The organism is Streptomyces sp. NPDC059166 (assembly GCF_042755185.1).
Lineage (GTDB): Bacteria > Actinomycetota > Actinomycetes > Streptomycetales > Streptomycetaceae > Streptomyces.
Map to the genome: position 1 here is coordinate 48397 of NZ_JBHZCI010000014.1, position 56815 is coordinate 105211.

Here is a 56815-nt window from a genome sequence, read left to right on the forward strand (position 1 = left end):
AAGCCCTCCGCCGCCGTGGGCGGCTGTGGGCCCCCGTCACCCGGGCGCCGGGGGGGTGCCCTGGGGCATTTGGGGGTGGGTGGGGGGGGTTGGGCCCCCCCCCCCACCACCCGTCAGTCGTATCCGGGGCCGCCCGCAGTCGCCCTCGCCGGTACAGCCCCCCGAGCCCGTGGCCGTGCGCGCGTGGGCGCGGTGGGGGTGTCCCGGAGAGGGCGACTGGTCTCGTACAGGTTCGTCGTCCATACTGCCCGCCGTGGAGCAGCGCATAGATTCGACGACGAAGCCCGAGTTCGCCGCGGGGACGGACCCGGCGTACATCCCCGGCCTGACGGCCCCTGCCCCCGCGCGGACGGAGGCGGAAGCGGACCGGGCGGCGCCCGACGGTTCCGAGGAGCCGGGCACCCCGGAGCCCGCGGCCGCTCTCGCCGGGAAGGGGGCTGCGGACGCCGTGGAGGACGCTCCGGAGGACGCCCCGGTGGCAGCCGAAGGTGCGGAAGCGGACGGCGAGGCGGCGGCCACGGCCGAGCGGGAGGCCGCTCCGCAGGCCGAGGCCGACGGCGGGGAACCCGATGGTGAGCACGGGCCCGTGTTCGAGGTCAGCGACCGGCGCGGGTCCATCAGGGTCGATGCGGACGGCGTCCGCTTCCGGCTCGACGACCAGGAGGCGGAGTTCGACTGGTCGGAGATCGGCGCGGTCGAGGTCAAGACCGGCCGCTTCGGGCGCCGTTTCACCGTGACGGTCCACCTGTCGAGCCGCCGGTGGTTCAACGCGGAGGTCGAGGCGGGAGCCCGGAGCGAGCTCAAGGGGTGGACCGCCGAACTCGACGCGGTCCTGGACGCCCACTTCGAGGAAGCCTGACCTGTCCCGTTCCGTGCCGTGTGCCGGGCCCGGCGAGGGCCCGGCACACGGCACGCGTCGCTCCGCCGTGTGACCTCCGTCCCGGGAGTGGGGCGGTCGTGGGCGGACCATGGCCGCGCGCCTGACCGCCGTCCCTCCGGATGCCCGTGGGCAGCTGTGAAGTGGGTCGCGGCCTGAGAGGCCGCCCGGCGGCCGCAGGGATGTCCCGCCAGATGACTGCGGGCGGTTTCGAGTAGGCGGATTCAGGCCACGCGGCGGCGCCGGCTGGTCATGGCTCCTGCTGCCGGTGCTCGGCCCGCGGCCGGCGGTGTTCCCTGCGGCCTCGGGGGTGAGGGCAGTGCCGCCCTGGCGCGGGGCCCGAACGCGCCGGTCGGAAGCGCCCGGGCGTTCGTTCCGCGGGCGGGCGGGCGGCCTCTCGTCCGTGCGCTCGCCCTCTCGTCCCCGAGCACGACGGCCTCCGTCCGCGAGCACGTCGGCCGCAGGGGGCGCGGTGCTCGGGAGGTCCGCTTCGGCTTGATCCACTCGACGACTGTTTTCGGCCATGCTCGGTGGGTAGTCGGGGGTGATCCGGTTCGGCTGATCCAGCGGGGGTACTCGGCGCTGGACAGGGTCACATGGGGTGAAATCCCGCCACTCGCGCGGTAAGTCCCCTGCGAGGCCGCTCCACGGTGACCCCGGACGGTCACCGACGCCCAGCCGTCGCCCTCACGGGAGGGCGATTTTCAGCCAGAGGCAGCGGCCGGTGGCTGACTTCGAACGCGCGACCGGTTCGGGGTCGGCATAATCGCCCCATGTCGATCACGGGCGGGGACATCGTTGACCTCGGCACGGGCCTGTACGCCTGGATGCCGCCGAAGCGTGGCTGGGGCCTCGCCAACTGCGGCCTGCTCGTCTCGCCGCGCGGCGCGCTGTGGATCGACACCCCCTACGACCCGGTGCTGGCCGGGGAGTTCCTCGTCGAGAGCCAGAAACGCCTGCCCGACGGGGTGAGCGTGGACCGTGTGATCGTCACCCATGCCAACGGCGACCACTTCTGGGGCGCCGGAGTCCTTCCGGACGCCGAGATCATCGTGACCCGGGAGGCCCGGGAGCACATCCACTACGACCCGACCCCCCAGCAGCAGCACGCCCTGGTGGCCGGAAGTGATCCCTCCACCCCTCTCGGAGCCTACCTCGGCCGCCACTTCGGGGGCTTCGACTGGTCGGCCACCGAGGCCGTGACGCCGACGACCTACTTCACCGGGGAACTGGAACTCACACTCGGGGACTACGCGGTCCAGGTGTCGTCGCTCCCGCCCGCGCACACGGCGGGCGACCTGATGGTGTACCTGCCCTCCCAGCGCACCGCGTTCAGCGGTGACGTCATCTTCTCCTCCACCCCGGAGCAGCCCGGCGACCACCCGGTGCACTGGGCCGGCCCGCTGGCCCATGTCATCGACGCGTGCGAGCGGGTTCTGGCCACCGGTGCGGAAGTGATCGTGCCCGGCCACGGTCCCGTGCTCGACCGCGCAGGGGTGCGCGAGCACATGGCCTACCTCGACCACGTACGCGAACGTGCCCACGCGCTCCACGCGGCAGGCGTTCCCGCGACCGAGGCGGCCCGCCGGGTGATCGCCGAGGGCCGGTACCCGGCACTCGGCCTCCCGGAGCGGCTCGTGGTCACCATCGGCAGTGAGTACCGGCACCTCGACGGCTCGGAGCTTCCCGGTGTCCTCGACGTGATGGCGGAGGTCGCCGCCGTGGCGCGGGAGATCGAGCCACCCCGTGAGGGTGGCGCCGCGTGACCCCGTGCCGGGCGGGCCGCCGCCCGTCCCCGACGACAGAATCGCGGTGACGCCGTGCTCGCATGGATCGTGGCCCTCGCCGCAGTGATCGTGGCGATCTGGTCGACGGCACGTACACATCAGGCCAGGAAGGACGCTTACGGGGCGCTGGCGCGCGTCGAACTGACGGAACGTCAGGCCCGGGCCGCCGAGGCCCGGACACTCGCCCTCACCGAGGAGATCCGCCAGCTCGCCCGGAAGCGGATACCCGCGGCCGCGACGGCGCTCTCGCACCGAGCCGCACCGGTGCCCGGGCTGCGCGAGGCCGCGGACATCGAGGGCGACGCCGCGCGGCTTCTGACGCTGGCGGTCGAGGCCGCTCGCACGGCGGTCCTCGAGGAGCGCGTACGGGTCGACGCGGCGGCGCGGTCGGCCATGCGTGGCACCTCCGCCAAGATCCAGTCGCTTCTCAACCAGTCGCAGCACCTGCTTCAGGAACTCCAGCACGAGTACGACGACCCGAGGATCCTGCAGCTCGACTTCCGCAACGAACTGGCGCTGCGCCGCACCCAGGCCACCGCCGTCCTGTGCGACGCCTGGCCGGGACTCGCCCGGCAGAACTCCTCCCTCATGGAGGTGGTCCTGGGGGCCCAGTCGCGCGTCGCCGGGTACGAACGCGTCAAGGTCGCCAACCACCTGCGCCAGGAACGGCTGGCGCTCGTCGCGCGAGTGTCCGAGCCCCTGGCGATCGCCCTTGCCGAGCTGCTGGCCAACGCGACCGCGTACTCGCACCCGGACACCGAGGTGCCGGTGACGGTCCAGCAGACCCCGGGGCGCGGCGCCATGATCATCGTCGACGACGCCGGGATCGGCATGGACGACGACGCGCTCAAACGCGCCCGCGCGCTGTTGTCGGGCCCGTCCGAGGTGCTCCTCACCGAGCTGGGTGACCCGCCGCGGACCGGCTTCGCCGTCGTCGGGCGGCTCATCGAGCGCTACGGCTTCAGCTGCCACATCGAATCGTCCCCGTACGGCGGAATGCGCGCCATGCTGCGCGTCCCGGCCCACCTGCTGACCGTGATCGACGACGACCGCACCCTCTCCGTGCTCGTACCCGAGCCGGTGCGGGCCAGGCCGGCCGGTTCCGAGGACCCCGGATCCCCGGCGCCCGCCACGGACCCCGCGGAGACGGCGGTGCCCGCCGCGGACGCACCGGTGGACGAGGGTGCGGCGCGTCCGGGCGAACTGCCCACCCGGCGCCGCAGAACACGCAGGACCGGCCTCGCACAGGCCGCCCCCGCCGAGCCGCAGACGGCGGAGGCACCCCCGCTCAGGACGCCCGAACAGGCCGGCGCCGCCTGGTCCGCCCTCCAGAAGGGCACGGTCAGCGGCAGAGAGGCCGCACCCGCGCCGCCTGAGCAGGTTCCCTCAGCATCCCCGTCGGACGACCAAGGAGAAGACGAGACGTGAGCGCCACCCCCACCGCCGGTGATCTCGCCTGGGTGCTGACACCCCTGCTCGAACTGCCCGGTGTGCAGCACGCCGTGGTCGCCACCGGAGACGGTCTCGTCGAGGGCGCCTCACCCGGCCTGGACCGCGCGTCCGCCGAACGGGTCGCCGCGATGACCGCCACCCTGCACGCGGCGGCCCGCGCCTTCACCACGGCCTTCACGGACGCCGAGGCCCCACGGCTGGCGCAGACGGTCGTGGAATCCGACCTCGGCTTCGCCGTCGTCGTGCCCGCGGGAAAGAACACCACGCTCGCCCTGTTCGCGGCCCCCGACGCGCATCTGGGGAACATCGCCTACCAGATGCAGGTGCAGGTCACCGCGCTGACCCGGGCGATGCACGCCCCCACCCGCCAACCGGACGCTGCCACCCGGCCATGACCGCCGGCCCAGGGCGCCGCCTGATTCCCGCCTATCTGGTCACCGGTGGCCGCTCGGCGTCCACCGGCCCCGCGCTCGACCGGCTCGCCGTGCTCGTGCGCACGGAGTCGTCCGTGCCGGCGAACGCCGGCTGGGAGCAGCGCAGACTCTGCGAGCTCCTGGAACCGGGAGCCCTCACGGTCGTCGAGTGCGCGGCTCATCTGGAACTGCCGGTCAGCGCGACGGTCTTCCTTGCCACGGACCTCGTGGCGGCAGGACTTCTGCACGCTCGACCACCGATACCCAGCGCCGGTGAGATCGACCGGTCGCTCGTCGAGAGGCTGCTCGTTGGACTCCGTTCCCTCCACTGACCGAGGCGGTGTCGGCTACTTGCCGAGCGCCGCCGAGACCCTGATGAAACTCGTGGTCACGGGCCCCTTCGGCGTGGGCAAGACCACCCTGATCCGTACCCTGTCGGAGATCCCGACCCTGCACACGGAAGAGGCGATGACGCAGTCCAGCACGGGCCTCGACGACACCGCCGGACTTCCCGACAAGAGCACGACCACCGTCGCCGTCGACTTCGGCCGTCTCACCGTCCAGGACGACCTCGTGCTCTACATGTTCGGCACCCCGGGCCAGGAACGGTTCTTCCCCCTGTGGGAGGACATCGCCCGCGGTGCTCTCGGCGCCCTCGTCATGGTGGACACCCGCCGGCTCGAGGACTCCTTCGCCGTCATGGACATGGTGGAGGAGCAGGGGCTCCCCTACGCCGTCGCCGTCAACCGGTTCCCCGACGCCCCGGCTCACGCGGACGAGGTCCTGCGCAAGCACCTCGACCTCGACGCCGGTACCCCGCTCGTGCAGTGCGACGCCCGTGAACGCGAGGGCGGCATCAACGCCCTGATCGCCCTGGCCGAGCACGCCCTGAACAGCATGTCCGCGCCCCAGGAACAGCCATGACCACGCCCCCGTCCATCAGTTCACCCTCACTTCTCGAGCCGCTCGCGCTGTACGGACCGGACTTCGCCGCCGATCCGCACGGCCACTACCGGCGGCTGCGCGACCAGGGGCCGCTGGCCCGGGTCCGTGTCGCCCCGGGCATCGACGCGATGCTGGTCACCGACTACCACGCCGCCGTCGACCTGCTGCGCGACACCGAGACCTTCTCGAAGGACCCACGCGCCTGGCAGGCGGACATCCCCCCGGACTCGCCGGTGCTGCCCGTGCTCGGGCACCGGCCCACCGCGCTCTTCAGTGACGGCGAGGTCCACACCCGCTACCGCGAGGCCATCAACGACACCCTCGCCCTGATCGAACCCCACCTGCTGCGCGCCGAGGTCGCCGGCGTCGCCCAGCGGCTGATCGACGGCTTCGCCGCCTCCGGCACCGGTGATCTCATCGCCCAGTACGCCCGGCGGCTGCCGCTCCACGTCTTCACCGCCTCCTTCGGGGTGGCGCCCGAGGACGCCGACCGGGTGGTCCGCGGCACCAGCGGGATGATGGACACCGCTGCCGACGCGAAGGCGGCCTACGAGGATCTCGTCGACGTAGTCTCCTCCCTCGTCGCGGCCAGACGCCGCAGGCCCGGCAGGGACCTCACGACCTATCTGCTCGACCACCCGGCGGGCCTGGACGACGACGAGGCCGTCCGTCAGATCACGCTGATCATGAGCGCGGGACACGAGCCCACGACCAATCTGATCGGGAACGCCCTGCTCGGCATGCTCGCCGCCCCGGCGGGCGGCGGTTCCCTGCACGGCGGCGCGCTGACGGCCCGCGAGGCGGTGGACGAGGTGCTCTGGCGCGATCCTCCCATCGCCAACCTGGGGGCGCACTTCCCGCGCCACGACACGGAGTTCCACGGCGTCGCCCTCCGGGCCGGACAGCTGGTCCTGGTCTCCTACGCCGCGGCCAACACCCAGTCGCTCTCCTCCGTACGGGACCCGGCGGTGCGATCCGGGGACGGTGCGCATCTGTCGTGGTCCGCCGGTCCGCACCGCTGCCCCGCCAAGCAGCCCGCGCTGCTGATGGCGATGACCGCGATCGAACAGCTCACCAGCCAGCTCTGCGACCTGGAGCTGGCGGTCGAGCCGGGCGAACTGGTCTGGCGTCCCGGCCCGTTCCACCGGGCCCTGGCCCATCTCCCGGTACGTTTCACCCCCCTCGCGACGACGTCCGGCGAGGGCGGCGTGCTGTGACGCATACGTCCGATCACGGTCCCACCCGTGTCGGTGGTACGCCGAACGGGTGAGGGGCGAGAGAATTGCCCGATGAACAGCGAGCGCAGCCGGCGCACGGCCAACCGGCATACGGACGGGGTGGTCCTGTGAGCAGGTACGACAGGTACGACAGGTACGACGCCACCGACGAGCAGTGGGAAGGGCTCGCCCAGGTCGTGCCCCTGAGGGGCCGCAACGAATGGCCGTCGCGGGTCGACCACCGGACGGTGCCCGACCGGGAGTCGGCCGAACAGCGGCGCATGGTCGTCCTGCGGGTCCAGGTCTTCGCGGACGCGCGCGAGGTGGCCGAGTACCTGGTCGCCCAGATCCCGGTCCTGCTGGACCTCACCGGCGCCGAGAGCGACGTGGCCAAGCGGATCCTGGACTTCAGCAGCGGTGTCGTGTTCGGCCTCGGCAGCGGGATGCACCGGGTGGACCGCAACGTGTTCCTGCTCGCACCGGTCGGCATGGAGGTCGAGGGGGTCGCGGCCGCCGGTGTGACGCAGCCGTAGGCGGGACGGCCGGCAGGAGCGGCCCGGCCCCGGTCATGGCCGGCCACCGAGGGCGGCTGCTGCCGCACCCTGCCCCTCGCAGCAGTCGCCCCGTGCCCGCCGCTCGCCCCGCGCCTCCGCCCCTCCCGCCCGGCAGGAGGGGCCCCGCAGGGTGGGAGACGCCCCGCAGGGTGGGAGGCGCCGGGTGTGACCGCACCTGCCGGGCGTCACGCGCGTGGACGCCGCCGGTGGCGCCGGGCGTGGGGCGGCAGGGCAGCCGGGCCAGCCGGGCCGGTCGCGAAGTGGTAGAACCTGGCGGTGTGACAGAACTGGATGTGGCGCAACTGCAGCGGCGACTGGCCGACTTCGCGGCCTCCCGGGCATGGGAGCCGTACCACACGCCCAAGAACCTCTGCGCCGCCCTGAGCGTCGAGGCGTCCGAACTCCTGGAGATCTTCCAGTGGCTGACACCTGAGCAGTCGGCGCGGGTGATGGACGACCCCGCGACGGCACACCGCGTCAGGGACGAGGTGGCGGACGTGCTGGCCTATCTGCTGCAGTTCTGCGAGGTCCTGGACATCGACGTCCTCGCCGCGCTCGCCGCCAAGATCGACCGGAACGAGACCCGTTTCCCGGCCCCGGGAGCGGTTGAGCCGGAAGATCGTCACTCTTCGGAGTGATCGACTTGTCCACAATCCGATCACTGTCCACAGATTTCCGATTTCCTCTGGCTTTCATGTGCCGCACACCTCACTGTGGGTAATGAAGAGGTGAGCGGATTCGTTCATGTCTCGGTGACGGGGGAATCGCATGGAAGCGGAGCGGCTGATCGAGGCGGGCCGGAGCGCCCTGGCGCAGAGCCGGGGGGTGCCGGCCGTCATGGCGGAGGCGTGGCAGGCCCAGGCTCTCGCGAGGGCGGTCGGCGGACAACTGGCGCGGAGCGGGCCGGTGGAGTTGCGGACGGAGGCGCGCGGGCTGAGCGAGACCTGCGCTCTGGGCAGCGCGGCACTCGACCATCCGATGGTTCCGTCCGGAAGTGTGCGGGCCTCGCAGCTCACCGAAGTGAGCCATGTGGCACGCGCGTTGAGCTCTCTCGTGCTCCTCCTCGGGGAGGCGGGGATCGCCCTGGTGGGCGTCGCCTGCGGCACGGAGGAGGAAGGGCTCTACTGGCAGTGCATCGAGGCGATAGACGCCGTCGACGAGTCGGTGGACCGGGTCCACGGGATGCTGAGAAGGCTGGCCGAGCACACCGGGGACAGGGAGCGCGCCCGCGAGCCGGACCGGGAGCGCGACGGCCCGCACGGGGTCCTCGGAGGTCAGGCAGGATCAGCGGCGGGACAGCCGTGAGCGGGCGGCCGTGAGGGTACGCCCGGCTGGAGCGGCCAGGACTGGACCAGCCAGGAGAGGAAGGCAGGGGAGACGGGGCTCGGCTGTCCCGAAGGTGCAGGATGGAGGCATGGATCTTCGAATCTTCACCGAGCCCCAGCAGGGGGCGAGCTACGACACCCTGCTCACCGTCGCCAAGGCCACCGAGGACCTCGGCTTCGACGCCTTCTACCGGTCGGACCACTATCTGCGCATGGGCTCCGGGGACGGACTGCCCGGCCCCACCGACGCGTGGATCACTCTGGCCGGACTGGCCCGCGAGACCAGCAGGATCCGCCTGGGCACCCTGATGACGGCGGGTACGTTCCGTCTGCCGGGGGTGCTGGCCATCCAGGTCGCCCAGGTGGACCAGATGTCCGGCGGCCGTGTCGAACTGGGCCTGGGTGCGGGCTGGTTCGAGGAGGAGCACAAGGCGTACGGCATCCCCTTCCCGAAGGAGAAGTTCGGTCGTCTCGAGGAGCAGTTGGCGATCATCACCGGCCTGTGGGAGACGGAGACGGGCAAGACGTTCAGCTACGACGGCACCTACTACCAGCTCGCCGACTCGCCCGCACTGCCCAAGCCCGCCCAGGCGAGGGTGCCTGTCCTGATCGGGGGGCACGGGGCGGTCCGCACCCCCCGGCTCGCCGCCCGGTACGCCGACGAGTTCAACATCCCCTTCGCATCGATCGAGGACAGTGAGAAGCAGTTCGGCAGGGTGAGGGACGCGGCCGTCGCGGCCGGGCGGGGCCCTGACGACCTGGTGTACTCCAACGCCCTGGTGGTGTGCGTCGGCAGGAACGACGCGGAAGTGGCGAGGCGCGCCGAGGCCATCGGACGGGAGGTCGAGGAGATCAAGGCGAACGGACTTGCCGGCTCGCCCGCCGAAGTGGTCGACAAGATCGGCCGGTACGCGGCCATCGGCTCCTCCCGCATCTACCTCCAGGTCCTGGACCTGCACGATCTGGAACACCTGGAGCTGATCTCGTCGGAGGTCCAGTCGCAGCTGGGCTGAGGACAGGCCGCCTGCGGGCGGCGCGCGGCCCGCACGTACGGAAGGCGGAGGCGGAGCGGACGAGACAGGGGGACGCGGCAGCGCCGTCTCGCGCGGGGCGCGGGGCGCGCGGGAGAGAGCCGGCCGGTCCACCGGTACCGGCCGGCGGAGAGGAGGATCGTGGACACCACCCCGACGGCGGAGGGCCTGGCCGGCCGGACCCTCGGCGAAGCGCTCGCAGAGGGCACCGTCCTGCTGGACGGCGGTCTCTCCAACCAGCTGGAGGCGCAGGGCTGCGACCTCTCCGACTCCCTGTGGTCTGCGCGCCTTCTGGCCGACGCACCCCACCAGATCGAGGCCGCGCACACGGCCTACGCCCGGGCCGGTGCGCAGGTGCTCATCACCTCCAGCTACCAGGCGACCTTCGAAGGGTTCGCGCGGCACGGGATCGGCCCGGACCGTGCCGCCGCCCTGCTCGCCGGCAGTGTCGGGGCCGCCCGGCGGGCGGGTGCGGTGGCCGGCCGCGAGCACTGGGTGGCCGCATCGGTCGGTCCCTACGGGGCGATGCTCGCGGACGGCAGCGAGTACCGCGGCCGGTACGGTCTGACCGTCCGGGAACTGGTGCGCTTCCACCGGCCCCGGGCACGGACGCTGGCGGAAGCGCGCCCCGACGTGCTGGCCCTCGAGACGGTCCCGGACATCGTGGAGGCCGAGGCGCTGCTGGAGGCCGTCCGGGGGCTCGACGTGCCGGTCTGGCTCTCGTACAGCATCAAAGGGGACCGGACGAGCGCGGGGCAGCCCCTGGCCGACGCCTTCGGGCTCGCCGCCGGTGTCGAGCAGGTCGTGGCCGTCGGGGTCAACTGCTGTGATCCCGACGACGCGGACCGTGCGGTGGAGGTGGCCGCGGGTGCGAGCGGAAAACCCGTCGTGGTCTACCCGAACAGCGGGGAGAGGTGGGACGCTGGCGGCCGGCGCTGGACGGGCGGGGAAACCTTCGAAGCGGACAGGGTGCGGGGCTGGCAGCGCGCCGGAGCGAGGCTCGTCGGGGGCTGCTGCCGGGTAGGTCCGTCCGCCATCGCGGCACTGGCGGACCGGCTGGCGGCGGGAGGGTGAAAATACCTGGTCAGGGTGGAGCGACCGCACCATACTCGGACGCGTGTTCCTGACTATCAGCACGACCGGCACCCCGGAGCGTCCCGCGACCGATCTCGGCTACCTGCTGCACAAGCATCCCGACAAGGCGCAGGCGTTCTCCACCTCACACGGCACCGCGCACGTGTTCTACCCCGAGGCGTCCGCGGAACGCTGTACCGCGGCACTGCTGCTGGAGGTCGATCCGGTGGCACTGGTCCGGCGGGGCAAGGGCAAGGGCCGGGGCGGAGCGCCCGACGCAGCGCTCGCGCAGTACGTCAACGACCGCCCGTACGCGGCCTCGTCGCTGCTGTCGGTCGCGATGACGACGGTGTTCAAGTCCGCGCTCAACGGCGTGTGCCGCGCCCTGCCCGGCCGGGCCGAGGAACCGATGCCGCTGCGCGTCGAGGTCCCCGCCCTGCCCGCGCGTGGGGGCGCCGAGCTCGTCCACAAGCTCTTCGCCCCGCTGGGCTGGACGCACGTCGAGGCCGAGGTGGTCCCGCTGGACGAACGCTTCCCGGAGTGGGGCGACTCACGCTACGTGCGGCTGGTGCTGGAGGGCGAGTCGCGGCTCGCGGACGCCCTGCGCCAGCTGTACGTGCTGCTCCCGGTGCTCGACGACGCCAAGCACTACTGGGTCGCGCCCGACGAGGTCGACAAGCTGCTGCGTGCCGGTGACGGCTGGCTGGCCGGCCACCCCGAGCAGCGGCTCATCACCAGCCGCTACCTCTCCCGGCGCCGGGGCCTCACCCAGCAGGCGACGGAGCGGCTCGAACTGGTCCGTCTCGCGGAGTCGGACGACCTCGAGGTGGAGAGCGTGGACAACGCGGTGGACGAGTCCGTCGACACCGAGGAGCGGCCGGTGCCGCTCGCCGAACACCGCCGTGGGGCGATCCTCGAGTCCCTGCGCGCCGCGGGAGCGAGCAGGGTGCTCGACCTGGGTTGCGGTCAGGGCCAGTTGCTGCAGGCACTTCTCAAGGACCCGCGCTTCACGGAGATCGTCGGCGTGGACGTGTCGATGCGCGCCCTCACCGTGGCCGCACGCCGTCTCCGGCTGGACCGGATGGGCGAGCGTCAGGCCGGGCGGATCACCCTGCGCCAGGGCGCGCTGACCTACACCGACAAGAGCCTGAAGGGCTATGACGCCGCTGTGCTCAGCGAGGTGATCGAGCACCTGGACCTGCCGCGCCTGCCCGCCCTCGAATACGCGGTGTTCGGCTCGGCCAGGCCCAGGACGGTGCTGGTGACGACACCGAACGTCGAGTACAACGTCCGCTGGGAGAGCCTTCCGGCCGGCCATGTCCGCCACGGCGACCATCGCTTCGAGTGGACCCGCGAGGAATTCGGGGAGTGGGCGAGGCAGGTCGGCGGACGCCACGGCTACACGGTCGAGTTCGTACCCGTGGGACCCGAGGACCCCGAGGTGGGGCCGCCCACCCAGATGGCCGTGTTCACGATGACCGCGGCCGAGACGAAAACGAAGGAGGCGGACGCCGCATGACCGGAACCTCACGCACGCTGCCGGTGACCGACCTGTCCCTCGTCGTCCTCGTCGGGGCCAGCGGATCGGGCAAGTCCACCTTCGCCCGCAGGCACTTCAAACCGACGGAGGTCATCTCCTCCGACTTCTGCCGAGGGCTCGTCGCCGACGACGAGAACGACCAGAGCGTCAGCGGTGACGCCTTCGACGTGCTGCACTACATCGCGGGCAAGCGCCTGGCCGCGGGCCGGCTCACCGTCGTGGACGCCACCAACGTGCAGCCCGAGAGCCGCAAGCAGCTCGTACAGCTGGCCAGGCAGTACGACGTGCTGCCCATCGCCATCGTGCTCGACCTCCCGGAGGAGGTCTGCCAGGCGCGCAACTCCGCCCGCCCCGACCGGTCCGGCATGCCCCGTCACGTCGTCCAGCGCCACCGGCGGGAGCTGCGCCGCTCGCTGCGCGGACTGGAGCGCGAGGGCTTCCGCAAGGTGCACGTCCTGCGCACGGAGGAGGAGGCCGACAGCGCCGAGGTCGTCCTGGAACGCCGCTACAACGACCTCCGGCACGTCACCGGCCCCTTCGACATCATCGGGGACATCCACGGCTGCAGCTCCGAACTGGACACCCTGCTCGCCGAGCTCGGGTACAAGGACGGCGCGCACCCCGACGGCCGTACCGCCGTGTTCGTCGGCGACCTCGTCGACCGCGGTCCCGACAGTCCGGGCGTGCTGCGCCGCGTCATGTCCATGGTGGCCTCCGGCGACGCGTTGTGCGTCCCCGGCAACCACGAGAACAAGCTCGGCCGCTACCTCAAGGGCCGCAAGGTCCAGCACAGCCACGGGCTCGCGGAGACCGTCGAGCAGCTGGAGCGGGAGGACGCCGCGCACCCCGAATTCCGGCAGCAGGTGGCGGAGTTCATCGACGGACTGGTCAGTCACTACGTCCTGGACGGCGGGAAGCTGGTCGTCTGCCACGCCGGGCTGCCGGAGAAGTACCACGGGCGCACCTCCGGACGCGTCCGTTCGCACGCGCTCTACGGCGAGACGACCGGTGAGACCGACGAGTTCGGCCTGCCCGTGCGCTACCCGTGGGCCGAGGACTACCGGGGGAGTGCCGCCGTGGTCTACGGCCACACGCCCGTGCCCGTCGCATCGTGGGTGAACAACACCCTCTGCCTGGACACCGGAGCGGTTTTCGGCGGGCGGATGACCGCACTGCGCTGGCCGGAACGCGAGATCGTCGACGTACCCGCCGAGCGCGTCTGGTACGAGCCCGTGAAGCCGCTGGCCACCGAGGCACCCGGGGGACGGGAGGGCAGGCCGCTCGACCTCACCGACGTGCGGGGCCGCCGCGTCGTGGAGACCCGGCACATGGGGCGCCTCGCGGTACGCGAGGAGAACGCGGCAGCGGCGCTCGAGGTGATGAGCCGTTTCGCGGTCGACCCCAGACTGCTGGCTTACCTCCCGCCGACCATGGCCCCGACGGCCACCTCGCGGGAGGACGGCTTCCTGGAGCACCCGGCCGAGGCCTTCGCGCAGTACCGCGCCGACGGTGTCTCCAAGGTCGTCTGCGAGGAGAAGCACATGGGTTCGCGTGCCGTCGCCCTGGTCTGCCGGGACGCCGACACCGCGAAGGAGCGCTTCGGCACCGGGAGTTCGCCCCAGGCCCACGGTGAAGGAGGAGGACCCACCGGCGCCCTGTACACCCGCACCGGGCGGCCGTTCCTCGACGACACCGCCCTCACCGAGGTCGTCCTCGGCCGGCTGCGCTCGGCGGTCACGGCTGCCGGGCTCTGGGACGAGTGGAACACCGACTGGGTGCTGCTCGACGCCGAACTGATGCCCTGGTCCCTCAAGGCGGCAGGGCTGCTCCGCTCGCAGTACGCGGCCGTGGGCGCCGCCGCGGGCGCGTCCCTGCCCGTGGCGCGGGACGCCCTGGCGGCTGCAGCGGCCCGCGGGGTCGACGTGAGCGCCCTGTCCGGCAGGCAGGAGGAGAGGGCGGCGGACGCCGCCGCGTTCACCGAGGCCTACCGGCGCTACTGCTGGAGCACCGAGGGGCTCGACGGGGTCCGGCTCGCCCCCTTCCAGATCCTCGCCGTGCAGGGCCGCTCCCTCGCCGCCGTGCCGCACGACGAACAGCTCGCGTGGCTGGACCGTCTCGTCGAGCACGACCCGACGGGCCTGCTCCAGGTGACGCGGCGCCTCGTCGTCGACACCGGGGACGAGGACTCCGTCCGCGCGGGAACCGACTGGTGGCTGGAGATGACCGGCCGCGGCGGGGAAGGCATGGTCGTCAAACCGCTCGCCGCGCTGACGAGGGACGAGAAGGGCAGGCTCGTCCAGCCGGGCATCAAGGTGCGCGGCCGGGAGTACCTGCGCATCATCTACGGCCCCGAGTACACCCGGCCGGAGCACCTGGAACGGCTGCGTTCGCGGTTCCTCGGGCACAAGCGGTCGCTCGCGCTCCGGGAGTACGCGCTCGGTCTGGAGGCGCTCGACCGGCTGGCCGACGGGGAACCGCTGTGGCGGATCCACGAGGCCGTCTTCGCGGTGCTGGCGCTGGAGTCGGAACCGGTCGACCCCCGCCTGTAGGGCCCTGCGGCCGGCCGGGCCTCGCCGCGGTGGCCGGCCGCCCCCGACTTCCGGAAGGTTCGCCGGCGGCAGCCGGCCGGGAGCGGGGTGACCGTGAGCGCCGGGCGGCACCGCTCAGCCGGTCCTGTCGCCCCGCCTGCCCCCGACCGGCCGGGTCGGGGGCAGGCCCGGCCCGGTATCAGCGGGCCAGCCGATCCAGCGCTGCCACCCGGCTCCCGTACGCGGCGAAGATCCTGGCGGCGCCGGTGACGTCCAGGCGCCGCTGGAAGCTTTCGCAGATCGGGCCGACCAGGACGACCGTGTGGGACGGCGCCGCGCCGCGGGCGGCGAGGAGCAGGCCCAGGAGGAGTTCGTCGCCGAAGGCCGTCTCGGACAGGTCCACGACCAGGTCCAGTCGGCTGCGGCGGACCTGGGCGAAGGCGTCTTCCAGCCTGTCGTGGGTCAGCGGTTCCGCATCGCCCCGCAGGGCGATGACATAGGCCGGGGGAGTGTCGTGCCAGGTGGTGACCACCTCGAGGTCGGGGTTTTCCGCGGCGGTGCTGCTCATCCTGCCGGTATGTCACCTGATGTACCGCGCGCGGGCCGGCGGTCCTCGTGCGGCACCCGGAGGGCGAGCAGCGCGGTGTCGTCGCTGGCCCAGCCGTCACAGTGCGCGGCCAGGACGGCGCCCAGGCGCTTCACCGTGCCGCTCGCGTCCAGGCCCTCACACGCGCCGAGCTCGGCGGCCAGGGCCGTGTCACCGAACTGCGGCCGGTCCCCGCCGCCGGGGCGGACCGGCGGACGTGCCTCGGTGGCGCCGTCGGTGTGCAGCAGCAGGAGGTCGCCGGGCCGGAGCCGGAACCGTACGTCGTGCAGGCGTATCTCGGGCAGCACGCCGAGGAGCGTGCCCTGCCGGCCCAGCGGCTGGACGCGGCCGTCGGCGCGGCGTATCAGCGCCTGAGGGTGCCCCGCGGTGCACAACCGCCCCGCGACCCCGCCGGGCGTGCGGCGGAAGGTCGCGTACACCGCCGTCAGGAAACGGCCGTCGCCGACCCGTTGCTCCAGCAGCGCGTCGTTGAGGCGGTGCAGGACCTCGGCCGGCGAGACGTGCTGTGTGGCCTCCGCGCGCAGGGTGTAGCGCGCCAGCGCGGTGACCTTGGCCGCCTCCGTCCCCTTGCCGCACACGTCGCCCATCACCGTGCACCACCACGGCCCCTTGGCGTGGAAGAGGTCGTAGAAGTCGCCGACGACCGTCGTCCCGCCGGCCGCCGGCAGATAGGAGGCCGCCGCGTCCAGGCCCGGGACGGGCCGCAGCGCCGGCGGCAGGAGGCTGTCCTGCAGGCTGCGCGCAAGCTCGCTGGAGACCTCCAGGGCGTCGCGGGCCGTGGACAGCGAGGTGCGCAGATTGATCTCGTTGCTCACCGCGCGGGCCATGGTCGCCAGCGTGGCCAGCTCGGCCGGCTGCCAGCTGTGCGGCTTCTCGTCCACCACGCACATACTGCCCAGCACCTCGTCGCCGGGGCCGAGCACCGGATAGCCCGCCCAGGCGCCGATCCTCATCGGCTCGACCGACGGGTGATCCCAGGTGCGCGGGTCGTTCACCGCGTCGTCGACGACGAACGCCTCGCCGTCCAGTTCCACGAGGAACCGGCAGAAGCTCTCGGCGACGGGATTCTGCCGGTCCGCCAGGGCGGGGGCGTCCACGCCCACGCACGCCTTCCAGAACGAGCGCCTGTCGTCGACGAGGGTGATGAACGCCCTGCCGCAGCCGGTGACCGCCGCGGCCAGCGCGGCCAGATCGTCGAACGCGTCCTCGGGCTCCGTGTCCAGGAGGCCCGTCGCCCGCACCGCCGCCAGCCGTGCCGGATCGAAGATCCGCACCGGCAGCAGCCCGTCGTTCCGGGCCGCGCCCGTCACGGCTTCCGCCATGTTCCGCTCCCGTCCCCGGCCCCGCCGCCGTCCTCGGCCACGAGTACCCACCGCATGAGCGTAGCGGGCGGGCGGGAACGCGTGCCGGACGGTTCTCCGGGCCCGGTCTTTCGGTCCTGGGCAGGCAGGGGCGCGGCCGTCCCACTCGGAACCGTCGGCGGTCCACCCGGAATCCGCGGGCGGTTCGCGGGGTGAACGCAGCCGAGCGCGGTGAGGATGAGGGCATGGGATTCCATGTCGATTCCGAGGCCGGGCGGCTGCGCCGCGTCATCCTGCACCGCCCCGATCTGGAGCTGAAGCGGCTCACCCCCCGCAACAAGGACGCACTCCTCTTCGACGACGTGCTCTGGGTGCGTCGGGCCCGGGAGGAACACGACGGGTTCGCCGACGTGCTGCGCGACCGGGGGGTCGAGGTGCACCTCTTCGGTGACCTGCTCCGGGAGTCCCTCGACATCCCGGTGGCGCGGCGGCTCGTCCTCGACCGGGTCTTCGCGGAGAAGGAGTACGGGCCGCTCGCCACCGAGCACCTGCGCGCGGCCTTCGACGAGCTGCCGGCCGCCGAACTGGCCGAGGCGCTGATCGGCGGCATGACGAAGAGGGAGTTCCTCGAACGGTACGCCGAGCCCACGTCCGTGCGCTTCCACGTCATGGACCTGGACGACTTCCTGCTCAGCCCGCTGCCCAACCACATCTTCACCCGGGACACCTCCGCCTGGATCTACGACGGCGTGTCGATCAACGCGATGCGATGGCCGGCCCGGCAGCGGGAGACGGTGCACTTCGAGGCCATCTACCGGCACCATCCCCTCTTCACCGGTCCCGAGGCCGGTGTGTTCCACCACTGGTCGCAGGGCCAGGACGACTACCCCTCGACGATCGAGGGCGGTGACGTCCTCGTCATCGGCCGTGGCGCCGTCCTGATCGGCATGAGCGAACGCACCACTCCACAGGCCGTGGAGATGCTGGCCAGAGGGCTCTTCGACGCCGGATCGGCCCGGACCATCGTGGCCCTGGACATGCCCAAGCGCCGGGCCTTCATGCACCTCGACACGGTGATGACGATGATCGACGGTGACACCTTCACCCAGTACGCGGGGCTGGGGATGCTGCGCTCCTACACGATCGAGCCCGGCGCAGGCCCTCGGGAGCTGAAGGTGACGGACCATCCGCCCGAGCACATGCACCGGGCCGTCGCGGCGGCCCTGGGCCTGGAGACGATCCGGGTGCTGACCGCGACGCAGGACGTGCACGCGGCCGAACGGGAGCAGTGGGACGACGGGTGCAACGTGCTGGCCGTGGAGCCCGGGGTGGTCGTCGCGTACGAGCGGAACGCCACCACCAACACCTATCTGCGCAAGCAGGGCATCGAGGTCATCGAGATCCGGGGCAGCGAGCTCGGGCGCGGCCGGGGCGGGCCCCGCTGCATGAGCTGTCCCGTGGTCCGCGACGCCGTGTGACCGGGCTCCGGGGGCGTCGGAGCCCCCCGGGGTACGGGGCGACGGGGTGCCTGTATAGCAATGCGGTGTCTCGTATAGACTTCCATACACTCGTCCGTACGCCCCCGTCCGACCCAGGAGCAGTGACCATGGCCATCGACCTCACGGGCCGCCATTTCCTCAAGGAGCTGGACTTCACGGCCGAGGAGTTCCGCGGCCTGATCTCCCTGTCCGCGGAGCTCAAGGCCGCGAAGAAGGCGGGCGAGGAGGTGTGCAGGCTGCAGGGCCGGAACATCGCGCTGATCTTCGAGAAGACGTCGACCCGCACCCGCTGCGCCTTCGAGGTGGCCGCCGCCGACCAGGGCGCCTCCACGACGTACCTCGACCCCTCCGGTTCGCAGATGGGGCACAAGGAGTCGGTGAAGGACACCGCCCGTGTGCTCGGCCGGATGTTCGACGGCATCGAGTATCGCGGCGACAGCCAGCAGGCCGTCGAGGAGCTCGCCGCGTACGGGGGCGTCCCGGTCTTCAACGGACTCACCGACGACTGGCACCCCACCCAGATGCTCGCCGACGTCCTGACGATGACCGAGCACAGTGACAAGCCGCTGGAGCAGATCACCTTCGCCTACCTGGGCGATGCCCGCTTCAACATGGGCAACTCCTACCTGATCACCGGCGCCCTGCTCGGCATGGACGTCCGGATCGTCGCCCCCGCCGCCTACTGGCCGGCGCAGGAGATCGTGGACCGGGCCCACAAGCTGGCGGAGTCCAGCGGTGCGCGCATCACCCTCACCGAGGACCTGTCGCAGGGCGTCCTGGGCGCCGACTTCGTCGTCACCGACGTCTGGGTCTCCATGGGGGAGCCGGCCGAGGTCTGGGACGAGCGCATCACCGCCCTGGCTCCGTACGCCGTGACCATGGACGTGCTGCGCGCGACGGGCAACGACGACGTGAAGTTCATGCACTGCCTCCCCGCGTACCACGACCTCGGCACGAAGGTGGCGAGGGGGATCCACGAGCGGCACGGCCTCAGTGAGCTGGAGGTCACCGACGAGGTCTTCGAGTCCTCGCACTCGATCGTCTTCGACGAGGCCGAGAACCGGATGCACACCATCAAGGCGGTTCTCGTCGCCACGCTGGCAGGAGGCGCGCCGACCGCATGATCATGCACCCGATTGGGTGAACATGCGTGCAAGTGGCTACGATGGTGCCACTTGGTGGGGTTCGGGCTCGCATGCCCGGACCCCTTTTCATGTGCCCGTCCGGGCGCGTGCCCAGGTGAGAGCCCCCCACAGGCTCGTTCCCCCGCACCACCAGAGAAGAGACCCGCCCCCATGAGTCCCGCCTCCCCCGCACCGAACGCCCCGGCCCGCAGAGCCGGGGCACGTGTCAAGAGCCCCGAACTCCTCCTCGCCGAGTCCGGGGCGGACCTCGAAGGCCACGGCCTGCGACGCACCATGGGTCTGTTCCAGCTCGTGTGCTTCGGAATCGGCGCCATCGTCGGCACCGGGATCTTCGTCGGCCTGTCCGACAGCGTCGCCGAGGCGGGTCCCGCCGTGGTCCTGTCGTTCGTCCTCGCCGCCGTCACCTGCATCTTCACCGCCTTCTCGTTCGCCGAGCTGGGCGGCGCCATCCCCGTCTCCGGCAGCTCCTACTCCTTCGCCTACGCCACCCTCGGGGAGCGTGTCGCCTTCCTGGTGGGCTGGTGCCTGCTGCTGGAGTACGGCGTCTCGGTGTCGGCCGTGGCGGTCGGCTGGAGCCAGTACGTCAACGAACTGCTGGACAGCCTGACCGGCTGGAGCCTCCCCGAGGCTCTCTCCGCCGGCCCCGGCGACGGCGGGGTGATCAACCTCCCGGCGGTCGTCGTGGTCATGATGGCGGCCACCCTCCTGGTGCGCGGTGTCAGGGAGAGCGCGCGCGCCACGGCGGCGATGGCGGTACTCAAGATCGGCATCCTCGTCGCCTTCTGCGCGATCGCCTTCACAGCCTTCGAGGACGGCCACCTCTCGCCCTTCGCCCCCGAGGGCATGGCGGGCGTCACCGCGGGCGCCTCGGTGGCCTTCTTCTCGTACATCGGTTTCGACGCCATCACGACCGCGGGCGAGGAGGTCAAGAACCCGCGGCGGAACATCCCCGTCGCCATCCTGATCTGCATCGGCGTGGTCACGCTGCTCTACTGCGCGGTCGCCCTCGGCGCCATCGGCGCGCTGGGGCCGGACGCCGTGTCCGACAAGCCGGCGGCGCTCTCGCTGGTCGTCGACCAGGTCACCGAGTCGAGCGTCGGCGGCGGGATCATCGCCTTCGGCGCCGTCGTGGCGATCGCCTCCGTCGTCCTCGCCGTGATGTACGGCCAGACCCGCATCCTCATGTCGATGTCCCGTGACGGGCTGATCCCCCGGGTCTTCGAGCGGGTCTCGCCGAAGACGCGTACGCCCGTCGCCAACACCTGGATCGTCGCGACCGTCTTCGCGGTCCCGGCGGCCTTCTCCTCACTGGACGTCGTCGTCAACCTGACGACCATCGGCACGCTCGCCACGATGGCCGTGGTCAATGTCGCCGTCATCGCGCTGCGCCGCCGCAACCCCGAGCTGAAGCGGTCCTTCCGGGTGCCGCTGTACCCGCTGAGCCCGATCCTCGGCGTCGGGTTCTGCCTGTACCTGATGTACGGGACGGGATGGGCGACCTGGGTGCAGTTCCTGGTCTTCCTCGCCGTGGGGTCCCTGGTGTACGCGGCGTACGGCCGCAGCCGGTCCCGGCTGGTCAGCCCCGGGGAGCAGCCGCGGCACCCGGAGGCGCGGGGTTCGACCGGAGGGTGAACCAGACCGCCTTGCCGTGCTCGGTGGGGCGGTGACCGCAGGCGGAACTGAGGGCGCGGATCAGGAGCAGCCCGCGCCCGTGCTCCAGCCACGGATCGGGCGGGCCGTCCGGCACCGGACCGGACAGGCCGCCCGGCGGACCCGGGTCGTGGTCGTGCACCTCGACCTGGCAGCCGGACGCGAGCAGCTCGACCACCAGCTCGATGGGCCCCGAGCCGTCGGTGTGCTCCACCGCGTTCGCGACCAGCTCCGCGGTCAGCAGCTCGGCTGTGCCGCTGTCCGCCGGCGCGTCCAGCTCGGCCAGTGCCGTGCGGATCAGGGCGCGGGCGATCGGCACGGCGGCCGTCGAGTGCGGCAGCTCGATCCGCCAGGAGCGGGGCGTGGGTACGGAGGCGTCGGACGGCAAGGCGGGAGTTCCGTTCGGGAGCGGGACATCCGGTACTCGGCCGCGATCCGGGCGGCGCCGCGACGGGCGCGGCGGGGGCGCGGAGTGCCGTACCGGGACTTCCTGCGCCCCACCATACGAAGGGCGGCGCCCGATACATAGAGCAGATGGACCGGTGCAAAGGGGATGTTCGCCACACTCCGTGCGACATGCTCCGACATTCCGGTGTGACGGCCGTCACCAGCCGTGCTCACCACTGAATCCTGGTGCACGCCCCCCCGCCGGGCTCATTCCGGTACGGCGGTGATCACCAGCCGGTCGGAGACCGCCTCGTAGCCGATCCGCAGGTAGACGCCGTTGCTCGTCGGATTCGCCAGGTCGGTGAAGAGCAGCACCTCCGCGGCCCCCTCGGCCCTCGCCGCGCCGCTCACCTCGGCGGTCACCGCCGCCGCGTAGCCCCGTCCCCGGTGCTCCGGCGGGGTGTAGACGACCGAGACACGCACCGAGTCCGCGATTTTCCGCGAGACGCCCGCCATCGACACCACGGCGCCGTCGGCCTCCCAGACGGTCAGCCCGCCCCGGGCCGTGTACGTGTCCACGATCTGCTCCGCCCGGGTGCCGGACTGCCCGGTCTCCTCCCCGAAGGCCCGTACCCAGCCGACGAGCAGTTCCCGGTCGCCGGATCCGGCAGGCCGGGGGCCTCCCGCCGGGGCGGGACAGGGAGGTACCAGGGTGCCGAGGCGGTACAGCCGGTGCTCGGCGTCCACCCGGTGGTCCGGCCACCGGGCGGACAGGGCCGTCGCCGTCGCGCGGTCGGCGTTGACGCCGCGCAGGGCGACCGTCTCCGCCAGCGGGCCGAGTGCCTCCGCCGGCACCGTGCCCAGGACCGGCACGAAGGGCGGAGTGTGCACCAGGGCCCCGGTCACCTCGCCGTCCGGCTCGCTCCACCATCCCAGCACCGGAGGCTCCGGCCCGTAGGCCAGAGGCCCTTCGGACCGGAGCGTGGCGGTGATGGTCAGCAGCAGGGTGTTCTCGGCCGGCCGTGCGGCCAGAGACGGCCCCGCCGTGGCCAGAAAGGCGTCGACGTCGTCGGTGAAGTTCCAGGTCATGCCCCATCCTGCCGGGCGCGGCCGGACGAGGTCACCCCGGTTTCCCGGAATCCCTGGTGCGGGCCCGAAGAACAGGAAGGGAGGGGCGGCAGGCCGCACCCTCCCGCCCGGCGCGGTCAGTACGGCTTGACCAGCACGTGGGCCGCGCCCGGCATCCCGATCTTCAGGAGTTCGTCCTCCTCGGGCGTCGTGGCGCTGCCCGTCTCCTCCTTGAGCAGCGCCCGCGACAGGTTCTGGACGAACATGGCACGCGGACGGCGGCGCTCCTCCCACGCGGTGAGGGCTGCCGCGACGTCGTCGTGCTCGTCGAGCGTACGAGTCAGGACCAGGGCGTCCTCCACCGCCATCGCCGCACCCTGGGCGAGGTTCGGAGTGCTCGCGTGGGCGGCGTCACCCGCGAGCACGACCCGGCCCACGTGCCAGGGGGCGTCCACCGTGACCTGTGAGATGCGGGAGTAGACGATGCCCTCCGGCCCGGTGACCGAGGCGAGGGCTTCCGCCACGGGGCCCCCGAAGCCGGCGAGGCGTTCCTTGAGCAACTCCTCCGCCCGGGCCGGCTCCGGACGGAAGTCCGCCTCCTCGGCCGTCACGGCGGCCAGGTACATCAGGTCGTCCGTGATCGGGGTGAGCAGCGCCTTCGTCGACGTCCTGCCGACGCTGACCACCACACCCTGGACCTCGGGCGTACGGGGCACGGTGACCCGCCAGTTGGCGAAGCCCGTGTACTCGGGCGAGAAGCGGTCCCCGTACAGGCGGCTCCGCAGCGGCGAACCGATGCCGTCGAAGCCGACTACGAGGTCCCAGCGCGCCGAGGAACCGTCGGACAGGGTCACATCCACGCCGGAGCCGTCGTCTTCGAGGCCGCTGATCGTCGTGCCGAAGCGGATGGGGACGCCGGCCTTCCCGGTGGCGTCGCCCAGGATGCTCGCCAGGGCGGGACGGGGTATGCCGCTGCTGGAGGGGGCCTCGTCCATCCGCGGCTGCGGGATCTTGGCGAGAGTGGTCCCGACCGGGTCGCATATGGTCAGCACCTCCCAGGGGAAGCCGGCTTCCAGGCACGCGTCCAGCACGCCGATCTCACGCATGACGTGCAGGGCGTTGGACGGCTGGATGATGCCGACGCCCAGGGCGTCCAGCTCGTCACGGAGTTCGACGACCTCGGCCGTGTGTCCGCTGCGGGCGAGCGCCACGGCGAGGGTGAGCCCGCCGATGCCGCCGCCGTGTATCAGTACGCGCAGGGGTGTTGCCATCTCAGATCTCTCCAGGAGGGAACGAACGATGAGGAAGGGAAGGGGGAGGTGTGCAGGTCAGCCGACGGCCGCGGGCAGGCTCATCAGGTGGTCGACCAGGGCGAGCAGGGCGTCGCGCCCGAAGGACCGCTCCCGGACGTCGCCGATCAGCAGCGGGACATGCGGGTCCAGGTCGAGTGCCGCCCGGATCTCCTCCGGGGTGCGGGTGTTGTGCCCGTGGAAGCAGTTGATCGCCACCACGAAGGGGATGTCCCGGCTCTCGAAGAAGTCGATCGAGGCGAAACTCGTGTCGAGCCTGCGGGTGTCGGCGATCACCACCCCTCCCAGAGCGCCGTTGACCAGGTCGTTCCACATGAACCAGAAGCGTTCCTGGCCGGGGGTGCCGAACAGGTAGACCACCAGTTCAGGGCTGACCGTGATGCGGCCGAAGTCCAGCGCCACGGTGGTGGTGTTCTTCCGGGAGACCCCGGCGAGGCTGTCCACTCCTACGCTCGCCTGGGTGAGGTACTCCTCGGTGCGCAGGGGTGTCACCTCACTGACGGCGCCCACCAGGGTGGTCTTCCCGACGCCGAAGCCACCGGCTATGAGGATCTTGACGGCGGAAGGCGCCGCCTGGCTGGTTGTCATATCGGTTCAGAGTCTCCGGAGTCCGTCACGTACGGTGGCCAACAGGCCCATGTCTGCCCTGCCGGACGCCCCGGCCGCCATCAGCGGGGCGCGGGCCAGCAGCAGGCCCTGGCCGACGAGGTCGGCGAGCAGGATCTTGGTCACCGAGACCGGCAGCCCGAGGCCGGCCGACACCTCGGCGACCGCCGCTGGACGGCGGCAGCGGTCGAGGATCATGCGGTGTTCGGGCTGCAGCCTGCCTGTCCTCAGGGGCGTTCCGCGCTCGTCCACGGCCCTGTCGGCCGTGGTGAGCACGGTGATGAGGCTGAAGTCGTCCCGTTCGGGTGCGGTTCTTCCGCGAGTGATCGTGTACGGGCGCACCATGGTGCCCGCGCCGTCCTCCTCGGTCTCCTCGTCGTCCCGGTAGGGGTTCACGCCCGGTGCCCCTCCCCGGTACCGAAGGCGTCGAAGTCGCCGCGCGCCGGTGCGGTGAGCTTCTGGCCGACCTGCTGGACGAGGTTGTGCATGGCCAGGGACATCACCTCGGCATCGACCTCCTGGGAGGCGACGACGGCGAGGTGCGTGCCCTGTCCGGCCGAGATGATGAACAGCCAGAGATCGGCCAGTTCGACGATGACCTGGTGGACCGTCCCGCCGTCGAACAGCTGGCCGACCCCTCGGGCGAGGCTCTGCTGGCCGGTGCATATCGCGGCGAGCCGCTCGGCGTCGGCGCGGTCGACCGTGCGTGAGTGGCTGACCACCAGTCCGTCGTCGGACAGCAGTACGGCGTTCAGGGTCTCGGCGACCGAGTCCACGAGCCCGTCGAGCAGCCAGTCCAGGTCCTGGAGGGTGGCCGTTGTGCGTGTCATGACCGTTCTTCTCTCGTAGGGGAGGGGGTGGCGGGGGAGTCCGACGGCTCGGCCGCCGCACGTGCCGCGCGCGAACGCCGCTGGAACGCCCCGATCGCCGCACCGGCCCGCCGGGGGGCGGGGCGCAGCAGGGGGTTCTCGTCCCAGCTCGGGGGCTTGGGCGCGGTGGTGCGCGCCCCGGACGGGTCCAGCCGGAGCTCGTCCACCAGGCTGGCCTGGCGTACGCGGCGGGGGAGCGGGGGCTCTCCGCCCGCCGGCAGGGCGGCCTCGGCCGGCCCCGCCGGGAGGGCTCGTGGCCCGGGCAGGTCCGGAGGGCCGGGTGTGAGGTATCCCGAGGCGCCGTACTCGGCCGGATACTCCGGCGGGACGTCCGGCAGGGGCGACGGGAAGTCGTCAGCCGGTTCCGGGTACGGCAGCTCGGGGACCGGGTACTGGCCCGCCGCCGTCATGTACGGCCGCTCCTCGCCCTCGTAGGGCCGGCCGGCCCCGGCATACGGGCTGTCGATCCCGGTGTACGGGCTGTCGGCGTACGGCTGTTCCGGGGCGTAGGGCTGTCCCGGTACGGGGAACGAGCCGTCGTCGTACGGCTGCCCCGGGCCGTCCGGGTAAGAAGGGCCGTCGGTCCGGTAGGGCTGTTCCGGGCCGTCCTGGTAGGCGGACCCGTCGGCCGGATACGGCTCCTGCCCGGTGTACGCGCCCACGCCCGGTGCGCGGGCGTCCGTGTCCCGTGCGAAGGACTCACCGTCCGGGTACCGCTGACGGCCGGCCGGGGGCGGGGCCGCCGCCTCGCCCTGCCCGAAGGGGCCGTGCACCGGACCCGGGCCTTCCAGCGGCAGCGGCGGTCCGGGGGCGGCGGGAACCGGATCCCCGGGGACGTCGTACGCCTGCCCGTCCTCGTCGTCCGGCCGGGGCCGTGCGGTGTGGTCGGCCAGCGCGGTGACACCGGCCAGCGCGCGTCCCTGCACCCGCGTCGGCAGGGCGCCGGCAGCAGCCTCGGGAGCGGGGGTGCGCTCAGCGGCGGGGGAGGGCACGGCCGCGGGGCCGCTGCCCGGTCCGGGCACGGTCAGCCGGTCCGGGACGAGGACGACGACACGCGTGCCGCCGAAGGCGGACGGCCTGAACTCGACGCGCAGGCCGTGCTGGTCCGCGAGCCGTGAGATCACGTAGAGGCCGAGCCGGATGTCCTCGGAGTGGGCGAGAACGTCCATCCGGGGCGGTCGGCTCATCAGCTCGTTCGCCTCCGCGAGCTGGTCCTCGTCCATGCCGAGACCGCGGTCCTCGACCTCGATGGCCAGTCCGCGGCTGACCTGTGCCGCGCGGACCTCGACCGGGCTCGGCGGCCGGGAGAAGGTCAGCGCGTTCTCGATCAGCTCCGCGAGGACGTGGGAGACGGGACCCACGGCGCGCTCGGACAGCCACGGGGTGCCGTCCAGGTCGAGAACCACACGCCGGTAGTCCTGGACCTCGCCCTGCGCCGACCGCATCACGTCCAGCAGAGGCACGGGCTTGCGCCAGCGCCGGTGGGGCGAGCCGCCGGCGAGGATCACCAGGTTCTCCTCGTAACGGCGCAGACGGGCCGTCAGGTGATCGAGGTCGAAGAGGCCCTCGAGCACCTCCGGGTCCTCGTGTTCGCGCTCCAGTTCGTCCAGCTTCTTGAGCTGCTGGCCGATCAGCTGCTGGGTGCGGCGGGCGATGCGCTGCAGCAGCCGCTCGAAGCCGCGGTGCTGGTCCGCCTGCTTGACGGCCGCGGCCAGGGCGCTGGTGCGCGCCTGGTTGAGTGCGTCGCCCAGCCGGGTCAGCTCGTCGTCGCCCTCGCTCGGTGTCTCGATCGCCGCGGCCTCCGCCTCGACGTCTATCTTCTCGCCCCGCGCCAGTCTCTCGACCACGTCCGGCAGGGCCTTCTCCAGTTCCTCGGCGCGCTCCTGGAGGCCGGACACGCGGCGGCGGAGCTGGCGGGTGAGACGCCAGGTGGTCCAGACGACCGCGATCACCGCGAGCAGCCCGATCACCGAGGTGAGGACCGTCTTCAGGAGGAGGGACATGACCGTGCCCTTGCCGGTCACCATCACCGCGTCGGTGCGCTTCTCCAGCAGCTCGATCAGGCGGGGGGTGACCCCGTCCATCGCCGTGCGCCAGGTCTTCTCGTCCGCGCCGAGCTTCACGAACCCCGACCGGTCGGCCGCGGCGGGCCGCAGGATCTCCCGTTCGACCTCCGTCTTCGCCGCCCAGGCCGAACTCCCGGTCAGCGCACGCCAGTCGGCCTGCTCGTCCTTCGGGAGGTAGGGGAACACCTTGATCCCGGTCTGGAACGACTGACCGGAGACGGCGTTCCTGACCTCCTGGAGGTCCTTCGTGCTGAGCTTGCCCGTGGGCCAGCCGCGGGCGAGGATCGCGTCCGAGCGGGAGATCATCTCCTTGGCCCAGAACAGGTCCACCAAGGGCTGCCCCAGCGTGGTGACCTCGCCGTTGTCCACGTGGCTGAGTGCTGTGAACAGCTCCAGGTCCACGGCTATCAGGTCGGTGTAGTAGTGGTACGCCGCTTCCTGCTGGTCGCCGTCGCCCTCGTCGACGAGGCTGCGCTGGGCGGGCAGGCGGTTCATGGCCTCCCGCGCCCTGCCCACCGCGTCGCGCACTTCCTCGGGGGCGTCGTCCGCGCTGACGTCCGAGAGCGACTGGAAGTCCTTGATCGCCTTGTCGGTGAGTGTCCGCTGCCGTTTCAGGGCCGCGCCGGAGCCGTCGGGGCGGGCCAGCGCCTCGGCGCTGAGGCGCCGTTCCTCCTGCAGGTTGTAGTACACGATGTTGGACGGTTGGCCTGCGTGTTCGGCCAAGAGTCCCTGGGCTGCCTGGCGTTGGAAGTCCAGGAGTGTCTGGCCACTGGTGACGGCCCACAGGGCGGCCAGGGCGACTCCGGGGATGATCGCCAGTACGAGAAGGGCTGTCCGCAACGACATGGGTGCCGAGCCGGTCCGCCGTGACGCGCGCGTGCGCAGGGGATTCTCCTTGACGATGATGCCAGCCGGTGACTGGTCAAATACGTTGAGAACTTGGACGCATGGATACTAGCCACAGTGCAAAAAAGAAGAGGAAGTGGCCTCACATGTTCAACACGGCGCGCCCGCTATATGCGCACGTGTCTCCGTCGAAGTGTCGGCGATGTCCGAGGTGCCCGGGTGGCGGTCCGCGCCGTGAAGGGCGAGGCTGAGACCGGGCGGCGGGATCCCGCGGATCCAGGGAGGCGGAAGCCGTGTCGGACACACCACCTCCACACTGTGTGAACAGGTCACCCGAGGGTGACGGCCTCACCGTCTCCGGCGACGCGCACTGCCGTCTGCGTCACCGTGCGGGTAAGCGCCTCCCCTGCGGCGTCCCCGACGAGCCGGAGCATCTGCCCCTCGATGCCGACCGGGTGATCAGGCCGGGAGGCCTGGACGGCGCGGGGATACGTGACCAGCCGCACGTCATACCGTGTGGCCGGTCGCGAACAGGGCAGATGTCGCTCCATGGCCAAGGCGGAGCGAACACGGGCGGTCGGTGAGGGGGACCGGAAGCGGCGGTCCGATGCTCGCGCGGCGCGCCGGACGGGTGAACCGGGCCGGGGGATATATCTGTATTCGGTGCCCTTTGTTCCGGACCTCGCATCGTGATCGCGCTCATCGTCAGCCACTTCGTCCTGGCGGCCTGCGCGGGCCCGCTGGTACGCCGGCTCGGCCGGCTCGCCTTCCTGGTGCTGGCCCTCCCCCCGGCCGTGACGACGGTGTGGGCGGGCACCCGGTGGGCCGAGGCGGCCTCCGGGCGGGCCGACACCTGGTCCTGGGAGTGGATCCGCGCCTACGACGCGTCCGTCGCCCTGCGCCTCGACGCGCTCGCGGAACTGATGGTCCTGCTGGCGGCGGGCGTGGGGACACTCGTCCTGCTCTACTGCGTGTCGTACTTCACCGACGACTCACCCCAACTCGCCCCCTTCGCAGGGAATCTGCTGGCGTTCGCCGGTGCCATGACCGCGCTGGTCCTCGCCGACGACCTGATCACGCTCTACGTGTTCTGGGAGCTGACCACCGTCTTCTCCTACCTGCTGATCGGTCACACCAGCCGGCGCAAGCAGAACCGCCGATCCGCCCTCCAGGCCCTGACGGTTACCACACTCGGCGGACTCGCCATGCTGGTCGGCTTCCTGATCATCGGTCAGGAGGCCGGTACCTACCGCATCTCCGCCATCGTGGCCGATCCGCCCGGCCCGACCTCCGCCGTGTCCGTCGCCGTCGTGCTCGTGCTCTGCGGCGCTCTGTCCAAATCGGCGATCTGGCCCTTCAGCCTGTGGCTGCCGAACGCCATGGCGGCACCCACCCCCGTCAGCGCGTATCTGCACGCCGCGGCCATGGTCAAGGCCGGCGTCTACCTGGTGGCGCGGCTGGCACCCGCCTTCGCGGACGTACCCGTGTGGCGGCCGGTCGTCCTCGTGCTGGGGGGCGCGACCATGCTGCTGGGCGGCTGGCGGGCGCTGCGGCTCAACGACCTGAAGCTCGTGCTGGCCTACGGAACCGTGAGCCAGCTCGGCTTCCTGGTCGTACTCGCCGGCGCCGGAAACCGGGACGCGGCGCTCGCCGCCGCGGCGATGATCCTGGCCCACGCCCTCTTCAAGGCCGCGCTCTTCCTCGTCACCGGCATCGTCGACCACACCGCCGGCACGCGGGACCTGCGCAGGCTCTCCGGCCTCGGACGCGGCAGACCCCAGCTCCTGGTGGTCGCCGTGCTCGCCGCGGCGTCCATGGCCGCCCTGCCCCCACTCCTCGGGTTCGCGGCCAAGGAGGCGGCGTTCGAGGCGCTGCTGCACGGTGACACGGCGGACCGGTGGACACTGGCCGTGGTCGTCGTGGGCTCCGCGCTGACCGTCGCCTACACCCTCCGCTTCCTCTGGGGGGCCTTCGCCCGGAAGCCCGCGATCGCGGACACCCCGGGGCACAGGGTCGGCGCCGCGTTCCTCGCCCCGCCCGCCGTGCTGGCCGTCGCGGGGCTCGTCCTCGGCCCCGGCGTCGGGTGGACGGACCCGTTGTTCGCCGCCTACGCCGACAACTTCCCCGCCCCCGCCCACCCTTACCACCTCGCGCTCTGGCACGGCTTCGGGACGGCCCTGCTGCTGTCCGTCCTGGCCTGGGCCGCCGGGGCCCTGCTCTTCGCCGGGCGCGGGCGCGTCACGGCGTTCTCCCGGCGCGTCGCCTGGCCGACCGCCGACAGCGTCTTCGGTCATCTCCTCCTCGGCCTGGAACGGGTTGCCCTCCAGGTCACCGGCTTCGTCCAGCGCGGCTCACTCTCCGGCTACCTGGCCATCACCCTGCTGGTGATGCTCACCGGCCAGCTCGCCGTCCTGGTCACCGACCGGCCCTGGGAGGGGGCGGCCGCCCCTCGCGTCTGGGACACCCCGCTCCAGGGCGCCCTCGCCCTGCTGACCTGTGCGGCAGCCCTCTCCTGCCTGACCGTCAGCCGCCGTATGAAGGCGGTGGTCCTCGCGGGGCTGACCGGCTACGGGGCCGCGCTGCTCTTCGTCGTCCAGGGCGCGCCCGACCTCGCGCTCACCCAGTTCTGCGTCGAGACCGTGTCGATGATCGTCTTCGTGCTCGTCCTGCGCCGGATGCCGGTCCGCTTCGAGGAGCCGATCGGCACCTGGCGGAGGGCGCTGCGCATCCCGGTCGCGCTCGGCGCCGCGGCGACGGTCGGCGTGGGCGTGTGGGTGGCCGGGGCGGCGCGCACCGCCGAACCGGCGGGTGCCGCGATGGTCCAGGAGGTCGCCGACCACGGCCTCAAGGACGTGGTCGCCACCATCCTCGTCGACCTGCGGGCCTGGGACACCCTGGGGGAGTCCGCCGTTCTCGCGGCGGCCGCGATCGGCGTCACGAGCCTCATCTACCTCCACCGGCGCGGCGAGACGGCCGCGGACAGGGAGGAACTGAAGGGCGAGACGGCTTGGGCCCTGTCCACCGGCCGGCTGACCGGCCTGCCCCAGGGGGACGACACCGCGCCCGAACGCGACTGGCTCGCCGCCGGATCCACCCTCGCGCCCGAACACCGCTCCGTCGTCTTCGAGGTGGTCGCCAGACTGCTCTTCCACCCGATCCTCGTGCTCTCCCTCTACCTGCTGTTCTGCGCGGAGAACATGCCCGGAGGAGGCTTCGTCGCCGGACTCGTGGCGGGCCTCGCGCTCATCACCCGCTATCTGGCGGGCGGCAGGTTCGAACTCGCCGAAGCCGCACCCCTGCAGCCGGGACTCTTCACCGGCCTCGGCCTGTTCGTCTCCACCGGCGTCGCCCTCGGGGGGCTCGCCGAGGGAACCGTGCTGCACGCCTGGACGTACCACGGCCACCTCCCCCTCTTCGGCGACTACCACCTGAGCACCTCGGTCCTCTTCGACTTCGGCGTCTACCTGCTGGTCCTCGGGGTGGTCCTGGACATCGTCCGGGCGCTGGGCGCCAAGGTCGACCGGCAGATCGAGAGGGCCGCGGGCGCACTCGCGCCGGCGACGGACACCGGGCGGGGGGAACCGAACCGATGACCATGAGCTTCTCGCTCCTCGCCACCGCCGCCGTGCTCTGCGCCGTCGGCGGCCTGCTCATGCTCACCCGCCCTCTCACCCGCATCCTGCTGGGCGCGGTGATCGCGGGCAACGGCATCAACCTGCTGGTGCTGTCCGCGACGGGGACGGCCGGTGCCGCACCGCTGCTCTACGGGGTGCCGCTGCGCCGGATCACCGACCCCCTGCCCCAGGCGATCGCCCTCACCGCCATCGTCATCACCCTCGCCACCACGGCGTTCCTGCTCGCCATGGCCTACCGCGGCTACCAGCTCACCGGCACGGACGAGGTCCACGACGACCTCGAGGACCGCCGGATCTTCCTCCGCGCCGAGGTCCTCGGCATGCGGGCCGAACTCCGTGAGGAGTACCGGGCGGAGTCAGGCCGTACTCGCACCGAACGCGCCCGCTACCGGGAGCAGCACCGGGAGCTGCGGGCCCGGCTGCGGGCCGACCGGGCCCTGCAGGCCCGTGGCCGGGACGCCGGCGGAGACCTGTGGAACGACGTACTGGGAGCCGACCCGGAGGATTATGTGAACGACGACGACCGCACCGACGGCGGGTCCACCGGCCCCGGGCCGAAGCCCGGCCCAGGCCCCGCGGCGGGCCCCGGCGGGGGAGACCCCGCGGCGGGCCCCGGTGGGGGAGCCGCCGGATGAACGCCCTCGTCCCGCTGCCCGTCCTGCTGCCGTTCTGCGCCACCGGGCTGAGCCTCGCGTTCGGCACCAGGCTCGCACGCTTCCAGCGCGTCATCAGCGTCGCCGTGCTCTCCGCCGTGCTCGCCCTCTCGGTGACCCTGATGATCGCCGCCGACCGGCAGGGCCCCCTCGCCGTCGACCTCGGGGACTTCGCGCCGCCGCTGGGGATCACGCTGGTCGCCGACCGCCTGGCCGGGCTGATGCTGACCGTCTCCTCGGCCGTGACCCTCCTGGTGCTGGTGTACTCCCTCGGCCAGGGCATGGCCGACCGCGACAAGAAGACACCCGTCGCCGTCTTCCACCCCGCCTACCTCATCCTGGTCGCCGGGGTGTCCCTCACCTTCCTGGCGGGCGACCTCGTCAACCTCTACGTCGGCTTCGAGATCATGCTGGTCGCCAGCTTCGTCCTGCTCACGCTCGGCGGCACAGGACCCCGCATCAGGGCGGGCTCCACCTATGTGATCATCTCGCTCTTCTCCTCGATGCTCTTCCTGACCGCGATCGCCATGACCTACGCCGCGGCGGGAACCGCCAACCTCGCCCAGCTGGCCGTCCGGCTGGGCGAACTCCCGCAGGGTGTGCAGACACTGATCCAGGCCATGCTGCTCACCGTCTTCGCCATCAAGGCCGCGGTCTTCCCCGTGGCGGCCTGGCTCCCCGACTCCTACCCGACCGCCCCCGCCCCCGTCACCGCAGTGTTCGCCGGGCTGCTGACCAAGGTCGGCGTCTACTGCATGCTGCGGGTGGAGACCCTGCTGTTCCCCGGGAACCGGCTCGGCGACCTCCTGATGGCCGTGGCCCTCGCGTCGATGACCGTGGGCATCCTCGGAGCGGTCGCGCAGACCGACCTCAAGCGGCTCTTCTCCTTCACCCTGATCAGCCACATCGGCTACATGGTCTTCGGCATCGGCCTCGCCACCCCCGCCGCGTACGGCGGCGCGATCTTCTACGTGGCACACCACATCACCGTCCAGACCACCCTCTTCCTCGTCGCCGGACTGATCGAACGCCGGGGCGGCACCAACGAACTCACCCGGCTCGGCGGACTGGCCCGCTCGGCTCCGCTGCTCGCCGTCCTCTTCTTCGTTCCCGCGATGAACTTCGCGGGCATCCCGCCGCTTTCAGGGTTCATCGGAAAGCTCGGTCTGATGCGGGCGGGCGTCGCGGACGGGAGTGTCTGGGCCTGGGTACTCGTGGCAGGGGCGACGGCGACGAGCCTGCTCACCCTGTATGTGATGGCCAAGATCTGGAATCTGGCCTTCTGGCGGACCGAGCCACCGGGCCAGGCCGCCTACGGCACGGTGCTGGAGACCTCCGACGACAGCGACGACGACGACGACACGGACGCCGGGCCGGACCGGATCCCGGGCACCGGCGACGAAGGGGTGGGGCCGGTCACCGCTCCCGCGGCCACCATGCTCGGGAAGGCCGTCACCACCACGGTGCGGCCCCCCTGGGCGATGACCGCCGCCACCGCCGGAGCCGTCCTGCTCGGGCTGGCCTTCACCGTCCTGGCCGGTCCGCTGACGGCCTTCACCGACCGTGCGGCTGACGAACTCGTCGCCCGCCGGCCGTATGTGGAGGAGGTGCTCGGCCCGTGAGGCGTCTGATCACCTTCTCGTACCGGAACCCCGAACTTCCGCCCTACAGCGTCGAGTTCGCGGGCCGCCGGCGCCGTGTCCTGGACCTCCCGCTGATCGCCTGGCTCACCCTGATCTGGGTGCTGCTCTGGTCCACCCTGACCTGGGCCAACGTCGTCACCGGTGTGGTCGTCGCCGTCACCGTCTGCCTGGCGTTCCCGCTGCCCCAGGTCGACCTGGGCCTTCGGCTGCACCCCTGGGGCATCCTGCGGCTCGCCGGCTACCTCCTCTACGACATGTACACCTCGGGGGTGCGCGTCACCCGGCAGATCTTCGCCGGCCGTCCGCACCGGCCCGCGGTCATCGCCGTACCGCTGCGCTGCCGGAGCGACCTGATGCTCGCCGCGACCGCGGTGACCGTGTCCAACGTGCCGGGCGGCGCCGTCGTTGAGGTGCGCAGGGCCACCGCCACTCTCTTCCTGCACGTCCTGGACGCGGACCGGCCGGAGGAGCTGGAGTCCGCCAGGCGGCAGGTCTGGAAGCTGGAGGAGCTGACGGTGCGCGCCTTCGGCACCCGGGACGAGATCGCGAGGGTGTCCGAACCGCCACCCGCCGCCGGAACCGGCGGCGCAGAGGAGGAGTCATGAGCGGTCCCGAGAACGTCGACCGGGTGCTGATCACCGCCGGCGTCGTCCTCGTCGTCGTCGCGGGCGCGCTGCTGCTCGTCCGGGTCAGCCGCGGCCCCTCGATGCTCGACCGGGCCATCGCGCTGGACGTCTTCGCCGCCGTGGTCATCGCGGGCCTGGGCGCCAAATCCGCCTACGCCCGTGACTCGTTCTACTTCCCGATCATGCTCGTGCTGGCCTTCCTCGGCTTCACCGGTTCGGTGGGCATCGCCCGCTTCATCGCCGTACGCGACAAACCGCAGCCGCGCCGCGGTTCCGCCGGGAAGGGGGGCCGGGGGTGAGCCCGTGGATCCAGGTCCTGGACACCGCGGGGGCGGTCCTCGTGCTCGTCGGCGCGGCGATCTGCCTCCTCGGTGTGGCCGGCATGCTGAAACTGCCCGACGTCCTGTCGCGCAGCCACGCGGCGACCAAACCCCAGACGCTCGGTCTGCTGCTGGTGCTCGCCGGGGTCGGGCTGAGGCTGCGTGGAGGCATGGACCTGGCCACACTGGGGCTCATCGGCTTCTTCCAGCTGATGACGGGCCCCGTGGCCGCCCACCTCGTCGCGCGATCCGCCTACCGGACGGGCCAGATCGAGCGCGGTGAACTCCTCTTCGACGACCTCGACGCGCAGCTGACCGAACCGGAGCCCCGCCGCCAGGAGGACTCCGGCGAGGGGCGGGGTGCCACGCCGGACTGAGCGAGGCCGGTGAATGTTCCGAATGTCCGTGCGGAGACCGCCCGGTCTGCGATGATGCCGCCCGGGAAGAACCGGACGCTGGGGGGCGTATGTCGGATACGGGTACGGTGCTGCGCGAACTGCGCGGCGCCCAGAAGTCGTCCAAGGGTGTTTCGCTCTACTCGCGGTACGTGAACAGACCGGCCGGGCGACTGCTCGCCGCCGGTGCGTTCCGAATCGGACTGACGCCTAATCAAGTCACGCTGGTGAGCGCGGTGTTCACCTTCACGGCCGTGGCGGCGGTGGCGCTCGGCGAGCCCTCCTGGAAGCTCGGCGCACTCGTGTACGCCGGGCTGGTGGCCGGCTTCGCCTTCGATTCGGCCGACGGGCAGCTCGCGCGGCTCACCGGGCGGGGCGGACCGGACGGGGAGTGGCTCGACCACGTCGTGGACTGCGCGAAGATGATCCTCGTCCACACCGCGGTCCTCATCTCCTTCCACCGCTTCGGAGGGGTGCCCGGGGAAGGGTGGCTGCTGCTCCCGCTCGGCTTCCTCTTCGTCGCCGTGCTCACCTTCTGCGCGGGACTGCTCCGCGAGCAGCTCGGCAAGGCGGCGGGCCCGGCGCCGGCCACCGGGGCCGCGCCCTCCGGGATCCGCGCCGTGGCGCTGCTGCCCGCGGACTACGGGGTCTTCTGCCTGGTCTTCCTGCTGCTCGGCTCGCCCGGGGCGTTCCGCACCGGGTACGCCGTACTCGCCGCCGTGCACGCCGTGTTCCTGGTGGCGTTCCTGGGCAAGTGGTTCAGGGAGCTGAGAGCGCTCCGGGCGGGCTGACGAGCACGTCCAGGGCCCGGCGCAACTGGGTGCTGGACGTGTGGACCGTGTACGGGAAGTAGACGACCTCGACGCCGACCTCCGCGAAGTCCCGCTCCAGGCGCTCGCCCTTCTCCGTCCCCCGCCAGTCGTCGCCCTTGAAGATGACGTCGAAGCGGACCTGCTGCCAGGTCTCGACCTTGTCGGGCACGGTCTCCACGAACGCCGCGTCCACGTACCGCACACTGCGCACGATCTCGAGCCGTTCGGGCAGCGGGATCACCGGCCGGTGGCCCTTGGCCAGGGCGGCCATCTCGTCCGAGACGACCCCCGCCACCAGGTAGTCGCACTGACTGCGGGCGTGCCTGAGGATGTTCAGGTGGCCGACGTGGAACAGGTCGTACACCCCCGGCGCGTACCCGACCCTGTGCTGCACCATCCGTTCTCTCCCCCCACGGTGGAACTGGTGCGAACGACCTTACTGTGAAGAACACTTGTGCATCCCGTGAACGGATAAGCTCGAAGCAGAGGCTGTTCCGGGGGGAAGGCGATCATCCGTTGTCAGCTGCAGAGCATCAGAGACCGTTCGGCGACCGCAGAATCCTCGTGGTTTCCACCAACTACGCCCCCGAGCTGACGGGTATCGGCCCCTACGCCACCCAGCTCGCCGAGCACTGGGCCGCCTCGGGCGCCAGGACCGAGGTCCTGACCGGCATGCCCCACTACCCGGCCTGGCGGGTCGACGAGCGGTACAGGGGCGCCTGGCGGCGCGAGGAGAGCCGTCAGGGGGTACGCGTGCACCGGCGGCGTCACTATGTGCCGCCCCGTCAGACGGCCCTACGACGGGCGGCGTTCGAGGCGTCCGTACTCCTGCACGGAGTGCTCGCGCCTCCCTCCGTACGTCCCGACGCGGTCGTCTCCCAGATGCCCAGCCTCGCGGGCGGCGTGATCGGGGCACGGCTGGCGCGGCGCCACCGCGTCCCGCACATACCCGTCGTCCAGGACCTGATGGGCGCGGCGGCCGCACAGAGCGGCATACGCGGTGGGGACAGGGCAGCCGCCGTCGCGGCGAGGGCCGAGCGGTACGCGCTGCGCGGAGCGGCCCTCGTCGGAGTCATCCACGAGAGCTTCGTCGAGGGCGTGACCGCCCTCGGGGTGGACCCCGGACGCATCCGGGTGGTCCCCAACTGGACCCATGTGGAGAGCCCTTCCGGCGACCGGGCCGCCACCCGCGCACGGCTCGGCTGGAGCCCTGACACCCCCGTACTTCTGCACTCCGGGAACATGGGCCTCAAACAGGGCCTGGACGTCCTCGTCGCACTCGCCCGGCTCGCCCCGGACATCAAGGTCGTCCTGATGGGCGACGGCAACCAGCGGGACCCGCTGCGTGAACGGGCCGCGGGACTGGAGAACCTCCAGTTCCTCCCGCCGGCGGCCGCCGAGGACTTCACCGACATCCTCGCGGCCGCGGACGTACTGGCGGTGACCCAGCGGGCCTCCGTGCTGGACATGAGCGTGCCGTCCAAGCTGACCTCGTACTTCGTGTCGGGGCGCCCGGTCGTGGCGTCCGTCGCCGGTGAGGGCGGTACCGCCGACGAGGTACGGCGCTCGGGGGCGGGCGTACTCGTGGCCCCGGAGGATGCGGCCGCGCTCCTCACCGTCGTCCGCACCCTGGCCGCCGACCGCGCGGCGGCGGACGCGCTGGGCGCCAACGGCCCGCTCTACGTGGCGCGGCACCTGGGCAGGGAGGCGGGACTCGCCCGCTTCGACGCGCTGCTCACCGAGGCGCTCGAGGGTGCCGGATCCACCGCACCGGGGACCGGCGCCGCGCGGACAGGGGACATCCAAGGGGGAGAAGGCCGATGACACATCCGATCCGCCCGGCGGACGACCACGACGAACCGGCGCTGCTGCGGGACCAGTTCCGCCAGCTCCTGCGCTATCGCGCGCTGCTCGTCACCGGTGTCGTGGTGGGCCTGCTCGGCGGGGCCTTCCTCGCGCTCAGCGGTGACGACACCTACACGTCCACCGGCGAGGTGCAGGTGCGTTCCGCCACCTCCGACCCCTTCGCCACCGGAGCCTCCGCGGACAAGGGCATCAACATCGGTTCCGAGCGCCAGACCGCCGTCAGCGACACCGTCGGCGACCTGGCGGCCGCGACCCTGCTGAAGGAGGGCGACGACGTCACCGCGCGCAAGCTCCTCATGGGTCTCCAGGTGACCAACCCGCCCAACACCCTCACCCTGCGCTTCTCGTACACCGGGGACACCCCGGAGCAGGCCCGCTCCCGTGCCGAAGCCCTGGCCAACGCCTACCTCGCGCACCGCAAGGCGCGTACCGAGGAGAGCATCGACAACATGGCGAACGGCTACCGCGCCCAGCTGAAGCCGCTCGAGGAGAAGCGCGACCTGCTGGAGGAGCGGACCGGTGTCGACGCCGCGGACGACGTCAGCAGCGCCCGCGCCAACATCATCGTCTCCATCTCCGAACTGAGCCGGAAGATCAGCGAACTGGGCGCGCTGGACACCACCCCCGGCTACCTCAACAAGAAGCCGGTGGCCCCCACCGAGCCCAGCGGCCCGGGGCTGCCGCTGCTCCTCGGGCTCGGCGCGGTCGTCGGCCTCGCCCTCGGGCTGCTGCTCTCCTGGGTCCGGCTGGTCTTCGACCCCGCCGTGCGCTCACCCCGCGAACTGGTCCGCTCGCTCGGCGCGCCGCTGCTCGGCACCCTGCCCAGGGAGCGGGCCGCCACGGGAACCCTGCTCGCCATCGGACGGAGCGGGTCGCGGCTCGCCGAGGAGTACCGCGCCGTCGCCTTCCGGCTCGCCTACGACCCGTCGTTCGCCGAGCGGCGCCGCCTCCTGGTGACCGCGCCGCGCGGGGACAACGCCGCCGCGTCCGCCGCCGCGGTCAACCTGGCCGCCGCCTTCGCCGAGATGGGACGGGACGTCCTGCTCGTCGAGGCCGACCTGCGCACCCCGTCCCTCGCCCGCGACCTGGGGCCGGCGGCCCACGAGGTCAGGCCGCCCCGCTGGGCCGCCGAGGAGGGCGACCGCACCTGGCCCGCCGGAGGACGCAGCAACGTCGACGTCCCCGGTTCAGGGGCCTTCGCACTGGTGGCCGGGGTCCCCGCGGACAACGTGCCGCGCGCCCTGACCTCCGCGTCCGTCGGACGCATCGTCGCCGAGGCCGACCGGCCCGGAGCCGTGGTCATCGTCCTCGCCCCACCGGTGCTGTCGTACGCCGACGCCGTGGCCCTCGTCGACCGGGTCGAGGGAGTCATGATCGTCTGCGACCCCCGTGAGGTGCACCGAAGCGACCTGGAACGCATCCGCGAGATCATCGGAGCCTCCGGAGGGTCGGTGCTCGGCGCCCTGCTCCACCCGGGGCGCGGCAGGCTCGGTCGCGCCGACCGCCGGCCCAAGTCCTCCCGCAGGCGGACCGGAGGCGGGCCGCCTGACGGGCCCTCCACGGGCGGGGAGAGCCAGGAGACCGGAGGCGACCCCACCGAGACCATGGGGCTGCGCTCCGTCACCCTTCCGGGGGCGCGCCGGTGAGAGCCCGCACCGCGATCATCGCCTCGGTCGCGGACCAGGGCGTGGCGGCCCTCACCAACATCCTGGTGCTGGTCGCCGCCGCCCGGCTCTCCACCGTCGCCGACTTCGCCCGCTTCTCCGCCGTCTACCTCGTCTTCACGGTGCTGCTGGGAGTCTTCGGCGCGTACACCGGCCAGCCCTTGGTGCTGAAGCGCGGTGACGGCGAGGAGACCCGGGAGGCGTGCCGCTCGGCCTTCGTGTTCACCGTCGCCGCATCGGCCGCCCTCGGCGCGCTGCTGGCCGGGGTCTGCGTACTCCTGCCCGGGGACACCGCGCGCGCCCTGACCGTGCTCGGCCTCGTGCTGCCGGTGGTGCTCGGACAGGACTCCCTGCGCTACGCCTTCTCCACCCTCCGGCGGCCCCATCTCGCGCTGAGTTCGGACCTGGTGCGACTGCTCTGCGTGCTGGGCGTCCTGTCCGCCCAGGAGTACGGGACCGGCCCCGACCGGCTGATCGCCGTGTGGGGACTGTCCGCCCTGCCCGCCCTCCTGCTCTCCGCCGCCCTGCTGCACCGGGCGACCGCCGGAACGCCGGTGCGGCTGCGCCCCCTGATGCGGCGCGGGTACCTGGGGGCGCGCTTCGTCGTCGAGTTCGGGGTGGGCAACGCGACAAGTCAGCTGTCGGTGCTCGGCCTGGGCGCCGTCGGCAGTCCGCTCCTGGTCGGCGCGCTGCGCGGGGCGACCACGCTGTTCGGGCCGCTGAACGTGCTGTACACCTCCGCCACCTCCTTCGGCCCGCCGCTGCTGGGCCGCGTCACGGACGAGCGGCGCCGGGTGCGTGCCACCGGGGCGCTCGCGGCCGTGCTCGCGCTCACCGCCGCCCTCTGGGCCGCGGCCCTGATGCTGCTGCCCGACCGTGCTGGACGCGAACTCCTGGGCGACACCTGGCCGGTGGCGGCCTCGCTCCTCCCGGCGACCGGCAGCCAGTACGCCGCCATGGCCGCCGGGACCTGTGGACTGCTCGCCCTGCGCATGCTCGATCCGCGTACGACGCTGAGCATCCAGGTGGTCTTCTCGCTGACCGCCGTCGCCTTCATGGCCGGCGGATACGTCCTGGGCGGGGTACCCGGCGCGGCCTGGGGGCTGTGCGTCGGGTCGGTCTGCAAGGCCGCCGCCACCTGGGCCAGGGTGGCCCGGATCCGGCGCCGGAAGCCGGTGCCCGACCACGCGGTCACCGCCGGCGCGCTGCCTTCTGCTCCTTGAACGTGCTGATCAGCAGCAGACACAGCGCGGCGATGGCCAGCTTCCCCGCCGCCTGGAGGAGCGGGCCGCGCAGCAGGATGAAGGTGTACCCGGCGATCAGCGGCGCTGCGACGGCCAGCACGCTCCCGGGGCCGGGTCCCGCCCGGGTGACGGCCAGCGCGTACCGGCGGTCGGTGCGCGCCACCGCGTAACCGATCAGTGCGAGCCCGCCGATCACCCCCGAGGCGCCGAAGTCGACCCAGAGCTCGGTCCAGAGCGGGGCCGAGAGGTTGGTCATCCTCAGTCCCATCCACTGCCCGACCCGGACCCCGGTGTCCTCCGGCTTCCCGCTCCACACCGCGCGAGGCACGAAGAACAGTGCGGAGCCCGACAGTTGGCGGCCGTAGGTGTGCCCCCGGGTGTCGACCCAGGAGATGGTGTTGGCGAACATCACCATCTGGTCGTAGTCCTTGGTCACCAGCGGCTCGAAGACCGACGCCGACTGCGCGGGCCGCTGCGCCTCGTCGTCGTACCGGAACTTGTCCGCGTACGGGAACACCACCAGCGCCCCCACCACGCCCGTCGCCAGCACCACGCGATAGATCGCGGCGCTGCTGGGGAACGCGGTGAACACGAAGGCCATCAGGACCGTCAGGAACCAGTAACGGGCGTTGGAGACTGGGTTGTTCACCACGAGATTCAGTGCCACCAGCGCCACCCACACCAGCGCCGTCGAGGGACTGCGCCTGGCCCGGTAGGAGGTCGCCAGACGGCGGGTGTAGAAGAGCAGCGCCAGCAGCGCCGGGACCTGGCCGAAGCCCTTGACGAACGCCGAGCCGACGTTGGACCCCTCGGCGGCCACCCCGGTCGCCGCGACGGTCTCGTTGATCTCCTGACGGCTGGAGAAGAACACCGAGGGCCCGCCCAGCTTCAGCACGTAGAACGCGCTCGCCGCGAAGGCCACCAGTACCAGCAGCCGCAGCCGCACCGGATGCGCCACGGCCGGTCCCGTACCCGGGCTCCGTGGGGAGGGCGTCCGGCGCCGCAGCGGTCGCCGCGAGGCCAGCAGTGCTCCCAGATCGAAGGCGGCGCATCCGACGAGGACCATCGCGATGGCCGTCACCAGGTCCTGGCGCGGTCCCACCATCGGCGTCGGCGTCTGCCCGATCACCACCTGGGCGAAGGGGGCCACACCCATCGCGATGTACACGAACATCCAGAAGACGCCCTGGAGCAGCCTCCGCCGGGTGGAGAGGATCATCGTCGCCAGCCGTGCCCCCGCATAGCAGGTGAGCACCAGCTGGAGCCAGTACGCGGTGTCCCGGACGCCGCCGCCGGGCTGAGCGGCGATCACCGCGGGCAGGAAGCACACCAGACCCAGGATGAGCGGAACGGACAGGGCGCGCGACAGCATCGTCCAGGTGATCGGCTGCCCCGGCGGTTCGCCTCCGGGGGGCGCGGCGGCCGTCCGGCCGGGTACGGCCCCCACCGTCTCGTGCACGGACGTCATGACCCCCCGATCACCGGCTCTCACGGGCCCGTCAGCCGTCCTCCTGGCCCGCGCACACTCTAACGAATCCGCCCACATGAGGTGATGAGATGACTAGTCTGTGAACGGTCGGACGAGATTCAGGGGGACTCTGGTGAAAATCCTGCACGTTGTCACGCTCCATACTCCGGATCACGCCTTCGGCGGTCCGACCCGGGTGGCGTTCAACCTCTCCAAGGTCCAGCGGGAGCACGGGGACGACGCGCGTGTCATGGCGCTCGGCGACGGCTTCCCCGGAGGCGGACTCCCCCGTCAGGTCGAGGGAGTTCCGGTCCACCTCTTCCAGGCGCGGCACCTGCTCCCGATGTTCGAGGTCAGCGGGATCACCTCCGCCAAGCTGCTCGGCACCGCCCGCCGCATGATGCGGGGCGCCGATCTCGTACACGTCCACCTGATGCGGGACCTGGTGACCCTGCCCGTGGCGCTCCTCGCCCTGGCGACCCGTACGCCCCTGGTCGTCCAGACCCACGGCATGATCGACCCCACCGAGAAGAAGGTCGCCCAGCTCACCGACCTCCTCGGGGTCCGCAAGGTCCTGCGGGAGGCGGACGCCGTCCTCCATCTGACCGAGATGGAACGCCTCGACGTGAACGCCGTCGCCGCCCCCGTTCCGCTCACCCGCACCGTACGGCTGGTCAACGGGGTCCGTCCGCAGGAGCGCAAGCCTGCCCGTGAGCCCGGCCGCCCGCCCACCGTGCTCTACCTCGCCCGGATCCAGGAGCGCAAGCGGCCCGAGGACTTCGTCGCGGCGATGCCGCACATCCTCTCCCGTCATCCGGACGCCCGCTTCGTGCTCGCCGGGCCGGACACCGGTGCGCTCGCCGGCACCCTCGCGCTGGCCCGGAAGCTGGGAGTGGCCGACTCCCTCGACCACGTCGGGCCGCTGGAGCACGAGGACGTCCTGGCCGCCGACCGTGAGGCGGACGTGTACGTACTGCCGGCGATCGAGGAGCCGTTCCCGGTCTCGGTCCTGGAGGCGATGTCCGTCGGCACCCCGGTCGTCATCACCCGCACCTGCGGGCAGGCCCCCGATGTGGCGGGGGCCGGATCGGGCCGGGTGATCGACAGCAGGGTCGGCGAGGACGACGCCAACGCGCGGAAGGTCGCCGACGCCGTACTGGAGCTCCTGGAGCCCGAGGCCAACGACCGCGCGGGCAAGGCCGCGTGGACGCTGGTCAACGAGCAGTTCACCATCGAGGCGGTCACCCGTACTCTCCGGCAGACCTACGAGGACGTGGTCCGCCGGAGAGCCTGAGCGGTCAACCGGTCCTGCCCTCACGCGACTTCAGGGCGATCTGCCAGCGGTAGAAGCTCATGGCCAGAGCGAAGTCCAGCCCCGCGCGTCCGTCCAGGAACCCCCGCCGGTAGACGTACATGTAGGCGAACGACACCAGCGGCTTGAACGGCGCCTTGTGGAAGAGCTGCCCCTGACGGGACTTGACCTTCCTGACCTGCTCCTTGACCTCGGGGTGCTGTTCCAGCCACGCCTCCCAGTCCGAGTAGCGGTTGTGCCGCTCGAACCACGCGGTGACCGGGTCGAGGTCCTGGTGCTCGATGGGGTTGCTCAGGGCCTCCACCGTGGCGGCGACCGGCTGGTAGTGCCCCTCGACCTCTCCGATGCCCGGCGCGGCGAGGTCGCCCACCTCGGGGTAGTGGCACCGGGTCCGGTCCGTCAGCGACCGCTTGCGGATCGTGTACCCGTGCCGCAGCCGCTTCCCCGAGAACCAGTAGCCCAGGGGGATGTCGTAGGCGGCCGGCTTCGGCGCGGCCGGGTCGGAGAAGATCCGGCGCAGCTCCGCCAGCAGTCCCGGGCTCAGCCGTTCGTCACCGTCGAGCAGCAGAATCCAGTCCAGGTCCGTGCGGACGTTCTCCAGGCACCACTGCTTCTTGCGCGGATGCCCGCCGTCCCAGGTGTACGTGACCACTTCGGCCCCGCACTCCTCGGCGATCTTCGCCGTGTCGTCGGTGCTGTGGGAGTCCACCACGACGACCGCCTCGAAGTGGCCCAGGACCGACTTCACGGCCTCGGCGATGTTCAGGCCCTCGTTCTTCGTGGGGATCGCCACGGCTATGGGCAGCTTGTTCATCAGTTGTCTCCTTGAGGCAGCCAGGCGTAGCAGCCTGTGGAGGTGAAGGCGCGGGCTGACGCCGGGACGGTGAGGGACACCGGCTTGCCGGTGGCCGAGGAGCCCGAGTCCAGTGCCTTGCCGCCGGCCCCCGTCAGCTGCCAGCTGCACGCGTCGGTCGGTGAGGGCGCCCGGTAGCGGCCCGGGCGCAGGGCACTGCCCTTGTACGTGCCGTCGGCGTATCCGCGTGCCGCCTCGTCGACGAGGTCCTGGTGCTGGGGGCAGAGGTGGGTCACGGCCGGCTTCGCGTCGGTGACCTCGTCGGAGACGATCGCGGCCACGGCGATGTCCCGGTCGGCCTTGACCAGGTAGCGGAGCCGGTCACAGGTCTCCTGTCCCGTCTGGAGTACGGCCGCGGGATCCATCCCCTTCGGTACGCGGTCGGTCAGGAACTCCTTCTGCTTCGCGGTGAAGGACCCGGTGGCCGGGGTGATCTCCCCGGCGGGGGCCTTCGTGGTGGCGCCGGGCTTCTGTGGCTGCGGGGCCGGGGTACCGGCCGCCGGACCGGCGACGGAGGGCGTGGCGGAGACCGCCGCGGACGGCGTGCTGCCCGCGGCGGCCTCCTTCCCTCCGTCGCCGGACCCGCCGGACCCGCCGGACGAGCCGCAGCCGGCCAGCACCGCCGTCGCGAGTGCGACGGCGGCGCCGGCCAGGAACGGATGCCTCATTCAGACGTCCTCAGTGCGTAGTGCGCGCTGACCTGGGATCCGCTCAGCGCGGTGGGGTACACGGCGGTCTCGTCGATCTGGCCGCCGAAGAAGTTGCTGGTCGGACGGCTCGGCCAGCCGGACAGGTTGTCACCGCCGACCCGCCAGTACCCGGGGTAGTTCTCGTTCGCCGTCCAGAGCGGGTTCGACGCGCGCAGCTGCCCGTCGACGTACAGCGCCATGCCGCCGGTGCCCTGGGTGGCGACGACGTGGTGCCACTCGCCGTCGTTGTAGGCCCCGGTGGTGGTCACCGTGCGGTAGCCACCGCTGTAGACGCCGAAGACCAGCCGCCCGTTGTTGGCCATGTAGACCTGCTTGTCGTACTTGGTGCTGTTCTGCATCGTCAGGTTCCCGAACCCGATGATCTTGCCGCCCCTGGTGGTGGTCGTCTTGATCCAGGTCTCCACCGAGTAGCGGGTCGGCTGCGCGTGCAGCTTGTTGCTGTAGGCGTACTCGGTGGAGCCGTCGAAGCCGATGGCGGTCGAGTCGCCCGCGATCGCGGCCGGTGTCTGCCGGTAGGCCGGCGCGTTGCGCATGAAGCCGCTGTTCAGCCCGCCCGTGCTGTCCGCCGCGAAGGTGGAGGTGCCCTCGTCGTAGCGCCAGTACAGCGAGGCGCCGTCGGACAGGACCCGCGCCGGGTACGCCTGGGTGGAGGAGGCCACGGTCGCGGACTGGGCGGGGGACTTGGCGCTGGTGTTGGTGCCGTCGCTCGCCGTGATGCGGTACGAGTGCGTCTCGCCCGCCGCCACGTCGGTGTCCGTCCACCTCAGCTGCGGACGGTCCCAGAAGAGGGAGTAACCGGTGGTGGTGTGGACCGGGGTGCTCGCGCCGTCCTTGTAGATCCGGTAGGTCAGCTCACCGTCGTCGGTGTCGAAGCTGGTCTGCCAGTTCACATCGATCCGGCCCGGGGTGAGCGTCGTGAGGCTGACGTTGGGGACCCAGGGCGCGCCGGTGTCCGGTCCGTCGGCGAACCGGGTCAGTCCCTGCTGGCCGCCGCCGTTGACGGTGGTGAACTCCCCGCCGACCCACAGGTAGTGGCGGCCGCCCTTGTCGGTCTGCGTCATCACCCGGGGCCCGACGGGCTCGCCGATGCCGTCGTTGGTGTCCGGGAACCAGGGCAGGAGCGCCGGGTCGTCGACCGACTGCGCGAGCAGGTGCCTGCGCGGCTGGTCGGGGAACTCGCCCATGCTGGAGCAGTCATGGGCGTGGCTCCCGCTGTACAGGACGCCGGAGTGCACCAGGACGGCCTGGGTCGCGCCCAGACAGGTGTCCCGCCAACGCTGCTGGTAGTCGTCCAGGTCGATCGCGATCCGGCCGTCGAACACCCCGCCACCGGTGCCCTCGTTGGCGGTGTACAGCCCGGTCGCGTCGGCCGTCAGGTCCTGCACCGTCGAGGTGTTGGGGATGAATCCCGGGTAGCTCGTGGTCAGCGCGCCCGTGGTTGCGTCGACGACGGCCAGGGCGTGCGAGGTGGTCCCGTTGACGGCGAAGAAGTCACCGCCGAGTGCCACGTGCTCACCGTCGGGGGTCACCTGGACCGCCCGTGCCACCTCGTCGGCGTTCGCCGTCCACGGCAGCAGGCCGGCACCCGTGGTGACCGCGGCGAAGTGGTTCCTGGTCTGACCGCCGACGCTGGTGAAGTCGCCGCCCAGATAGACGGTGTCAGCGGTCACGTCCAGGGCGCGTACCGTCGCCGAGACGGAGATCTTGAAGTTCTGCCGCACCGTGCAGGTCGCGGTGTCGACGGCCGCGATGTTGCTGACCCCGACACCGTTGACCGCGCCGAACTGCCCACCCGCGTACAGCGTCGCGCCGTCCGGGGACAGGGCCAGCGCCCGTACGGTCGCCGTACCCGAGGACAGGGTGAACGACAGGTCGCACCCCGTCGGGGCACCGGTCGCGGCGTCGAACGCCGCGAAGTTGACGGCGGGCTGCTCCGAGGTGCCCGCCGGGGCGTCCGGCGGCCGGACGGTCGAGAAGGTGCCTCCCGCGTAGACCACCCCGTCATCGGCGGCCATCGACCAGACGATGCCGTTGGTCTGCCAGGTGGAGAGGTCGTCCGCGGTGATCGAGACCGGCGGTGTCAGCGCCGCCGCCGGTGACACCCCGGCCGCGGTCGCGGTCAGGGCACCGGCGAACAGGCAGAGTGCGGCGGACGCGGCCCGCACACGGCCGCTTCCCCCGGGTCTCCGCCCCGTGCTTGCGTTCATCATTCATCTCCGAAGGTGAGGACGAGCTGCGGCCGGTAGGCCGCGGTTGCCTCGCTCGACCAGATGCGGAGACTGTCCGTCCCGCTGCTGGTCAGGGCGAGTGAGGTGACGGAGCCGAGGGCCCCGTCCAGGGCCGGCGCGTCCAGCTCCACGGAGTAGTCGGTGGAGACGGAGGAAGCGCCGGTGATGCTGCCCAGCACGGACGTGGAGAGCGTCGGCCGGGTGTTGTAGGTGACCGCCGATTCGGTCCACGTGCCGGTGACCGGCACGATGCTGTGGCTCTCGGCCGATCCCGCCGTCGAGTCCGACGAGGTACGGAAGGTGAGCCGGGCCCCCGTGAGCACCTGCCCCGCCGGTGCCGCCGGCAGGGTGAAGCGCAGATAGCTCAGATAGGCCGTGGTGCCGCGCGAGGCGAGCTGGTTGTCGTTGTAATTCGTGTTCGCGGAGACGCTGTTGACGTACGCGTCCTCGACGGGCGTCAGGGTGACGGTGCTGCCGCCGGGCCCCGGCGCGGTACCGGCCAGGCCGTGGTGCGCCGCGACCTGCGCGGCGCTGAGCGCCGAGGGGTAGACCGCGGTCTCGTCGACCTGCCCGGCGAAGTAGTCGCTCGTGGGACGGTTCGGCCAGGCGTTGTTCATGGCGTCCCCGCCGACCCGCCAGTACCCGTTGTACGAGCGGTTGCCCGTCGCGGGATTCGTACCGACCGGCTCGCCGTCCACGTACAGGGCCATGCCCGACGGCCCCTGGGTGGCGACGACATGGTGCCAGTCACCGTCGTTGTACGAACCGGCGGAGGTCACGGTGGGCCTGGAGTTCCCGCTCTGGACACCGAAGGCGAGCCTGCCGTCGTCCGTGAGGTAGACCAGTTTGTCGGAGACGCTGCTCGTGTGGCCGCGCTCCGTACCGATGTTGTTGCCGTAGCCGATGATCCGGCCGCCCCGTGTCGTCGTGGTGCGGAACCACGTCTCGACGGAGTACGGGGTCGGTGAGGTGTAGTGGTGCAGCCGGTCGCTGTAGACGTACTCGTCCGTGCCGTTCAGGGACAGGGCGGACGACCCCGCCACGGCCGCGGGCGCGCTGCGGTAGGACGGCGCGTTCATGTACACGCCGCCGTCGCGGCTCTCGGAGGCGTCCGCGGCGAAGGCGCCGGAGGCCTCGTCGTACCGCCAGTACAGATCGGCTCCGTCGGCCAGCACCCGCTCCTGGTAGGGGGAGGCGGAGGACGCGGCCGTCACCGAGGCGGCGGGGGACAGCCCGCCGGTGTTCGTGCCGTCGCTCGCCGTGATCCGGTAGCTGTAGGTGCGGCCGGCCACCACGTCACGGTCGGTGAACGTCAGTTGGGGCCTGCTGAAGAACAGCGAGGAGCCCGTCGTCGTGTACACCGGCGTCGCACCGCCGTTCCGGTACACCCGGTACGTCAGCAGGCTGTCGTCCAGGTCGAGTGAGCTGCGCCAGCTCACCCGGACCTCGCCCGCCCGCGGCGCCGAGACGCTCACCGCCGGGGCGGCGGGCGCACCGGTGTCCGGGCCGCTCGCGAACCGGGTGAGCGCCTGCTGGCCGGTCCCGTTGACGGTGGTGAACTCCCCGCCCACCCAGAGGAAGTCCCTGCCCCCGCGCGAGGCCACCGTCAGCGCGCGCGGCCCGACCGGTTCACCGATCCCGTCGTTGGTGTCCGGGAGCCAGCCCAGCAGATCAGGGCTGTCCACGGACTGCGCGGTCAGGTGCTTGCGGGCCTGGTTGGGGAAGCCGCCCATCGTCGAGCAGTCGTGCACATGGCTGCCCGCGTACAGCACCCCCCGGTGGACCCGGAGAGCCTGCGTCGCCCCCTGGCAGGTGTCCCGCCAGCGCTGCCCGAAGCCGTCCAGTTCCATGGCGAGCCGGCCGTCGAAGGACGCGCCGCCCGCCCCCTCGCCCGCCGCGTACCAGCCATCGGACGCCTCGTCCGTGACGATGTCCTTGATGACGGCGGACGACGGGATGAAGGACGCGCCGTAGGCGCGGGTGACGGCGCCCGTGGACGCGCCGGTCACCGCGAGGGCGTGCGAGGCGGTCCCCCCGACGGTGAAGAAGTCACCACCGAGGAGCACGCTGTCCCCGTCAGGGGTGATCCGCAGGGCGCGCCCCGGAGCGTCGGCGCCCGGGTTCCAGCCGGTCAGCGAACCCGTGGCGGTGACGGCGCCGAAGAAGCGTCGCGCGGTGCCGTTGACGGTCTGGAAGTCACCGCCGGCGTAGACGGTGCCGTCCTCCGCGACGTCCAGGGCACGGACCGTCGCGGAGAACCCGGGCGCGAACCCCGCCCGCGGCCTGCACGTGGCGATGTCGATCGCCGCCAGGCCGTTGACGGACGTCCCGTTCACCGAGGTGAAGTAACCGCCCGCGTAGAGCGTGGACCTGTCGGGGGAGACGGCGAGCGCCCGGACCGTGGCGGTGCCGCTGCTCCGGGTGAAGGAGAGCGAGCAGGCGGTGGGGGATCCGGTCGCCGCGTCGAACGCGGCGAAGTTCACCGCCGGTGTCGTGTTGCTCCCGGCGGGCGCGCCGGCCGGCCTGATGCCGGAGAAGGTGCCGCCCGCGAAGACCACCCCGTCGGCCTCGGCGAGAGCCCAGACGATGCCGTTCGTCTGGTACGTGGACAGGCTGTCGGCGGTGAAACCGACCGGCGGGGTGAGCGCGGCCGCCGGCGGAGCGCCGGCCGACGAGGCGCCCAGCACCCCGGCGGCCAGCGCGAGCACCGAGGCGAACACGCCGCCCCGGGTCCGTCTGAGACGTCCTGGCCCTGTCATCGGTCGACCCGGACCGCGGACCCCGCCAGCTGGTCGCTCAGCAGACGGATGTCGGCGTCCACCATGATCCGCGCCAGCTCGCGCGACTTCACCTCCGGCTTCCAGCCGAGGAGTTCCTCGGCCTTGGACGCGTCGCCGATCAGCGCGTCGACCTCGCTGGGGCGCTCGTACTTCGGGTCGTACCGCACGTGCTCCGCCCAGTCGAGCCCGGCGTGCTCGAAGGCGTACTCCAGGAACTGCCGGACGCTGACGCCCTCGCCCGTCGCCACCACGTAGTCGTCGGGGGTGTCGCACTGGAGCATCCGCCACATCGCCTCCACGTACTCCGGGGCGTACCCCCAGTCGCGTACGGCGTCGAGGTTGCCCAGGTGCAGGCGGTCCTGGAGCCCCGCCTTGATCCTGGCCACCCCGCGTGTGATCTTGCGCGTCACGAAGGTCTCTCCGCGGCGCGGGGACTCGTGGTTGAACAGGATGCCGTTCGTCGCGAACATCCCGTACGCCTCGCGGTAGTTGACCGTCGCCCAGTACGAGTAGACCTTGGCCACGCTGTACGGGCTGCGCGGGTGGAAGGGCGTCTTCTCGTTCTGCGGAGGCGGGCTCGCGCCGAACATCTCGGACGACGAGGCCTGGTAGACACGGGTGTCGATACCGCTGGCACGAACGGCCTCCAGCAACCGCACCGTGCCGAGCCCGGTGACATCACCCGTGTACAGAGGAGCGTCGAAGGACACCCGGACATGGGACTGGGCACCCAGGTTGTAGACCTCGTCCGGCTGGATGTCACGCAGCAGGTTCACCAGTGCCACGCCGTCGGAGAGATCGGCGTGATGGAGCACGAACGAACGGTTCGCCTCCTCGGGGCCCTGGTAGATGTGGTCTATCCGCTCGGTGTTGAAACTCGACGAACGGCGTATCAGGCCGTGGACCGTGTACCCCTTCTCGAGCAGCAGCTCCGACAGGTACGAACCGTCCTGGCCGGTCACGCCGGTGATGAGTGCGGTTTTTGCCATGACTCCCCCCTTCTCTGTCCGCCCGTCGGGCGGTCGTGCACCGAAATTTCGTTATGTGCGCTGAATACGGTGAAACGTCACCGGGAAGTCGCCCTGCTGGCACAATCCGAGCCATGACGACTGACACCCCCGGCCCGCCCCAGGGCGCCGGCCGCCCCCTGCTGCGCCCAGGCGCCCGCATATTCGTCGCGGGTCACCGCGGCCTCGTCGGGTCCGCCCTGGTACGCCGCCTGACCGCCGACGGCTACGACGTGATCACCCGTGGCCGGGACGAACTCGACCTGCGCGACGCCGGGCCGACCGAGACCTTCCTGCGTGAGGCCCGCCCGGACGCGGTGGTGCTGGCCGCCGCCAAGGTGGGCGGGATCATGGCCAACAGCACCAGCCCGGTGCAGTTCCTCGAGGACAACCTCCGCATCCAGCTGTCCGTGATCGCGGGCGCGCACGCCGCCGGGATCACGCGCCTGCTCTTCCTCGGCTCGTCGTGCATCTACCCCAAGCACGCCCCGCAGCCGATCCCCGAGGAAGCGCTGCTGACCGGACCTCTCGAACCGACCAACGAGGCGTACGCACTCGCCAAGATCGCCGGGATCGTGCAGGTCCAGTCCTACCGCCGGCAGTACGGCGCCTCGTACATCAGCGCCATGCCGACCAACCTCTACGGCCCCGGCGACAACTTCGACCTGGAGACCTCGCACGTCCTGCCCGCCCTGATCCGCCGCTTCCACGAGGCGAAGCGGGACGGCGCACCGGAGGTCACGCTGTGGGGATCCGGTGGCCCCCGCCGCGAGTTCCTCCACGTGGACGACCTCGCGGCGGCCTGTGTACGGCTGCTGGAGGCCTACGACGGCGACGAGCCGGTCAACGTCGGCTGCGGCGACGATCTCACGATCCGTGAACTCGCCGAGACCGTACGAGATGTGACGGCGTACCAGGGGCGCGTCGTCTGGGACACCTCGAAGCCCGACGGAACCCCGCGCAAGCTCCTCGACGTGTCCAGGCTCTCCTCCCTCGGCTTCAAGCCGCAGATTCCCCTGCGGGACGGAATCGCCCGCACCTACGCGTGGTGGCTCGGCCGGCAGCCCTCCCTGGACTGACCGGCCGGCCGGGCGGCCGCGGAACGCCCTGAACCCGTGCACGCGACCTCCCTCGTGTCCCCCCACCACGTCTCAGTACGCCCCGCGGCCGTCGGTGACGGCACGCACCGTCCGGGCCAGGAGCCCCATGTCCGTGGTGACCGACCAGTTGTCCACGTACCAGAGATCCAGCGAAACCGTCTCCTGCCAGGAGAGGTCGGACCGCCCGCTCACCTGCCACAGGCCGGTGAGCCCGGGCCGCACGGCGAGGCGCCGCAACTCGCGTTCGTCGTAGCGCGACACCTCCTCCGGGAGCGGAGGGCGCGGTCCTACCAGGGACATGTCACCTCGAAGTACGTTGAGGAGCTGGGGCAGTTCGTCCACCGAGGTGCGGCGCAGGGCATGCCCAATCCGGGTCACCCGGGGATCGCGGCGCATCTTGAACATCGGCCCCTCGCTCTCGTTCGCGGCCGAGAGCTGATCCCTGCGGGCTTCCGCGTCGGCGACCATGGTGCGGAACTTCCACATGGTGAACGGCCTGTTGTGACGCCCGTGCCGGGTCTGGCGGTGGAACACCGGACCAGGGGAGGTGAGCCGTACGGCCAGGGCCACCCCGAAGAACAGAGGCGCGAGGAACAGCAGGCCCAGCGCGGCCCCCGTCCGGTCGACCACGGTCTTCAGTGCGGCCTGCGCGCCCCGCCGCAGCGGAGGCGTCACATGGAGCAGGGTCAGCCCGGCCGCGGACGCCGGGCGCACCCGGGCGGCGGCGACGCCCGAGAGGTCCGACAGCACGCACAGGGACAGGCCCCCGTCGTGCAGACCCCACGCCAGCCGGCGGAGCCGGTCCTCGTCGAGCTGGGGCCCGGGTGCGACGAGGACCAGGTCCGCCTCGTGGGCGAAGGCCCCGCCGAGGACGGTGGACACGTCGTCGTCCGCCGGCTCGGGTGCCAGCCGCCCCGGCACGGCCGTCCCGCAGTCCGGGGCATCCGGGCCCACCGGGACCACGGCCACCGGCGTGTAGGCGTGGTCCTTGCGGGCGTTGAGCAGGTTCACCGCGCGGCTGAGGCCCGCGGCCTCCCCGACCACCAGCACCCGACGGCCCCCCAGCCGCCCGCTGCCGCGCAGGCGGCGTCCCAGCAGTCCGAGCAGCACGGCCAGCCCCAGCCCCGGCGCCAGGGCCGCGACCGCGGTGGCCGGGTCGAGGCCGCCGCCCGTCACCGCCACGAGCACGGCCAGCACGCCGACGAGCACCAGCCAGTCCCCGAAGGGGGTGTGTGCCGCGCCTGCCTCGCCGGGCAGCCGCGGCGCGTACCTCCCGCGTGCCGCGCGCACCCCGGTCCACATCAGGGCCGCGGAGGCCGCCGCGGCCGACGGGCCCGGCTGGTCACCGGTCCTCAGTACGAGCCAGGCCGGAACTCCCAGGCCCAGCAGATCGGTCAGGACGAGGAGCGGCACCCGCGGACCGGGTGACTTCCTCGCCCGCCGCCACCCCGCGTGATCGCGCCCGACGGTCGCCGGGGCCCTCCACACACGATCCGGGGCCACCGTGCGGTGACGGGACCCGGCGGTACGTGGTCGTGGTGCCCCGGCGAGCCCGACGGGCCCGGATATATCCGATTCAGGTATTTCGACATGCCCCATGAACCCCCCAGCCACAGTCGCATCCCCACAAACGGGGCGCATCCGTCGATCTCATGGACTGACGGATGCGCCCTCGCTCGGTGCACGATATCCACACACGTGCCATTTCGCTGGAGTTCTCGTGAAGTTCAGACGGGCCGGACGGTGTGATCCAGGTCGCCCCGTCCGGTAGTCACCGTGGGGTGCACACCCAAAATAGAGGTCTGGAACCGCTTTCCGGTGAGCGGGACGCCGGGCTCGTCGAGATCGTGGCGGAACGGAGCCCGGAGGGGGCGCGTGGAGGCGGAGAGGGAGCGCGGAGGGGCTCATCGGGTGCCGGTCACGGCCGCCCGTCGCCACGCGGTCACGGCCCCCTTCGCCGCCCTGCCGGGGTCGCCTCCGGCTTCCCGGCCTCGGTCCGGCCGGGTGGGACGCTGCGGAGCCCTCCGGTCGCGGGCCGTCGTCGAGATGGCGGCGGCCCGCGCCGTCCGTGCGGAGGGCGGATGCGCCGCGCACCGGCACCGGCACCGGCCCGGAAGCGGTCACAGGCCACCGCCACAGTGATGTCGGATTTCCGCCAGCCGTGGACCCGCGCCGTCGCGCACAGTGGACGTGCGACGATGAACGGGGAAGGACCACGACGATGACGCTGTACACGACGATCGACAGCCCGCTCGGCGAGCTGCTGCTGGTGGGAGAGGAATCGCCCACCGCCGAGGGCGGCACCGCGCTCGCCTCCCTCTCCGTGCCCGGCCAGAAGGGCGGCGCGTCCGTCCAGGGCGGCTGGAAGCGGGACGCGGAGGCGTTCGGCGCCATCGCGGCCGAACTGCACGCGTACTTCGAAGGCCGCCGCACCGGTTTCGGCATCGAGTACGCCGTCGGCCGCGGCACCGACTTCCAGCGGCGCGTCTGGCAGGCGCTCGACTCCATCCCCTACGGCACGACGCTCAGCTACGGGGAGGTCGCCGAACGCATCGGCGCCCCACGCGCCGCGGTGCGCGCCGTCGGTACGGCCGTCGGGGCCAACCCGCTGCTCGTCGTACGCCCCTGCCACAGGGTGATCGCCGCGAGCGGGGCCCTGTCCGGCTACGCGGGCGGTCCCGAGCGCAAGCGGCGGCTGCTGGACCTGGAGAGCGGGCACCCGGCGGCCTGAAGGCCGCTCCCGTGTCCCCGGCAGTACGAGGAGGGCCCGCACCATGGACGCCCTGATCCCGCGACCCGCCATGGAGGTCGCGCCCGGAGCCTGGCACATTCCGGGCTGGCTCGCCCTCGACCGGCAGCGCGAGCTGGTGGCGGCCTGCCGCGACTGGGCCACCGGGCCCGTCCCCATCCGGCACACCCGTCTGCCGCGGGGCGGCACCATGTCCGTGCGCACCGTCTGCGTCGGCTGGCACTGGCAGCCGTACCGGTACACCCGCACCGCGGACGACGTGAACGGCCGGCGCGTAGCCGCGTTCCCGGACTGGATGGCCGACCTGGGCCGCCGTGCCGTCCTCGCGGCGTACGGCGACGAGGCGACCGCCCGGGAGTACCGCCCGGACACCGCGCTGATCAACTTCTACGACGGGCAGGCCCGGATGGGCATGCACCAGGACAAGGACGAGCGGTCGCCGGCCCCGGTCGTCTCGCTGTCCGTCGGGGACACCTGTGTCTTCCGGGTCGGCAACACGGAGACCCGGACCAGGCCGTACACCGACATCGAACTCGCCTCGGGCGACCTCTTCGTCCTCGGCGGCCCCTCGCGCTTCGCCTATCACGGGGTTCCCAGGGTCCTCGAGGGCACGGGGGATCCGGCGACGGGGCTGAGGTCGGGACGGCTGAACATCACCATGCGCGTCACCGGGCTCGCCGACGGGGCCGCCCCAGCCGGGCCGTGACGACCGCCGGCCGGAACCCGGGTCCGGACCCGATGTCAGTGGGTGCACGTAGGTTCAGTGGTGTTCCGCCGATCGGGCGGGAACAACCCCTCAGCTGTGCATTGGAGATGGCGCGTTGTCGGATTGGGAGAGGTCGAGCACGGCCCGGGTGACACCACCCGCGAGGCCGCGCAAGCTCGCCAAGGTTCCGTTCGTCGAGCTGGCGGACGGACGCCTTCAGGGAGTCGTGTCCAGCGGTTCGGACATCGGGCGTGTCTACGTGTCGTCCGTCGCGGCCGGCACGTACGCCTTCGCCTGCAGCACCAACAACAACCGGCCCTGCGGTGGTGCGCGCGGCTCCTTCTGCAACCACATAGGCGCCCTCGTCACCGAGGCCGTCCTGCAGTACGGCGCGGAGAGGGTCCTGCGCTATCTGCGGATCGACCTCCCGGCGCCCGACGCGGACGGACCCGCCCTGCTCTCCGCGATGCGGAGCACCCGACCGCAGGCGGACGGGGCGAAGGCGGCCGCCTCCGTCTTCAGCCGCTTCCTGCGTCACCTCGCGTATCTCGAACACGCCCCGGTCACCACGCCGTTGCCCGAGATGCACTTCTTCCCGCCGACCAGGGCGGCCGCCTGATGCGCGCCGATCTGCTCACCGCCCCGGTGGAAGGGCTGGACGACGCCCTCGCCGCCGTCGACGCCTTCGACGGGGCCCTGGTGGCCGGTCTGCTCCGCCCGCAGTCCGTGGAAGCCGGAGGCGTGACCCGCCTCGCCGAGGCCGTCGCGGGTTCCCCGCTCGCGGAGATCACCGCCGAGGCATCGGCCAAGGCGTCCGCCGGAGCGGCCGGCGAGGACCACTTCGTGGCCCTGGCCGCCGCCCGGACCGCGCTGCTCGGCGCCGCCCACGACGCCCTGCTGCTCCGTGTCGAGGAGGCCGCGCGCCGCTCCCGGGAGGAGCCGAGCGC

Annotated in this window: 51 protein-coding genes (1 of these 51 cut by a window edge); 33 read left to right on the forward strand and 18 right to left on the reverse strand. The window is 72.0% G+C overall.

Features of this window, described 5'->3' with window-relative positions:
- The first annotated feature begins 253 nt into the window (after window positions 1-253).
- From ACFXOA_RS13095 to ACFXOA_RS13160, 14 genes are all read left to right on the forward strand, one after another.
- A complete protein-coding gene (locus ACFXOA_RS13095) occupies window positions 254-859 on the forward strand; it encodes a hypothetical protein (protein ID WP_385026102.1) in 606 nt (201 codons plus the stop codon).
- A 791-nt stretch (window positions 860-1650) separates the two neighbouring features.
- Entirely contained in the window at window positions 1651-2643 is a 993-nt protein-coding gene (locus ACFXOA_RS13100) for an MBL fold metallo-hydrolase (RefSeq protein WP_385026105.1), read from the forward strand.
- A gap of 54 nt (window positions 2644-2697) precedes the next feature.
- On the forward strand, window positions 2698-4092 hold the full coding sequence (locus ACFXOA_RS13105; protein WP_385026108.1) for an ATP-binding protein: 1395 nt from the start codon (window positions 2698-2700) through the stop codon (window positions 4090-4092).
- A complete protein-coding gene (locus ACFXOA_RS13110) occupies window positions 4089-4511 on the forward strand; it encodes a roadblock/LC7 domain-containing protein (RefSeq protein WP_385026111.1) in 423 nt (140 codons plus the stop codon). The genes ACFXOA_RS13105 and ACFXOA_RS13110 overlap by 4 nt, the downstream gene beginning before the upstream one ends.
- Complete coding sequence (locus ACFXOA_RS13115; RefSeq protein ID WP_385026114.1) at window positions 4508-4861, forward strand: DUF742 domain-containing protein; 354 nt, start codon at window positions 4508-4510, stop codon at window positions 4859-4861. The genes ACFXOA_RS13110 and ACFXOA_RS13115 overlap by 4 nt, the downstream gene beginning before the upstream one ends.
- The gene (locus tag ACFXOA_RS13120) at window positions 4839-5453 is read left to right on the forward strand and encodes an ATP/GTP-binding protein (protein ID WP_385026117.1); all 615 of its coding nucleotides are present in this window, start codon (window positions 4839-4841) and stop codon (window positions 5451-5453) included. Before ACFXOA_RS13115 ends, ACFXOA_RS13120 begins: the two co-directional genes overlap by 23 nt.
- A complete protein-coding gene (locus ACFXOA_RS13125; protein WP_385026120.1) occupies window positions 5450-6691 on the forward strand; it encodes a cytochrome P450 in 1242 nt (413 codons plus the stop codon). Before ACFXOA_RS13120 ends, ACFXOA_RS13125 begins: the two co-directional genes overlap by 4 nt.
- 128 nt (window positions 6692-6819) lie before the next feature.
- Entirely contained in the window at window positions 6820-7224 is a 405-nt protein-coding gene (locus ACFXOA_RS13130) for a cell division protein SepF (RefSeq protein WP_385026123.1), read from the forward strand.
- A 299-nt stretch (window positions 7225-7523) separates the two neighbouring features.
- Window positions 7524-7883 carry a nucleotide pyrophosphohydrolase gene (locus ACFXOA_RS13135; RefSeq protein ID WP_385026126.1) on the forward strand — a complete coding sequence of 120 codons (360 nt, stop codon included), beginning with the start codon at window positions 7524-7526 and terminating at the stop codon, window positions 7881-7883.
- A gap of 130 nt (window positions 7884-8013) precedes the next feature.
- Window positions 8014-8550, forward strand: a complete 537-nt coding sequence (locus tag ACFXOA_RS13140) for a DUF6099 family protein (protein ID WP_385026129.1) — start codon at window positions 8014-8016, stop codon at window positions 8548-8550.
- Between the two features lie 109 nt (window positions 8551-8659).
- A complete protein-coding gene (locus ACFXOA_RS13145) occupies window positions 8660-9583 on the forward strand; it encodes an LLM class F420-dependent oxidoreductase (protein ID WP_385026132.1) in 924 nt (307 codons plus the stop codon).
- Window positions 9584-9742: 159 nt separating this feature from the next.
- On the forward strand, window positions 9743-10675 hold the full coding sequence (mmuM, locus tag ACFXOA_RS13150) for a homocysteine S-methyltransferase (RefSeq protein ID WP_385026136.1): 933 nt from the start codon (window positions 9743-9745) through the stop codon (window positions 10673-10675).
- A gap of 43 nt (window positions 10676-10718) precedes the next feature.
- A complete protein-coding gene (locus ACFXOA_RS13155) occupies window positions 10719-12194 on the forward strand; it encodes a 3' terminal RNA ribose 2'-O-methyltransferase Hen1 (RefSeq protein WP_385026139.1) in 1476 nt (491 codons plus the stop codon).
- Window positions 12191-14764 carry a polynucleotide kinase-phosphatase gene (locus ACFXOA_RS13160; RefSeq protein ID WP_385026142.1) on the forward strand — a complete coding sequence of 858 codons (2574 nt, stop codon included), beginning with the start codon at window positions 12191-12193 and terminating at the stop codon, window positions 14762-14764. Before ACFXOA_RS13155 ends, ACFXOA_RS13160 begins: the two co-directional genes overlap by 4 nt.
- Before the next feature lie 178 nt (window positions 14765-14942).
- Here ACFXOA_RS13160 and ACFXOA_RS13165 read toward each other — a convergent pair whose 3' ends face one another.
- On the reverse strand, window positions 14943-15311 hold the full coding sequence (locus tag ACFXOA_RS13165; RefSeq protein ID WP_385026145.1) for an anti-sigma factor antagonist: 369 nt from the start codon (window positions 15309-15311) through the stop codon (window positions 14943-14945).
- Entirely contained in the window at window positions 15308-16672 is a 1365-nt protein-coding gene (locus ACFXOA_RS13170) for a PP2C family protein-serine/threonine phosphatase (protein WP_385026148.1), read from the reverse strand. Before ACFXOA_RS13170 ends, ACFXOA_RS13165 begins: the two co-directional genes overlap by 4 nt.
- A gap of 224 nt (window positions 16673-16896) precedes the next feature.
- Between ACFXOA_RS13170 and ACFXOA_RS13175 the strand changes: the two genes are divergently transcribed.
- The 3 genes from ACFXOA_RS13175 (at window position 16897) to ACFXOA_RS13185 (ending at window position 20927) form a co-directional block, all read left to right on the forward strand.
- Window positions 16897-18129, forward strand: a complete 1233-nt coding sequence (locus ACFXOA_RS13175) for an arginine deiminase (RefSeq protein WP_385026151.1) — start codon at window positions 16897-16899, stop codon at window positions 18127-18129.
- Window positions 18130-18257: 128 nt separating this feature from the next.
- Entirely contained in the window at window positions 18258-19274 is a 1017-nt protein-coding gene (gene argF / locus ACFXOA_RS13180; RefSeq protein ID WP_385026154.1) for an ornithine carbamoyltransferase, read from the forward strand.
- Window positions 19275-19445: 171 nt separating this feature from the next.
- Window positions 19446-20927, forward strand: a complete 1482-nt coding sequence (locus tag ACFXOA_RS13185; RefSeq protein WP_385026157.1) for an amino acid permease — start codon at window positions 19446-19448, stop codon at window positions 20925-20927.
- On the opposite strand, the gene ACFXOA_RS13190 is transcribed toward ACFXOA_RS13185, so the two are convergent.
- The 8 genes from ACFXOA_RS13190 to ACFXOA_RS13225 form a co-directional block, all read right to left on the reverse strand.
- Window positions 20872-21333 carry an ATP-binding protein gene (locus ACFXOA_RS13190; RefSeq protein ID WP_385026160.1) on the reverse strand — a complete coding sequence of 154 codons (462 nt, stop codon included), beginning with the start codon at window positions 21331-21333 and terminating at the stop codon, window positions 20872-20874. The genes ACFXOA_RS13185 and ACFXOA_RS13190 overlap by 56 nt on opposite strands.
- A 266-nt stretch (window positions 21334-21599) precedes the next feature.
- On the reverse strand, window positions 21600-22421 hold the full coding sequence (locus ACFXOA_RS13195) for a GNAT family N-acetyltransferase (RefSeq protein WP_385026163.1): 822 nt from the start codon (window positions 22419-22421) through the stop codon (window positions 21600-21602).
- A gap of 116 nt (window positions 22422-22537) precedes the next feature.
- Window positions 22538-23671 carry an FAD-dependent monooxygenase gene (locus ACFXOA_RS13200; RefSeq protein ID WP_385026166.1) on the reverse strand — a complete coding sequence of 378 codons (1134 nt, stop codon included), beginning with the start codon at window positions 23669-23671 and terminating at the stop codon, window positions 22538-22540.
- A gap of 57 nt (window positions 23672-23728) precedes the next feature.
- Window positions 23729-24298 (reverse strand): ATP/GTP-binding protein, encoded by a 570-nt coding sequence (locus tag ACFXOA_RS13205; RefSeq protein WP_385026169.1) that lies wholly within the window; start codon window positions 24296-24298, stop codon window positions 23729-23731.
- A gap of 6 nt (window positions 24299-24304) precedes the next feature.
- On the reverse strand, window positions 24305-24712 hold the full coding sequence (locus ACFXOA_RS13210) for a DUF742 domain-containing protein (protein ID WP_385026172.1): 408 nt from the start codon (window positions 24710-24712) through the stop codon (window positions 24305-24307).
- Entirely contained in the window at window positions 24709-25146 is a 438-nt protein-coding gene (locus ACFXOA_RS13215) for a roadblock/LC7 domain-containing protein (RefSeq protein ID WP_385026175.1), read from the reverse strand. Before ACFXOA_RS13215 ends, ACFXOA_RS13210 begins: the two co-directional genes overlap by 4 nt.
- Entirely contained in the window at window positions 25143-28097 is a 2955-nt protein-coding gene (locus ACFXOA_RS13220; protein WP_385026178.1) for a nitrate- and nitrite sensing domain-containing protein, read from the reverse strand. Before ACFXOA_RS13220 ends, ACFXOA_RS13215 begins: the two co-directional genes overlap by 4 nt.
- 329 nt (window positions 28098-28426) lie before the next feature.
- Window positions 28427-28603: a hypothetical protein gene (locus ACFXOA_RS13225; RefSeq protein ID WP_385026181.1), complete on the reverse strand. Its 177-nt coding sequence runs from the start codon at window positions 28601-28603 to the stop codon at window positions 28427-28429.
- Window positions 28604-28786: 183 nt separating this feature from the next.
- Here ACFXOA_RS13225 and ACFXOA_RS13230 point away from each other — a divergent pair, with 183 nt between their 5' ends.
- The 7 genes from ACFXOA_RS13230 (at window position 28787) to ACFXOA_RS13260 (ending at window position 36160) form a co-directional block, all read left to right on the forward strand.
- Window positions 28787-31690: a Na+/H+ antiporter subunit A gene (locus ACFXOA_RS13230; RefSeq protein WP_385026184.1), complete on the forward strand. Its 2904-nt coding sequence runs from the start codon at window positions 28787-28789 to the stop codon at window positions 31688-31690.
- On the forward strand, window positions 31687-32367 hold the full coding sequence (locus ACFXOA_RS13235) for a Na(+)/H(+) antiporter subunit C (RefSeq protein ID WP_385026187.1): 681 nt from the start codon (window positions 31687-31689) through the stop codon (window positions 32365-32367). The genes ACFXOA_RS13230 and ACFXOA_RS13235 overlap by 4 nt, the downstream gene beginning before the upstream one ends.
- Window positions 32364-34007, forward strand: a complete 1644-nt coding sequence (locus tag ACFXOA_RS13240; RefSeq protein ID WP_385026190.1) for a Na+/H+ antiporter subunit D — start codon at window positions 32364-32366, stop codon at window positions 34005-34007. The genes ACFXOA_RS13235 and ACFXOA_RS13240 overlap by 4 nt, the downstream gene beginning before the upstream one ends.
- On the forward strand, window positions 34004-34633 hold the full coding sequence (locus ACFXOA_RS13245) for a Na+/H+ antiporter subunit E (RefSeq protein ID WP_385026193.1): 630 nt from the start codon (window positions 34004-34006) through the stop codon (window positions 34631-34633). Before ACFXOA_RS13240 ends, ACFXOA_RS13245 begins: the two co-directional genes overlap by 4 nt.
- Window positions 34630-34953: a monovalent cation/H+ antiporter complex subunit F gene (locus ACFXOA_RS13250; protein WP_385026196.1), complete on the forward strand. Its 324-nt coding sequence runs from the start codon at window positions 34630-34632 to the stop codon at window positions 34951-34953. The genes ACFXOA_RS13245 and ACFXOA_RS13250 overlap by 4 nt, the downstream gene beginning before the upstream one ends.
- Entirely contained in the window at window positions 34950-35351 is a 402-nt protein-coding gene (gene mnhG / locus ACFXOA_RS13255) for a monovalent cation/H(+) antiporter subunit G (protein ID WP_385026199.1), read from the forward strand. The genes ACFXOA_RS13250 and mnhG overlap by 4 nt, the downstream gene beginning before the upstream one ends.
- An 89-nt stretch (window positions 35352-35440) precedes the next feature.
- Window positions 35441-36160: a CDP-alcohol phosphatidyltransferase family protein gene (locus ACFXOA_RS13260; protein WP_385026202.1), complete on the forward strand. Its 720-nt coding sequence runs from the start codon at window positions 35441-35443 to the stop codon at window positions 36158-36160.
- Here the strand turns inward: ACFXOA_RS13260 and ACFXOA_RS13265 are convergent.
- Window positions 36129-36578: an adenylyltransferase/cytidyltransferase family protein gene (locus ACFXOA_RS13265; RefSeq protein ID WP_362539771.1), complete on the reverse strand. Its 450-nt coding sequence runs from the start codon at window positions 36576-36578 to the stop codon at window positions 36129-36131. The genes ACFXOA_RS13260 and ACFXOA_RS13265 overlap by 32 nt on opposite strands.
- A 167-nt stretch (window positions 36579-36745) precedes the next feature.
- Here ACFXOA_RS13265 and ACFXOA_RS13270 point away from each other — a divergent pair, with 167 nt between their 5' ends.
- Genes ACFXOA_RS13270 through ACFXOA_RS13280 form a run of 3 tightly spaced genes read left to right on the forward strand, consistent with a single transcriptional unit; the run spans window position 36746 to window position 40934 of the window.
- Window positions 36746-38005 (forward strand): glycosyltransferase, encoded by a 1260-nt coding sequence (locus ACFXOA_RS13270; protein WP_385026206.1) that lies wholly within the window; start codon window positions 36746-36748, stop codon window positions 38003-38005.
- Window positions 38002-39693, forward strand: coding sequence for a lipopolysaccharide biosynthesis protein (locus ACFXOA_RS13275; protein WP_385026209.1), 1692 nt, complete (start codon window positions 38002-38004; stop codon window positions 39691-39693). The genes ACFXOA_RS13270 and ACFXOA_RS13275 overlap by 4 nt, the downstream gene beginning before the upstream one ends.
- A complete protein-coding gene (locus ACFXOA_RS13280; RefSeq protein WP_385026212.1) occupies window positions 39690-40934 on the forward strand; it encodes a hypothetical protein in 1245 nt (414 codons plus the stop codon). Before ACFXOA_RS13275 ends, ACFXOA_RS13280 begins: the two co-directional genes overlap by 4 nt.
- Here the strand turns inward: ACFXOA_RS13280 and ACFXOA_RS13285 are convergent.
- On the reverse strand, window positions 40903-42423 hold the full coding sequence (locus ACFXOA_RS13285) for a hypothetical protein (RefSeq protein WP_385026215.1): 1521 nt from the start codon (window positions 42421-42423) through the stop codon (window positions 40903-40905). The two genes, ACFXOA_RS13280 and ACFXOA_RS13285, sit on opposite strands and share 32 nt — an antisense overlap.
- Before the next feature lie 133 nt (window positions 42424-42556).
- Here ACFXOA_RS13285 and ACFXOA_RS13290 point away from each other — a divergent pair, with 133 nt between their 5' ends.
- Window positions 42557-43717 carry a glycosyltransferase gene (locus tag ACFXOA_RS13290; protein WP_385026218.1) on the forward strand — a complete coding sequence of 387 codons (1161 nt, stop codon included), beginning with the start codon at window positions 42557-42559 and terminating at the stop codon, window positions 43715-43717.
- Window positions 43718-43721: 4 nt separating this feature from the next.
- Here ACFXOA_RS13290 and ACFXOA_RS13295 read toward each other — a convergent pair whose 3' ends face one another.
- From ACFXOA_RS13295 to gmd, 5 genes are read right to left on the reverse strand one after another with little or no spacing between them, the layout of a single operon-like run.
- Entirely contained in the window at window positions 43722-44549 is an 828-nt protein-coding gene (locus ACFXOA_RS13295; RefSeq protein ID WP_385026221.1) for a glycosyltransferase family 2 protein, read from the reverse strand.
- Entirely contained in the window at window positions 44549-45256 is a 708-nt protein-coding gene (locus tag ACFXOA_RS13300) for a hypothetical protein (RefSeq protein ID WP_385026224.1), read from the reverse strand. The genes ACFXOA_RS13295 and ACFXOA_RS13300 overlap by 1 nt, the downstream gene beginning before the upstream one ends.
- Window positions 45253-47508, reverse strand: a complete 2256-nt coding sequence (locus tag ACFXOA_RS13305; protein WP_385026227.1) for a LamG-like jellyroll fold domain-containing protein — start codon at window positions 47506-47508, stop codon at window positions 45253-45255. Before ACFXOA_RS13305 ends, ACFXOA_RS13300 begins: the two co-directional genes overlap by 4 nt.
- Complete coding sequence (locus ACFXOA_RS13310; protein WP_385026230.1) at window positions 47505-50285, reverse strand: LamG-like jellyroll fold domain-containing protein; 2781 nt, start codon at window positions 50283-50285, stop codon at window positions 47505-47507. The genes ACFXOA_RS13305 and ACFXOA_RS13310 overlap by 4 nt, the downstream gene beginning before the upstream one ends.
- Entirely contained in the window at window positions 50282-51295 is a 1014-nt protein-coding gene (gene gmd / locus ACFXOA_RS13315) for a GDP-mannose 4,6-dehydratase (RefSeq protein ID WP_385026233.1), read from the reverse strand. Before gmd ends, ACFXOA_RS13310 begins: the two co-directional genes overlap by 4 nt.
- A 113-nt stretch (window positions 51296-51408) precedes the next feature.
- Here gmd and ACFXOA_RS13320 point away from each other — a divergent pair, with 113 nt between their 5' ends.
- Window positions 51409-52392, forward strand: a complete 984-nt coding sequence (locus tag ACFXOA_RS13320; protein WP_385026236.1) for a GDP-L-fucose synthase family protein — start codon at window positions 51409-51411, stop codon at window positions 52390-52392.
- A gap of 72 nt (window positions 52393-52464) precedes the next feature.
- Here the strand turns inward: ACFXOA_RS13320 and ACFXOA_RS13325 are convergent, their stop codons facing one another.
- Window positions 52465-54012 (reverse strand): sugar transferase, encoded by a 1548-nt coding sequence (locus ACFXOA_RS13325; RefSeq protein WP_385026239.1) that lies wholly within the window; start codon window positions 54010-54012, stop codon window positions 52465-52467.
- A gap of 622 nt (window positions 54013-54634) precedes the next feature.
- Here ACFXOA_RS13325 and ACFXOA_RS13330 point away from each other — a divergent pair.
- The 4 genes from ACFXOA_RS13330 to ACFXOA_RS13345 form a co-directional block, all read left to right on the forward strand.
- On the forward strand, window positions 54635-55144 hold the full coding sequence (locus ACFXOA_RS13330; protein WP_385026242.1) for a methylated-DNA--[protein]-cysteine S-methyltransferase: 510 nt from the start codon (window positions 54635-54637) through the stop codon (window positions 55142-55144).
- A 43-nt stretch (window positions 55145-55187) separates the two neighbouring features.
- Window positions 55188-55868, forward strand: coding sequence for an alpha-ketoglutarate-dependent dioxygenase AlkB family protein (locus tag ACFXOA_RS13335; RefSeq protein ID WP_385026245.1), 681 nt, complete (start codon window positions 55188-55190; stop codon window positions 55866-55868).
- Between the two features lie 115 nt (window positions 55869-55983).
- On the forward strand, window positions 55984-56487 hold the full coding sequence (locus ACFXOA_RS13340) for a hypothetical protein (RefSeq protein ID WP_385026248.1): 504 nt from the start codon (window positions 55984-55986) through the stop codon (window positions 56485-56487).
- Window positions 56487-56815, forward strand: the 5' end (the start) of a protein-coding gene (locus ACFXOA_RS13345) for a hypothetical protein (protein WP_385026251.1). The gene runs 1063 nt beyond the window's last position; the window shows 329 of its 1392 coding nt (coding positions 1-329); its start codon is at window positions 56487-56489; the stop codon falls past the right edge of the window. Before ACFXOA_RS13340 ends, ACFXOA_RS13345 begins: the two co-directional genes overlap by 1 nt.

What these genes read in the sequence shown, in the direction of transcription:
- ACFXOA_RS13165 (WP_385026145.1), bottom strand. Translation starts at nt 15,311, where the DNA reads ATGAGCAGCACCGCCGCGGAAAACCCCGACCTCGAGGTGGTCACCACC.
- ACFXOA_RS13295 (WP_385026221.1), bottom strand. Translation starts at nt 44,549, where the DNA reads ATGAACAAGCTGCCCATAGCCGTGGCGATCCCCACGAAGAACGAGGGC.
- ACFXOA_RS13125 (WP_385026120.1), top strand. Translation starts at nt 5,450, where the DNA reads ATGACCACGCCCCCGTCCATCAGTTCACCCTCACTTCTCGAGCCGCTC.
- gmd (WP_385026233.1), bottom strand. Translation starts at nt 51,295, where the DNA reads ATGGCAAAAACCGCACTCATCACCGGCGTGACCGGCCAGGACGGTTCG.
- ACFXOA_RS13335 (WP_385026245.1), top strand. Translation starts at nt 55,188, where the DNA reads ATGGACGCCCTGATCCCGCGACCCGCCATGGAGGTCGCGCCCGGAGCC.
- ACFXOA_RS13175 (WP_385026151.1), top strand. Translation starts at nt 16,897, where the DNA reads ATGGGATTCCATGTCGATTCCGAGGCCGGGCGGCTGCGCCGCGTCATC.
- ACFXOA_RS13240 (WP_385026190.1), top strand. Translation starts at nt 32,364, where the DNA reads ATGAACGCCCTCGTCCCGCTGCCCGTCCTGCTGCCGTTCTGCGCCACC.
- ACFXOA_RS13185 (WP_385026157.1), top strand. Translation starts at nt 19,446, where the DNA reads ATGAGTCCCGCCTCCCCCGCACCGAACGCCCCGGCCCGCAGAGCCGGG.
- ACFXOA_RS13300 (WP_385026224.1), bottom strand. Translation starts at nt 45,256, where the DNA reads ATGAGGCATCCGTTCCTGGCCGGCGCCGCCGTCGCACTCGCGACGGCG.
- ACFXOA_RS13160 (WP_385026142.1), top strand. Translation starts at nt 12,191, where the DNA reads ATGACCGGAACCTCACGCACGCTGCCGGTGACCGACCTGTCCCTCGTC.
- ACFXOA_RS13320 (WP_385026236.1), top strand. Translation starts at nt 51,409, where the DNA reads ATGACGACTGACACCCCCGGCCCGCCCCAGGGCGCCGGCCGCCCCCTG.
- ACFXOA_RS13260 (WP_385026202.1), top strand. Translation starts at nt 35,441, where the DNA reads ATGTCGGATACGGGTACGGTGCTGCGCGAACTGCGCGGCGCCCAGAAG.
- ACFXOA_RS13275 (WP_385026209.1), top strand. Translation starts at nt 38,002, where the DNA reads ATGACACATCCGATCCGCCCGGCGGACGACCACGACGAACCGGCGCTG.
- ACFXOA_RS13200 (WP_385026166.1), bottom strand. Translation starts at nt 23,671, where the DNA reads ATGGCAACACCCCTGCGCGTACTGATACACGGCGGCGGCATCGGCGGG.
- argF (WP_385026154.1), top strand. Translation starts at nt 18,258, where the DNA reads ATGGCCATCGACCTCACGGGCCGCCATTTCCTCAAGGAGCTGGACTTC.
- ACFXOA_RS13265 (WP_362539771.1), bottom strand. Translation starts at nt 36,578, where the DNA reads ATGGTGCAGCACAGGGTCGGGTACGCGCCGGGGGTGTACGACCTGTTC.
- ACFXOA_RS13220 (WP_385026178.1), bottom strand. Translation starts at nt 28,097, where the DNA reads ATGTCGTTGCGGACAGCCCTTCTCGTACTGGCGATCATCCCCGGAGTC.
- ACFXOA_RS13170 (WP_385026148.1), bottom strand. Translation starts at nt 16,672, where the DNA reads ATGGCGGAAGCCGTGACGGGCGCGGCCCGGAACGACGGGCTGCTGCCG.
- ACFXOA_RS13205 (WP_385026169.1), bottom strand. Translation starts at nt 24,298, where the DNA reads ATGACAACCAGCCAGGCGGCGCCTTCCGCCGTCAAGATCCTCATAGCC.
- ACFXOA_RS13325 (WP_385026239.1), bottom strand. Translation starts at nt 54,012, where the DNA reads ATGGGGCATGTCGAAATACCTGAATCGGATATATCCGGGCCCGTCGGG.
- ACFXOA_RS13215 (WP_385026175.1), bottom strand. Translation starts at nt 25,146, where the DNA reads ATGACACGCACAACGGCCACCCTCCAGGACCTGGACTGGCTGCTCGAC.
- ACFXOA_RS13195 (WP_385026163.1), bottom strand. Translation starts at nt 22,421, where the DNA reads ATGACCTGGAACTTCACCGACGACGTCGACGCCTTTCTGGCCACGGCG.
- ACFXOA_RS13140 (WP_385026129.1), top strand. Translation starts at nt 8,014, where the DNA reads ATGGAAGCGGAGCGGCTGATCGAGGCGGGCCGGAGCGCCCTGGCGCAG.
- ACFXOA_RS13235 (WP_385026187.1), top strand. Translation starts at nt 31,687, where the DNA reads ATGACCATGAGCTTCTCGCTCCTCGCCACCGCCGCCGTGCTCTGCGCC.
- ACFXOA_RS13250 (WP_385026196.1), top strand. Translation starts at nt 34,630, where the DNA reads ATGAGCGGTCCCGAGAACGTCGACCGGGTGCTGATCACCGCCGGCGTC.
- ACFXOA_RS13285 (WP_385026215.1), bottom strand. Translation starts at nt 42,423, where the DNA reads ATGACGTCCGTGCACGAGACGGTGGGGGCCGTACCCGGCCGGACGGCC.
- ACFXOA_RS13330 (WP_385026242.1), top strand. Translation starts at nt 54,635, where the DNA reads ATGACGCTGTACACGACGATCGACAGCCCGCTCGGCGAGCTGCTGCTG.
- ACFXOA_RS13310 (WP_385026230.1), bottom strand. Translation starts at nt 50,285, where the DNA reads ATGACAGGGCCAGGACGTCTCAGACGGACCCGGGGCGGCGTGTTCGCC.
- ACFXOA_RS13305 (WP_385026227.1), bottom strand. Translation starts at nt 47,508, where the DNA reads ATGATGAACGCAAGCACGGGGCGGAGACCCGGGGGAAGCGGCCGTGTG.
- ACFXOA_RS13115 (WP_385026114.1), top strand. Translation starts at nt 4,508, where the DNA reads ATGACCGCCGGCCCAGGGCGCCGCCTGATTCCCGCCTATCTGGTCACC.
- ACFXOA_RS13145 (WP_385026132.1), top strand. Translation starts at nt 8,660, where the DNA reads ATGGATCTTCGAATCTTCACCGAGCCCCAGCAGGGGGCGAGCTACGAC.
- ACFXOA_RS13100 (WP_385026105.1), top strand. Translation starts at nt 1,651, where the DNA reads ATGTCGATCACGGGCGGGGACATCGTTGACCTCGGCACGGGCCTGTAC.